Source organism: Shewanella sp. 10N.286.51.B2 (assembly GCF_041469265.1).
Taxonomy (GTDB): Bacteria; Pseudomonadota; Gammaproteobacteria; order Enterobacterales; family Shewanellaceae; genus Shewanella.
The window spans coordinates 1-44,131 of the sequence record NZ_JBFRKH010000063.1; the positions used below are offsets into that span (position 1 = coordinate 1).

Below are 44,131 nucleotides of genomic sequence, written 5' to 3' on the forward strand. Positions count from 1 at the left end.
GGGCTAACTTGCGCAATCTTTATTATTTTAAGTTGTAATATCGTCACCGGAATTATGCTAGGGTTTGTCACCTTAGTCATTGGCCGAATATGCAGCGGTGAGTGGCGTAAACTTCGAGTGGGCGTTATCGCCATAACCCTTGGTTTAGTTGTTTTCTACATGGGTGGTTGGGCGATTTAATCCCCTAAGATCCTCATTACTAAGGCCAGCCATTGATGTTGGCCTTTTTTATTTTTTATTTTTTATTAATGATCAGCCATAAAAAAGCCTATCCACGCAAGGTGGCGGGCAATTCAATAGGCCCTCTGTCACTTCTGCGCATAACATCACTGCATCACCATTAACCACGACAAAAAGTCGACTACGAATGTGAAAAATACCAAGTGTAAACCAAAGTAAAGTTAGTTGATAAAGTCAATCAACTTAGGGTAAATTGCGCTGATTGCAGCAATCTATTTTCATGTCAGTCAATGAATATGAATCGCTAAATGTGAATAATAAAATGTCATCAATGATGGTTAATGGAAACTTAGTAAATGAAAACTTGGAAAGACGATTTAGGTAAAACACTCTACGTCATGGATGCACTACTGTTAATTGGATTTATATTAGTTTGCGCCCCTAAAGCCACAGGGGTTTTATTGCACGAATGGTTAAGCTTATTGTTTATAGTCCCTTTGGTTATTCACCTATTACTGCACTGGGACTGGTTAAAGTCACTGCCTAAAAAGTTTGTCAGCCAATTATCTGGTGAAGCCCGTTTTAATGCTGTGTGGGATTTTATTTTCTACCTAGCAATGCTGATGGTTATTTTAAGTGGCTTTTTGGTGTCAGAAGTGATGCTACCTCAGCTAGGGATTCATTTTGACATCCTTCCGGTATGGTCAAAAATACATCACGACCTAGGCAATCTATTGATGCCAATGCTAGGGATCCACTTAGCAATGCACTGGAAATGGATTAAGGGTATGAGTAAAAAGTTTTTCAAAAAACAAACAGCAAAAAAGGCCTAAATTATGAAATACCTTAGCCACAAATGGAAAAGTCGTAGTTTTATTATTCTGTCAATTTCACTACTATTCACCGCTTTATTGTGGACAGTATCCCTGAGTGAGTGGGCGACAACTATCAATATGGTTATTAGTGAACCCCACTCAGAACCGAATATTTCACCATTACTTATCGGTGTTATTTCACTTGTCAAAGTCACCTTGTTAACACTGATACCGGCTGTGTTGTGTTTTGGAATTATGACTTTTGTCAGTTCAATATCGCGCTTTTTAAAGTTTCGTTCCCACAACATGAAGCTAAAATCCTAAGGATTAATACCTTGCGCTGGTAATTAATTGCCACAGCCGAACTGTAACATCCTCAATCCACAACTTACTTAAGCCATAGCAAAAGTAAGTTGTGTTGCTTTTCTCTTTATCGAATCGACCACTCAACTGCACCAGCCCTTATAACTTCCTGCGTCTTTGTTTACCAGAGTACCAATAGCTGATCTTGTCATTTATAACCCGAAAAACTAAAAGCTCCCCCATAGCAACCAAAAACGATTTAAGTTATTGTAGTACAAATAGGTATAACTCGATGATAGTCCCTGTAAACGTTAGTAGTGCAGTGTGAGCTAAGCGCCTGTCAATAAGCTTATTGGAGCGATTATTCAAGATTGAAATATGGTTATTTAGCCTATTATTCAACGTTAACGCCTTCTATAACTTGATTAAATTTACAACTTATTCTGTTTTTAACTGATTTAACTTAACCGCATTTAAGGTCTAGCCGTGCCCTCTCAGTCCTATGTAAAAAAGAACCTTTCCCTTGCTTGGCCATTAGCATTAAATGGACTGCTGATGCAGTCCATGTTGATGATAGATACCTTATTAGTATCGCCTTTAGGCGAAATCCCCTTAGCGGCTATGGGCATAGCCACTGCTATTGTTGCTGCTATTTTGGGTATTCAAATGGCATTGGCCAATGGTACCCAATTGGTGTTGAGTCGCGCCGTTGGCTCTGGCAATAATCAAACACTATCAAAAGCATTCTGGTCTGGGATGATGATTAACTGCTCGGTGGGCTTGCTTTTTTGGATATTGCTAACCCTGTTTGATCGCCCTTTAATTGGCCTGCTGACAGACAATGTGTTGTTACAACAAGAAATTGCCAGTTACTTAGTGATTTCAAAATACATCATACTTTACACTGCACTAACCCAGGTGATGATTGCCCTGTTTAATGGCTTGGGTCGCACTAAAATTCCCTTTAAAGGGTATCTCATTGAGTTGCCCATTAACGCCGTCTTGTCCTATTTACTTATTCATGGTTATCAGTTTAGCGATACGATCGCAATTGAAGCTATGGGCGTTCAAGGCGCCGCACTAGGTAGCATTATTGCCATAAGCGTGCGGCTTATGTATCTGGGATCATATATGAAATTCAGCCCTGTAATCGAAATCACGCTGCCAGATAAAAACACCTCAATGAGCCGCAATATTCGGCTGCATTTTATTGAGATATTCCCGATTGCAGCCAACGTCACTATGCTGATGATAGGGGTGACTGTGTATCAGTTGCTGTACTCACAGCTCGACATTAATGCCTATGTCGCCATCACCTTGGTGATGCCTTGGATTAAAGCGGGAACCCAATTTATTGCGGCTTGGTCGCACTCATCAGCCATTACCATTAGCCAAGCGATTGGTTCTAATAAGATGGATGATTTGAGTAAAAACGTTGATACCAGTATCGATATTGCGGTGGTTATTTCAGTGATTTGCGCAATGCTCTTTGGTCTTATGAGCATTTTTATTGCCGATATTTACCCACATTTAGATGCAGCAACCTATCAAGCGTTAGCTGTCATTGCGCCGCTATATATCTTTTTGCCCATCGTGCGTGGTTACAACACGGTTCATGGCAATATATTACGAGCAGTGGGTAAAACTACCGCAGTATTCAAAATTAACTTTACTGGCCAATGGGTGATTTCAATCCCCTTATGTGCACTGATCATTTTAGTCTTTGATGGGTCAATTTTTTGGGCCTTTGCTATTCAGCCATTTGAAGAAGTCGTTAAAGCCCTGCCGTTTAGGCAACTCGCCAGAAAGTCGCTAAAAGAGTTCGATCATAAAAAAGCCCAAGCATTGATGTATGACTAAAACCTTTGTCTACAAAGTGCTGCTATTGTCAGTGACAAGTAGAGAATTGATACACTCAACAGGTTTAGATTTTTTCAGGCGCTATTGAGCTAGGCAGATTTATTGCCTTTACCAGCTAATCCACCATTTTATGATCTCGGCCAAATTACCAAATGCTAATACTTGCTAGTATCGCGGCAAATTTCACTGAGTAATAAATATGCAATTAGATTTAAATGGTATGACGCCACAACAGTTTCTTGAACAGTATTGGCAAAAGAAACCACTGGTGATCCGTCAAGGCTTTAAACACTTTGAAGACCTGCTTTCACCAGAAGAAATGGCAGGGCTTGCTTGCGAAGACGTGGTTGAATCGCGCCGCGTGTTTAAAGCAAACGATGAATGGCAAGCTGAGTTTGGCCCATTTGAATCCTATGAAGAGCTCGGTGAAACTGACTGGACCTTAATTGTCCAAGCCCTTAATAACTGGGTGCCAGAAGCTGAAGAACTGCTCAAATGTTTTGATTTTATCCCTCGCTGGCGCTTAGATGACGTCATGGTCAGTTATGCGACACCGGGTGGCGGAGTTGGTCCTCATATCGATCTCTATGACGTATTTATCTGCCAAGGTTCTGGCCGACGTCGTTGGAGAGTTGGCGATCTTGGGCCGCACAAAGAGTTTGCAGCTCATCCGGCATTACTGCACACCGAAGCATTCGACCCGATCATTGATGTTGAATTACTCCCTGGCGATATCTTGTATCTGCCACCAGGCTACCCTCATGATGGGGTAACCCTTGAGCCATCAATGAGCTTTTCTGTGGGTTACCGCACTGCATCGGCAAAAGATATGATCAGTTCAATGGCCGATCACATTATCGACAAAGATTTGTGCAATGAGCAAATTGCCGATCCTGACCGCGCCTTAAGCGAACACTCAGGTATTGTGAACAGCAGCGATCTTGAGCGAATTAAACAGCAACTTTTTGCCACCCTTGATGACAAGCTAGTCAGTGAATTTAGCGGTCGCTACCTGACTCAGTCTAAGTGCGAACTTGATTTACCCGAAGAGAGTTTAGGGTTTCAAAGTTTAGATGTGACTGAGCAGCTTAAGCTGCAACCTTTAGTAAAGCTTGGCGGCCTGCGCACGCTGTACTTTGAAACCAGCGTTGCTGATGGCGTGCTGTATATCAATGGCGAGCAACTGCAACTATCTGCGGGCAAAGAAGCCTTAATCGCACTGCTATGTGATACCCAAGAGCTTAGTGCACAAGACCTAAGTCCATGGTTAAACGATAACGATGTGCTTGAGCAATTAACCGCTTGGGTCAATGCTGGTTACTGGTATTTTGACGACATCGACTAAATCAGATTGGCTCAGATAAGCTGCAGTTGATGAACTCACATCAGTAAGTCAATTAACATCGCGTAAAAAAGCGAACCATCTGGTTCGCTTTTTAATCGACAAGTTTTAATGGACAGAATAAAAGTTAAAAACCCGCAATAGTTGCTTTTCGCTGTTTATTTACAATGCAAAAATTACCGCGCTTAGTGCGGCATTTTGAGCAGGTTTCACATAGGGCTTGAGCTCTATCACCATTTTGCCAACGCTTCACTAGATCAGGCTCTGACAATAATGGTCTTGATAGGGCAAAGTATTGAATATTGGTATTCGCGGCAATGGTTTCTATGGCATCAATGTCCGTTAGCCCGCCTACAGTAATAACTGGTATATTCACTTCACGACTTATCACATCGCCATATTGATGAAAATAACCCTGTGGCTGAATGGTATGCCCCTCAAACGACTCACCAATCATGTCATTAGCTTTACCATGAATATTGCCAGAAATGATAATGGCATCAACGCCAATGGCTGCAAGCTTTTTACAAATAACACGGGTTTCAGCAAAGGTTAAGCCACCTTCAAAAAAATCACAGGCGGTTAATTTCACCAGTATCGGGTAATCATCACCCACCAGCTTTCTGGTTTCCGTATAGATTTCAACTAATAAGCGCAGGCGGTTTTCTAGGCTGCCACCATATTGATCATCTCTTTGATTGTAATAAGGGCTTAAAAACTGATTAATTAAATAGCTGTGGGCCCCATGAATTTCAACCCCATCAAAACCTGATTGTTTTGCCCGTAAACTCGCTTTCGCAAATGCCTGCACTATGTAATCTATCTCGGCAATGGTCATGGCTTTACCTAAGGTTTTTGTGCCACGCTCGCAAACCTCACTTGGGGCAAAAATCACTCTTTCACCCACGTTGTAAGTGGTTTTGGTGCCACCATAGGCCAGCTGCATGGCTATTTTGGCGCCATTACGGTGAACTAATTCCGTTAGCTGTTTGTATTCCTCGATAAAGGAGTCGTCGTACATGCCCATCATGCCCGCATTGGGTTTTTCTTCTGCGACGATATTGGCATAACCTGTAATGATCAGGCCGACTTCACCTTGAGCAAGCTCTTTGTATATGGCGTATAACTTTTCTGTCATATGGCCATCTTCAGTTGCCATATTTTCCCAAGTCGCACTGCGGATAAAGCGGTTCTTTAACTGCATGCTGCCAATGTGGGTTTCTGTATACAAAGTGCTCAAGTTACATCCTCTAAAAAGCGTCATCTATTAAACGGCGGCATTATAAAGGGCGTTGTTCAACAATCAAACAACTACAATTCAGAAGTGAGACCTAGCTATATAGTCCAAAAGAGGTAATTAACTAGGGCGATTGAATAAGAATATCCGCTAAGGGGGCGGCTGGTGTACTACATGAGGTTGATCTAAAGCTCTTTTTACGAAAAGCGTTATGAATGATGGCGCTTTGCCGTATTATTCAACATAGCAAACTAAATAGTCAATTAAGCCAAAGCAGCTATCTTTGCGAGCAAAACAGCTAAAAATAAGTATCGCGGTAAAGTGTTAACTATTTAAAAAGGCTAGGCAGTTAACTGCCTAGCCTCAAAACCTTTAGCTAGCATCAACACGTTTCGTTAGCATCAAAAGACAAAGTTCACCATCAAGCTTAATAACTCAACATCGGTACTTTCACCCCAAATAATTGGTGGTGCGGCAAATTGCGCTCGGTTTATTGGATTATCCCCTAAAATGGACTGGTACTCAGCATTAAGTGAAATCGATGAAGTCACATCATAGCGAAGCCCTATAGTCACCCCTTGACTCTCTCTAAGCTCACGACTCTCGGCATAAACCACATAGGGAGTAAAATCATCGATTGCATAACCAACACTGGCGTACCAATTACTTTGCAGCTCATCATGTTCAAATTCAGCCATAAACTGCCAAGCATCTAAACTGTATTCTGCCCCCAAAGTAAATACACTTAACTCATCAGCAGTAGGGGCTGGGCGTAAAGTATATTTAGACCGTAAAAATCCAGTATGGATACGATAATTAAACCCTACTAAATCGACATATATTCCGGTGGTATAGTCAGAATCAAATTGCATCAATATCGGCCCTAAATTCACCTCAGTTAAGCGGCCGAAACCATAATAAGGTGAAACGGTAAGTGATATTTCATCAGATAATTCATATTGCCAAGCCAGCGAAACACCATCGTATGAGGTGGTACCTAAAATCGAGTCGTAAATCTCACCCGGCGGCCTTGCCCACGCATAGGCTTGGCCAACAAAATAAAACTCAGAGACTAAAAACAAGGGTAAGCGCAATCGGCCAGCCCTTACTTTAAAGTCACTAAATTCATAACTTAGGTAGGCCCATTCTAACTCAGGTTCGCTCCATTTATCTTGGGTGCGCTTAACCACTTGAGCTGATGCATCAAAGCCCTCAAACACATCTAAATCAAGTTGTATTCCAAATAAAGTATCACAGTCATAACAGGTTTCATCTGTTATTTCCCGGTTAATAAATAATGGCGCTTTATTGTCTGATTTACTGATAGATGTTGAACCAAAACCACTGATGGAAAAGTTATCAGTCAGCTCTATCGCAGCTTGTGCATTGGTTGCCATGCCAAGGGTTAATAGTAAAATTATGTATTTTCGGTTTAATAACATGGCTACTCTCCTTGTGGCACTGTGATTAAGATATTAACTTCTTCAGGCACCGACTCTATCGGAGCATATGCAATACCATTAGGATTGTCGTTCAGCCATTTGAGGATCTTCTTTATATCATCACTGTCTAACTCTTCTGGTGGCGAGCCTTTGCCGGAGAAAGCCAACCCGGCCCAATAACCATTCATTTGTGAGACCGATTTACCCAGCAACATGCTATAAAACTCTTCGCGGTGCATGGAGGTTTCAGGTAGATCAACTAAGACAATTTTAAAGCTACCTCCGACTTTTTTAGACTTACCTCGATATAACATTCTCGCCTTACTTTTACTTAAAGGCGGCATGTCATCATTAAGGCTAAAAATAGCGAATTCGACCTCAGAGCTTTTGCTGGTATCAGCCTCTAAAGCCCAAGTTGATGGGGATAAAATTAATGCAGTAAGAAAGATAAGCCGCCTTGTGCACAATCGACTCAAAAAAAAATGCTTCAGGCTCAATAAAAAGGCTTTGTGGTTTAATCCATTAATCATATAAAAACCTTCATTCCTAGATAGTTTTTGTACTATGCTAAACATAGTCAGAAGTTTTACTAATCTAAACTTAGCCAAGAACCCTACGATATACAACTTTATAGCTAACTTTTTTATGGCTAATTTTTACTCAAGGAGCTGAGATGAATTTATTGAATCGTATTTCAATAAAAGCAAGGATGTTGGCACTAGTCTTGTTACCATTGGTTTTTGCAGGTTTTTTATCAGCGTTAGAAATCCAAAAACAAACTGATAATGTGCAAGCTTTAAACAGCCTTAACAACAAAGTGACCTTTTTAGAGTTATTTTCCCAGCTTAATCGGCAAATTACTCAAGCGCAAGACGCGCTCAGCGGCCAAGATGAGCCCTTTGTATTATCCCAATTCACATCTATTACTGAGAAACTGTCTGCGTTATTACCCACAAGCTTTAGCGCTCAACACAGTGAAGATATTCAAGCATGGTTTAACAGCACTGAAGAAGCCTTAGCTGAATCGCCAGCCCTTACCAAAGAGGATTTATTTGATTGGTCAATTTGGATGAACGAATTGCAAAACCAAGGGTTGATGACGCTAGAAAAAGATAAGCTTGATGTACCTGAAAAAATTAACCAGAACTTGACGATTTTATTTCAATTGCAATGGCTATCACTGTGGTCTGCAGAAGAAAAATGGCTAATGGATCAACTGATAACGAATCGAGGCGACGAAGATCTGCTGAGTCAATTGAATATGAGCGCTGAAAGACAACAACTGTATGTCGATCGCTTTATTAATATTAGCGCCAAGCCTGAGCAAGTAGACCTGTTATTAACTACCTTTTCAGATCAAGCATTCCAACAAAGTTATCAGCTGCGCAGCCAATTTCTGCAAGGGAATGAAATTGTTGATAATACAGATGCTAACTTGGAGGTGTTTAATCAGCGTTTGAACTTAATTCAATATGTTGTCACTACCATTTCAGAGCAATTATCCACCAATATTCACTCTGAAATAGCAAAGTCTAAGCAGCTTATTATTATGTTCTGCGTTGCATTGCTAATATCGCTCGTTACTATTGGCACCATTGGCGCAAACCTTTACCGCCGCATTCTAAAGTATCTGCATCATGTGATTAAAACCATGTCAAAAATTGAAAAAACACATGATTACTCAAATAAGATAAACGAAAGTGGTAAAGATGAATTAAGCTACTTCTCTAAAAAGCTCAATAACCTAATTCATGAACGCTTTTTAAATGATGCCAAAATCTTGCAAGCAAAATCAGATGCAGAAAGAGCTAACCAAGCCAAAAGTTCTTTTTTGGCCAATATGTCCCATGAGATTAGAACACCGTTAAATGGCATTATTGGCATGTCGGAGATAATGTCAGGCACAAGGTTAACTCCTTTGCAAAATGAGTACCTGCAAACCATAGAAACATCCTCACATACCTTATTACTATTGATTAACGATATTCTGGATCTTTCTAAAATTGAGTCGGGTAACCTGTCTATTGCTTACAACGACACCAATATTACCGAGGTCATCTATGACACCCTCACTATGGTGTTAGCTAAAGTCGTTGAAAAGCAACTCGACCTTAAAATTGAAATCCCTGAACATATGCCTCACTTAGTATCACTTGACGAACATAGAATGCGCCAAGTATTAATGAACCTTCTGTCAAATGCAGTTAAATTTACCAATAACGGCTTTATTAAAGTCGCTGTGAGCTGCGATTACGACGAAGCTAACTATGCCAATATGAAAATTAAAATATACGATAGCGGTATTGGTATTAAAGAAGAAAATCACCAACAAATCTTTTCACCTTTTATCCAAGAGGATGGCACCATCACTCGTGAATTTGGTGGTACAGGGCTTGGGCTGGCAATTTGTAAACAGCTAGTGGGGTTAATGGGCGGCGATATAAAAGTTAGCTCAGAAAAAGGTAAAGGCAGTTGTTTCAGCGTTGAACTTAAAGCCCGCATCATTACCAAAGAGCAGCCTAAAAGAGACGAGTTTAAACACCTGACTACGGCAATTATTTCCAGTAATAATGATATTATTGATGCTATTGATGCTGCCTGTAGTAAACATGAATTTAGCATAAATTACCGTTACCCATCACCGTTTGACTTGTTACAGGATAAGCAAAAGTTTGATCTGTTATTTATTGATAATGCCTCAATGAACCGAGAGGCTTTAAAAGCATTACCCGAATTACTCATGCTGCAAGATAGTTTTTCCATTGCCATTAATAGCCCTTCTGAGCAGCGAACATTAGATAACATTGACGCCTCTATCACCATACCACTGCTTGGCAGGCGCTTTAGCGATGCCATTCGTAATGGCATCGAAAGTCGTACTCTGCGCAACAAAGTCACCCCAGCTGAAAAAAAAGCCGCCAATGATGGTATTGATAAGCAAGAACAACCACGCACCATTCACGGCATGATTTTGATTGTCGAAGATAACCTCGTTAATCAAAAGGTCGCCTCAGTGCTAGTCAAGCAAGCGGGCTATAACTTCGTAATTGCTAATAATGGGCTTGAGGCGTTTGATTTTATTAGTGATGGCAAAATATTTGATGCAATCTTAATGGATTGTATGATGCCCATTATGGATGGTTTTACTGCCACCCAAAAAATCAGAGAGTGGGAGCAAATAAACCCATCTGTGCAACGGCTGCCAATCATTGCACTTACCGCCAGTGTACTGGATCAAGATATTGAGAAATGTTATGAATCAGGAATGGATGATTATTTGGCAAAACCATTTGAAAAGCATGTTCTTATCGAGAAAATAAAACAGGTCACCAAGCTTGCAGGTTAGCTGTAAGAGTATTTGCAGTAATTGAATTTAGGCTAACACCAATAAGCTGATTGTATAAATGCCTGATCATATAAATGCCTGATTTGCTGACTGTATAAATATCTGATTATATAATTGGCTGATTACCTGATTGTATGAATGCCTGATTTGCTGATTATCTTGAGATGCAACCAAACATCGAAAAATCACTAATCGCTATCAATTACCTTCATATTAAGCGTTTCTGCTGCAATAATTTTTGTTTTTCCTTTTGTTTTTTATCTCGTGATAAATGTTTTGAACTTTTTAGGCCGACACATTTATCACGCTTAAAGCGTCGCCAGCAGGGCATTTCATTACTGGCAACGCTATATTTTGCGATTAAAATCGCCACTGAATTATAACCTGAGCTATACCTTAACCTTAGCAGCGCCAAAGCTATTTTCAAACTCTTGATCTAGATTGGCATTATCGACTTTATTGCCCTTTAAACGCTCAACCACAAGGTAATTTACCGGAACCAAAATCAAGGTGATAAAGGTGGCAAATATAATCCCAAAGCCCAATGATATCGCCATTGGAATTAAGAACTGCGCTTGGGTCGACTTCTCTAATAATAGCGGCATTAGGCCGATAAACGTGGTCAAACTGGTGAGCATAACCGGTCTAAAACGTTTTGCACCTGCGGTTAATACCGCCTCCGCTAATGCCATTCCATCTGCACGTTTTTTATTAATAAAGTCTACCAGCACTAGCGAGTCATTGACCACAACGCCCACTAGCGCCAACATCCCCAATATACTGAAAATGGTCAGTGGCGAGCCCATTAACCAATGACCTAGTACTGCGCCAATTAAGCCAAAGGGGATCACGCTCATCACAATTAATGGCTGAATGTAAGACTTAAACGGAATTGCGAGTAGGCTATAAATCATAAACAACACAAACACTAAGCCCCATTGCAACGACCCAAAGCTGTCTCGCTGTTCACGAGCTTCGCCTTCAAGTGAGTGCCTTACTCCAGGGTATTGCTGCACTAAACCATCAAGGTACACCTTAAGATCTGCTTGTAGCACAGTCATATTGGTATTGTCTTTATCCACGTCGGCAGTGACATTTAACACCCGATAACGATCGATGCGTTGAATACTTGATGGGCTCTTACCTGAGGTCATTTTAGCCACATGACCAAGCGGCACTTGCGCGCCCTGACTGGTGGTAATCAGGACCTTTTTAAGGTCATCTAATGACTGACGTTCATCTAGCGGCAAGCGCAGCATTACTCGCACATCATCACGGCCACGCTGGATGCGCTGCACTTCTGAGCCAAAATAAAAGCTTCTTATTTGACTTGATACTTCCTGTCGAGTGAGCCCTAACGCTTTACCTTGCTCGGTTAACTCAATTAGCAGCTCTTCTTTACCGTTAGATAAACTGTCGGCAATATCAAATACTGTCGGGTAAGTTTTTAAATGCTGTTTAACCTGATCGGCAATCTCACGTAAGGTATCAAGGGAGTTTGCACTGAGCTGCACATCAATAGGATCAGAGCTTCGGCCAATTTCAGCGCGGTAAGTCACTGACTCAGCCCCAGGAATTTCACCAACACTTTTACGCCATTCAGTTAATAGTTGCCTAGAGGTAATATCTGATTCACGCTTCTCTGCTGGGGTTATTTCAAAACGAACCCCACCTGCATTTGAGCTACCGCCGCGACCACCCGTTGTGGCCAAAATATTAATGATCACGCTTTCACCGGTTTCTTCATCACGATACTTTTCTTGCAGCGCCTCCGCTTTTGCAGCAATGCTAATGATATGGCCATTGGTCACTTCAAATGGGGTACCCGCTGGCATGGTCAAGTTAAGCCTGACGGTTTCACTGGGAATGCGCGGGAAGAAGGTAAACTTAGTCCACCCCGTGGCCAACAGTGCCGCTATCACTAACAACACACTGAGAAATAAGCTCAAGGTGGCGGTTTTATGCTTTAGCGCTATGCGTAAAAATGGTTGATAGAACTGAATGATTGCTCGTTCAAATCCATCAGCAAACTTTTGCTGAAAAATCTCAAACTTATTATAATTTTCCTTCTCGCTGCGCATCTTAATATATTTAAGGTGAGCGGGTAGCACAAACTTAGATTCGATTAACGAAAACAATAATACTGGGATCACCACTATCGCAATTTGACCAAATATCGCCCCGCGAGTGCCTTCGATAAACAACATAGGTAAGAAAGCGGTCACTGTGGTTAAGATGCCAAAGGTCACTGGCGCGGCCACTTCTTGGGTACCAAGAATCGCCGCTTGCTCGCCATTGGGCGCAGTCTTAAGGTGGGTGTAAATATTCTCGCCAGTAACAATGGCATCATCCACCACAATCCCCAATACCAAGATAAAACCAAACAGGCTGATGACGTTTAACGACACATCAAAAAATGGCATCACAATGAATGCGCCCATAAACGAAACTGGAATACCAATAAATACCCATATGGCGATTGAAGGACGTAAAAACAATGTCAGTAATAGCAACACAAGTATGCCGCCCTGCAGCGCACTGCCTGTTAGGGTAGCAATACGGTTTTTAACGATTTCAGAATCGTCATCCCAATAGCTAAGGCCATAGCCTTCAGGCAAGGTTGCCTGACGAGAATCAATGTAGTCTTTCACTTTATCAGCCACATCAATCGCGCTTTGCTGACCAATACGATACACATCGATAAATGCTGCTTGTTGACCATTAAAGCGAGTTCTTACAGGGGTTTCTTCAAAGCCATCAACCACATTTGCAATATCGCCTAAACGAATAATGGTGCCGTCAGCGGCAGATTTAATGGCAATATTGGCAAACTCATCTTTGTAATAAGCTTGGCCTTTAGAGCGCAGTAAAATGTCGCCACCCTGAGTTTTTAAATTACCCGCAGAGATATCAGTACTAGAGGCATTAATCGCCCGTGATACTTCACTCAGAGTTAAGTTGTACTGGCGTAATTTGTTTTGCGATAAGGCTAATGACACTTCATAGTTACGCACCCCGCTTAAATCTAGTTGGGTGACACCCTCTAGGCGCAACAATTCATCGCGCACCACTTCAGCAAACTCGATGGTTTCTTTTTCGCTATATTTGCCGGTTACCGTTACTGCGATGACTTCACGCTTACGCTGGGCAAGGGCAATGACAGGTTTTTCGGCATCAACCGGAAAGGTGTTAATGGCATCGACGCGGCTTTTAATGTCCGCTAGCATTTCTCGGGGGTCGTAACCACTGTCAACTTCAATGGTGACCTGCGATGATGCCTCTGAAGAGCTAGAAGTGATTTTTTCTATACCTTCAAGGTCTTGCACCGCCTCTTCAATACGAATTGTTACCCCCTTTTCAACATCTTCAGGGGTCGCGCCACGAAGCGATACTCGAACAGAGATCCTTTCAGACTCAACTGTCGGAAACACTTCAAGTGGGATCTGCGTTGACAGTGAACCTAAACCTAATACCAGCAGCAACAACATTAATAAATTGGCCGCTACGTGATTTTTAGCAAACCAAGCAATCATGGCTGTGACTCCTCTTTACTAGCAGGTTTGGTTTTACGCTCGCCATCAGGCTTACTGCGAGACTTGCCATCGGCTCTGCCCTCACCTCTTGGGCCTCGCTGTGGTTTAACTTTATTCGTTGCGCCAACAACAGTGACAGGGGTGCCTGAACTCACTTGTCCAAGGGAGGTAATAACCAGTTCATCGCCACTTTTCAAACCTGTTCTAACTACCGAATCTTGGCTGTTTTGCCATCTAATGGTCACTTCTCTGCGTAATAACTTGCCATCATTAACCACATACACATAGCTACCTTGATAGATTGCTTTAGTCGGGATTACGATCGCTTGGCTCAGCTTTTTACCGGCAATATTGGCTGTCAGGTATTGACCAATTTTCAGTGGCATTTGCTGATTAGCTTGATAATCAAATGGATCATCAATTTGCGCCACCACATACAACTGCTGCGAGTTACTATCGATTGCACCTTCGGTGCGAATCAACTGCCCTTCCCATTTTTGCAGGCCTATTAAGTCAGACTCAAAACTCACTTTAGCCACCACAGACTTACCTTGCTCAGGTAGTTCTACCAGTGCTAAATCACTGTTATTGATTGGTAAACGTATTTCCACATAATCGGTGGCGTAAATCGTTGCCAGCTGACTATTGGTCGAAACCACCCGGCCTACATCAACATGTTTTTCTAAAATTCGCCCAGAAAAGGGGGCAACAACTTGGGTACGTTCCAAGGCCAAGTTGGCTTGTTCAAGTTTCGCTTGGTTAGATAGCATTGCCGCTCGCGCTGCAGCTAATTGCGGCTCACGCAACACCAGCGATGTCGGCTCGCGGCCATTACTCAGGCGCTGCCAATCTGCTAAGGCTTGATTAGTACGTGCTTGTTCTTCTAATAATTGTTGCCTAGCCAACATTAACCCAGCTTCAGCAATTTTAACTTCAGCTTGATAATCTCTATCATCAAGCTCAACTAACACTTCGCCAGTTTCAAAAAAACCACCTTCACGAAAGTTGGGGCTAATAGATAGAATTTGACCTGAAGCCTGCGTCACTAACGAGCTTTGGGTGCGCGGTTTTACCACCCCAAAACTGCTCACCTGAATTTGATAATCTTGTGGCTTAAGCACCTGAGTTTCAACCGACATGGCAGCTACAGCCATCGGTTTGCCACGCTTAGTGGTAGGTGGGTTTGAGGTAATCACCATAATAGTGGCAACCGCAACCGCAACAATGCTTACTGGGATCAGGTATTTCTTATTCATCATATTTTTCTTCTTCTGTCACACTGGCATCTAAATCGCCACCTAAAGCAAGGTGTAATCCGATACGGTTGGCAATGATTTGGTTTTTTAAGCTGATAACCGAACTTTGGGCCACAAAGGCACGATTTTGGGCATCCAGTACTGTGGTATAGCTGACAAGGCCGATTTGGTATTGCTCAAATGATAGGGTTTCAGCTTGGAGGGCATTGTCTTGCGCTTGTAAAGTTGAGCGATATTGCTGCTGCAAACTGGCATCAAGATCAAGGTTGTTTTCAACTAGCTCAAAGGCACTAAACAAAGTATTTAAATACTGCTGCTCTTGCTGCTTTAATTTCAGCTTTTGCTGCTCGGTTTGTGACTTTAAGCGACCGGCGTTAAAAATCGGTGCGGTAATACCGGCAAATACTGACCATGAACTGTAATCACCACTTAATAAGTTAGCAATATCATTACTGGCGGTGCCAATATCAGCCCCTAAACGTAAGGCTGGATAACGCTGCTTTTGAGTAAAGGCCACGACGGCATCTTGAGCGAGCAACTGATACCAAGCGGCTTGCAGTTGTGGTTTACGTTTAACGAGCTCGCTGGGGACGCCAATTTTAATCCCTTGTGGCAATAGCGGCAGTGTTTCATCTATCAGTAATTTACCTGCTGGATAGCCGCCTAATAAGCGCTCTAAGGTTCTAATATCTTTATTGCGCTGACTGCGCTGTGCCAACAGGTTTGAGTTTTCACTGTGAAACTCATTTTGAGTTAAATACACATCCAGCGCGGTGTTTAACCCTTGCAGGTAACCCGACTCAATGATGTCAAAATTAAGTTTGGCATTTTCGGTGCGACGCTCAAATAGCTTAACGAGCTCTGTTGAGGTCACTACCTTGTAGTAGGTAATCACCACATCAGCAACCAGTGCATCCCTTGCTTGCTGATAATTGGCCTCAGCAGTGAGTAAATTCAGTTTTGAGGCTTTAGCGCTATCGGATAACTTGCCCCAAATATCTAGCTCATAGCTAACATCAAGACTAAGACTATTGGAGCTAGACGTTGCATCACTATTTCCCCCTCTAGCACTATTAGCCGATAAGCTTAACTCTGGCCAAAAGCTGGCATCACTGACATTAAGCTGCTGCTTGTTAACCTCGACTTCAAGAGCTAACTGAATTAACTGCTGGTTGGTGTTCAGGCCAATACTGATAAGTTCTAATAACTGATCGGTAGCGATTGGTGTTACCCAACTTTGATTGTCTTTTAATGATTTGGCGTCGGTATGCCACGACGCAGGCAGCACAGGTTTAACCAAAGGCTCGTCAAGATAGGATGAACTGCTGCAGGCAGATAAAATGAATAGCGAAGTTGCAACCGCCACTAGCGTATAGCGTGTTTTCATTAACTGGAAATCCATTTTCGTTTATTATTATTTAATATGATTTAATATTATTTAGATGTTACGTGATTGATTTTAATTAGATCACTTTATAAAGAAAACTGCCAAAGGGTAACTTTGCATAGCTTTACATAGGTTATGTGAATAAAAGCAATGTATTGCAGCTAGGGACAAGTTTGCCGGCGGCTGTATCAGGCATTAAAGCAGAGGTTTCACCCAAAGTGGACAATGATGCAGGCTTATTAAATGTAACAAGCCTGCCGGTTTTTATTAAAAATTGTAATCAAGTTTTACCCAAGCGGTTCGACCCGGCTCATTAACTTGAAATAGTGGTGAACTACCAGGAATGTCATTACCCGCTCCAGAGCGACTAACATGTTCGGCATAGGTAATATCAAATAAGTTCTCAATACCAAAACTCACTAAAATATCATCATGCTTCCAAGAGCCATTGATGGCCAATGTGCCAAAACCACTGCTTTCAGCCAGATCTTGTCCTGAGATATTACCTTGACCAATTGCGACTCTATCTTGCGCCGCAACCATCCGCCAAAATAACCCAGCGGTCCAATTTTCAGCTTCATAATTCACTGAAATACGACCCTCTAAAGGGGATATTTGCCCTAGTGGTGTATTGTCAGTGTCATTCTCACCATGGCTATAACTGACGGTGGTTTGCGCCGACCATTGATCAGTAAATGGATATAGCAGGCCTAATTCGCCGCCCCAAATCGTTGCATCAATATTGTAAGCTGCGGTCTTGGCAGTATTAGCATCAATTAAGATGTAGTCTGCCACTTTGCCGTAATAAAACGCCGTGGATATTTCAATATCGTCTTGATAAATCCAGCCAACATCAAGCTGGGTGGTTTTTTCAGCATCTAAATCAAATGCCTTAAGTGACAAATCATTATTGTCTGCCTTCATGAACTCCCAATAGTCAGGAATACGTTGGGCATGGCCGCCGCCAATATAATATTGGCTTTTATCAGTCTCAAACTCGTAGCGAACAAAGCCACTGAATAAGTCATCATCACGGCTGCCTTGCTGGGCCACATATAAACTGGTTTGCCATTGATCCATTCTTAGCCCCGTCAAGATTTTACCTTGGTTAAGCTGATAACTTGATTCAACAAATAAGCCGGTATTGATATAAGCCATGTCCTGCATAAAGGGTTTTGCTAATAAATCATCTAGGCCATTATCTTCTGCTTGATTGATGCTGCGTCCTTTGTGCTTACTGTCCATATAGTCAAGCCCGACAATGGTTTCCCATTTTTCATTGGCTGAAATATCAAACCATAAATGACCACCTGCGGTTTTTCGTCTGACATTAGTGCCTGCATTTACGCCGCGGTCAAACTGATCCATAACGTGATCGTTTTCATTACTATATAACTGAAAATCAATATTATTCAGCCAGTAAAAATCAACATCCTTTTGCAGCAGAAAGGTGACATTTTCATTATCGATCACACGAGCTTTATTGGTTCTGTCAGCGTACTCAGCCTCACCGCTTGAGCTGCCATAAGCAAGCTCAACCACGGTTGACTCGTCGGGGGTCCAACCTAAAGCAAAATTGTAATTATTACGGTCATAAAGGGATTGAATGGTGGTACCATCACCGTCTTGATAATGATCGCTTTTAGACTTATTAGCATCAAAATCAATGTAATGGGTTTCAGTACCTGCTTTTATTTCGACTAAGTAATCTTCACGGCCAAAACTGCCACCGGTTACGCTGGCGCGACCTTCAAGGCTTTTCTCACTAAAGCTATGGCGATCTTTTTCAAATAATACCGTCCCTGCGGAACCTACTGGGCCATATTTTACTGTTTGTGGGCCTTTAATCACTGTAATGGCATCATAGGCTTCTGGATAAATATAAGCTGTTGGCGGATCCATACGTCCGCCACAGGTGCCATAAACATGCTGGCCATCATCAACAATACTGATGCGTGAACCGCCCATGCCTCTTAAAGAAGGGTCGCCACCTGCGCCGCCTTTTCTGGCGATACTAAAACCGGGGATGGTTTTTAAGTAACCTGCACCGTCATAAGCGGGCAGCGGTAATCTGGGCTTTTTGGGATCGGTGACAACTTTGGCAGGATCGCGCATTAACTCCCCAGTCACCACAAGGTAGTCATCACAGCTTTTATTATCGCAGTGCTGCTTGTGTTTTTTTTCTTGGGTGGTTTCAACAGCCTGAGTGTCTGTGGGATTAGCCTCAGTGGCTTGAACGAAGGAAGTGGGTAAAAAACCTAAAGCGACAGCGATAGAAATCATCAATTTAGAGCGGTACATAAACAGTCCTATGACAAACCTATAATATTTGTGCGGACATTTATAAATTAACCAGAACAGGTTTCAACTTAAAACCAACAAACTGCGACACTATGTCACAGGCTAATTAAAGGGAGGTCAAAAATACTAAACTCTTATAAATAAAAAACCTTTTATTCAAGTAGATAAGTAGGGGTAGCAGCCCATTTGAAATAACATCGCTGCCAAATAATAAACTGAATAAATGGATTTTTGAGCCATGGCGCTTAACCATAATAAGGGTTTTACCTTAATTGAGCTCGTAGTCGTTATCATTATTCTTGCCATTCTAGCGGTTACTGCCGCACCTAAATTCATCAATTTATCAACCGATGCCAGAATTGCGGCATTAAACGGCGCAGCGATAACTCAATAAAGTCACCTCCTCAGCCAAGTACATTAACCACAACTAATAGGGAAAATGTGACTCTGCTTGCTCTATATTCAAACCCACAGACAGATAAAATCATCTGAGTTAAAACTTATCGCCGACTAATTTAAGTGGTTATTAATTATTTCAAAAAATACCCTTTTTCGGCCTTAACAAGGGTCAAAATTTAAGACACAATGGAGATAACATCCATCTAGACGGCTAAACATGAAAAAATCATTAAAACAGCGTTCATCCGATCATCACCGTGGGATCTATTTTATTGGTACAACCCCACCAAAAATCGATACTGATTTTGAATCGGTCAGTATTATCGCTGATAAATTGTTAGCTCGCCTTGATGAGATAAACTTTGATGGTTTGATCATCTACGATATTCAGGATGAAACCAGCCGCATTGATACCCCAAGGCCTTTTCCCTTTAAAGCCACTCATGATTCTGGTACTTACGCTCAGCTAATCAATCAAAAGTCAGGCAAGCCAGTTATTGCTTATAAGAGCGTTGCCGGTCTTGATGAACAGGGCTTTAGTGAGTGGTTGTCCCGCGCTTGGTATCAAAATAATGTCAGAGACTTGGTATTAGTGGGATCCCCATCGACTCAGGTTGCAAGTTCATTACCATTAAATGACGCTTACCGCGTATTAGCGGCGCACTCTCAAGCATTCTACCTTGGTGGCGTGGCCATTGCAGAGCGCCATTTAAGTAAAAAAAATGAACATATTCGCCTGTTAGGTAAATCAAACCAAGGCTGTGAATACTACATCACTCAGGCGGTGTATAACGCCCAAGCAACCATTGATATGTTAACCAGCTACGCCAAAGAATGTGCGTTAAACAATATCAAGCCTAATCGCATCATCCTGACATTTTCACCTTGCGGCAGTGCTAAAACCTTAGAATTTATCAACTGGTTAGGTGTGTCGGTACCCGAAGCTACCAGCCAGCGTATTTTGTCGGCAGAAGATCCTCTGTATGAGTCAATTAAGATTAACCACAGTAACCTGCTGCAAATTTTGGCTGCTGTTATTCCGCTTAATATCCCATTAGGGCTCAATATTGAAAGTTTAACTAACCGTAAAACTGAGATTGATGCCTCGATTTTGATGTACAAACTGCTAAAGGGCACCATGGATCAAGCCTTAGCCCAAAATCAAATTGATCAATTTGTGCTAAATAAATAGTCCTCAGCGATAAAATCTTGCCCTATGGTGTTAATAGCCGCCATAAGGCAAGCTTTCAGCGTCAAGCGCCAGTAACAAATGGCTTAGCCATAAGCGCTTATATTGACTCTAAAAAATCACATAAACCACAATTAAATATTGAAAAAAACCAATAATATCAGTTATTGTTGAATTAAATATGGGGGGGTAACTGTAAATTAGCAGTAATGGTTAAAGGTCAAGTGTTAGCCTATAAGTCAGCAAGGTGCTTGCTAAGTCGAAGCATTAACCAACAGCGCTAAAGGCCCTCAGTTATCTCATCAACGCATTTCAAACAAAGGCACAGTCATCACTTAAACTTGCCTAATTTTTTACTACTTTTGCTTCAATGATAACCAGCAATGAGCTTTATTATGACTATAATAGCATTAGGTTTTGTCGACTTTTAACCTCGCGCATAAGTTCAATTTGTATCTGTTCAATTGAGGAGTAACTATGGATAGCCAAAAACTCAATACACTACTTGCCACAGTGACTGACAATGCCATTAATGCATATTGTCAATTCGGTGAAGAAATGCTGGTAGAAATTAATCGCTGGATTTCAAAGCCCGAGCAAAGTCGTTTTTTAAATGGCAATTCGCTGGACTTATTAATCAATAATCACCGCAACCACCTTGGGTTTATCTCCCAGGTTATTGAATCCCGTGATGGAACCGCTTTAGTGAAAGCACTTCCCTGGGTCTATCAGGCTTATCATTCTCAAGGGGTGCCATTTCTCTACTTTAAAGAAGAACTAGAAAAATGGCAGCAATTGATTTTAAAGACAATTCCACCAATTGAGGCTGCACAATTAGTGCAAATATACGATTGGATGCTTAGGGCCCATGATGAGTGCTGTAGCCTAATAAAAGGCAACCGAGAAGAAGAGTTTATTGCAATGGATAACCCCTTTCTCCACTATATTATTACAGGTGATCACCGTAACGCCTACAGCTATGCATTCAATAAAGTCACTACATGGGAAGACTTTGAGCGTTTTTTTAATAATGAGGCTCAGCCCGCTCTCTATCAAATAGGTTTGCTTTGGCAAAATGGTGACGTATCAGTATCCACCGAACATTTAGCCACAGCCATTACCAATCGTGTGCTCACTGGGCTGCTAATGCACCTAGACCTTCCAGAAATAACTAAACCAAAGATATTGGTAACTTGCGCGGCATCTGAACAACACCAAATTGGCTCATGGATGGTTGCCACAGCGTTAGAAGCAAATGAATGGGATACAACCTATCTTGGTGCCGACGCACCTAAAGATGCCATTCTTGATTATATTACAAATGAGTCACCTAAAGCCGTAATCATCAGCGTTACCATGCCTTACAATATCAAAAAGGCTCGAGAGATCCTCCAAGAAATCGACGCCTTATACCCACATATTAAAACCATTGTAGGCGGTCAGGCGCTGTCTTTTTTCCATGAACCGCAAGAAGTGCTTAAAGCCGATTTCATCACCAGCGATTACAAAGAAGCGATTCAAAAGCTCAACACCTGGTTAGCTTAATGAATATCCCCAGTGAACTTGCAATAGATATCGCAGAAAATTCGCACGTATTGGCTATCGCTGAGTTTGCTTACGATGGCACATTAATCAGTCACAACCGGGGCTTTCACTTACTGTTTGCTATTTTTCTATCTGAAACAAACAATTGGCATGACTTTTTTGCCGGTGCCCCTCGAGTGACACAAATAAAAGACCTTGACTCAGATCCGCAACTACTTAAAACCACAAAAGGTGAAGGGCTTTTATGTTCGTTTCGTAAAATGGAGTCCTCGTTCTATTGTATTGCTGAAATGTTGGAGCTAAAAGATGAAAAGCTAATTGAAGAAATAAGCAGTCTTAGTAATCTAATGGCGCAACTCAATTTTCAGCTTCGTCGCGAAAAACGGCAACTTATTAAAGCCCAAAAAGACATAGAAAGAATTGCACGTGAAGACCCACTGACATCCTTGCTAAACCGACGAGCATTTTTTGACATCATTAATCCCAAGTTGTCGTTAGCCAAACGACAAAACATGGAGGTAACCCTGTTCTTTATTGATTTAGATTTTTTCAAATCGGTTAATGATAATTGGGGGCATAATATCGGAGATATACTACTTGTGGCGATAGCAAATATGCTTAAAAAGACCCTTAGACTTGAAGATATTATTTCTCGCTTTGGAGGAGAAGAGTTTGTCGTTGTCCTTACAGGGCAATCGTTAACCGATTCGTTCATATTGGCTAACCGTATCCTAGAAAATTGCAGAGCGCTCAAAATTGCATCACTGGACAGAGTAAATACCCTTTCAATCGGCATTGCCCAGTGGGATAAAAACGAAGATATTAACAAACTTATTAAACGAGCAGATGATGCATGTTACATGGCGAAAAACAGTGGCAGAAATAAATACATTGCCTTAAGCCCTGAAACGGCAACAAGCCATTAATCATGGCTGCCCATGTTATTTTCAGAGACTGACCCAAGTGATTTAGTTCGGGAAATTAAAATATAAAAAAAGCCTGAAGCGATACTTCAGGCTTTTTGGTGTAAACGATAGCGAGTTTAACACTTGCTATCGTTTGTAAAACGAGTCGTTAAAACTGGTTCATTGTGTTGTCTTTACCTGACGCTTTAAGCGCTTGGTCACCAGAGAAGTACTCTTTATGTGCATCACCCATATCAGAACCTGCCATGTTTTGGTGTTTAACACAGGCAATACCTTGACGGATTTCCTTACGTTGAACATTAGCAACATAACCCAACATGCCTTGGTCACCGAAGTACTCTTTAGCCAAGTTATCAGTTGATAGTGCTGCGGTATGATAAGTTGGTAGCGTGATAAGGTGATGGAAAATACCCGCTTCACGTGCAGCATCAGCTTGGAAAGTACGAATTTTTTCATCAGCTTGAATAGCAAGCTCAGTTGTATCGTAATCAACACTCATTAATTGATCGCGGTTGTAAGCTGAAACGTCTTGTCCTGCTGCTTGCATTGAATCAAATACTTGCTGACGGAAGTTAAGTGTCCAGTTAAACGATGGTGAGTTGTTATACACAAGCTTTGCGTTTGGTATTACTTTACGGATTTCGTTAACCATGCCGCCGATTTGAGATACATGAGGCTTTTCAGTTTCAATCCACAGTAAGTCTGCACCATTTTGCAGTGAAGTAATACAATCAAGTACACAACGCTCTTCACCCGTACCCGCACGGAACTTAAATAAGCCATTGGGTAGACGAGCAGGTTTTACCAACTTTCCACCTTGTTGGAATACCACATCGCCATTTTTAAGTGTTGCTGCATCAACCGCTTCCACTTCAAGGAAACTATTGTATTTATCACCTAAGTCACCAGCTTCATTGGTTACAGCAATTTTTTGTGTTAGACCAGCACCTAGTGAATCGGTACGGGCAACAATCACACCGTCATCAATACCCAATTCTAAAAAGGCATAACGAACCGCATTAATTTTCGCTAGAAATTCAACATGGGGCACGGTCACTTTACCGTCTTGGTGGCCACACTGTTTTACATCAGACACTTGGTTTTCTAATTGAATACAACAAGCACCGGCTTCAATCATCTGCTTTGCCATCAAGTAAGTGGCTTCTTCGTTACCAAAACCTGCGTCAATATCAGCAATAATCGGTACAACATGGGTTTCGAAGTTATTAATTTTGTCTTGAATCGCCGCTTTTTCTGACTCGCTGGCATTATCTAATTGGCTGAACAGGCCACCCAATTCACGTGCGTCAGCTTGACGCAGAAAAGTGTACAGCTCTTTAATTAACGCAGCGACAGAGGTCTTTTCATGCATAGATTGGTCAGGTAATGGGCCAAACTCACTGCGCAGTGCTGCAACCATCCAACCTGAAAGGTATAAGTAACGACGTTTGGTGGTTAAAAGATGCTTTTTAATAGAGATCATTTTTTGTTGGCCAATAAAACCATGCCAGCAACCTAGAGACTGAGTGTACTGCGATGAATCTTTATCGTAGTTATCCATGTCTTCACGCATAATCTTAGCAGTGTACTTTGCGATGTCTAACCCAGTTTGGAAACGGTTCTGTAGACGCATACGAGCGACTGATTCTGGGTTGATGGCATTCCATGCACTACCTTCTGAATTAATCAAGGTAGCAGCTTCATCGATATTACTTCTGTAGTTAGTCATGTGTATATTCCTTTAACAAATTGATTAGCGGCAAATGATTACGTTGAAAATAATAGTTAGATTTGGTTAAATAAGTCTAATTTATACTTACTATTTTCGGTATTCATCTTATGAATGTATCTCGTATCGACTTGAACCTCCTTGTTTATTTAGATGTTTTGCTACGTGAAAGAAATGTAACTAAAGCAGCTGACCAACTTGGTATTAGCCAGCCTGCAATGAGTAACGGCCTAAAACGCTTAAGAACCTTGTTTGATGATCCCTTACTTATTCGCACCAGTCAGGGCATGACGCCGACAGAACGTGCTAAAGAGTTGCAACCCATAATCAGTACCTTGATTATCGGGCTAGAAAAAGCCGTACAGCCTCGCGCCAAATTTGACCCACAAGAAAGTGACAAAGTCTTTCGAGTCATGGCTAGTGATTATGCTGAAGCGACCTTACTACCTCCGCTAATTGCAAAACTTCGGACTCAAGCACCCAACATTATTTTAGACATCATGACCCCAAGTGATGTCAGTTTCCCTGATGTAGAACAAGGAAGAGTCGATATGGTGATCAATCGATTCGACACTATTCCGCAATCATTTCACCAGAAAGTTTTGTGGAATGACGACTTCAGCTGCTTGATTAGTAAGACGAATCCAGTTTTACACAAGTTTTCTTTAGACAGTTATTTGCAAGCCAAACACGTGTGGGTGAGTAAAACCGGAATGGGCGTTGGTGTAGGGATGGATCCTGCTGATGTTCAGCGCTTAGGTTGGGTGGATGAAGCATTAACTCGAATTGGCGTAAAACGGCAAATCACGGTTTTTACTCGCCATTACCAAGCCGCGTGTTTGTTGGCTGAGCAACAGGATTTGATCGCAACCATACCAAGTAAGATGGCTCGTCATCACAACAATAATGATCGGGTGAGTATTGTTCCGCCGCCATTTATTATTCCACCCATTGCATTAACTATGGCTTGGAGCCCCTTGCTTCAACATAATCCAGCACATCAATGGATGCGCCAATTAATCACTAAAACGGCAGATGAAATAAATAGAGGCGACGTTTAATCTTGTTGTTATTTTGATTTTTAATTACTGATACGTTGCAAATTAACCAAAAAAGGGTGATTTACCATAGATTTGATGAATATTGGTGATAACAAGTATAAATTGGATAAATAAGCTTAATTTGATATAGAGTAAAGTCTTGCTGCGAATTAACGATTAATAATAGATTTGAGTGGTTTTTAAGTTCAGCGCACAGGAATTAAAGGTAGGGATAAACATGACAGCACGTATTCAAGTAGGTGGATTACAAGTAGCACAAGCATTGTGGCAACTGGTCGATAGTGACATTTGTCCAGGTACAGGCATTGATTCAGCAACTTTCTGGGCAAAATTTGAGGACATCATTACCGAATTTGCTCCCATTAATGTGGCCTTGTTAGAAAAAAGGCAGCAATTGCAGCAACAAATTGATCAATGGCATACAAAGCACCCAGCTAAAGACGTTAACCCAGACCAATACAAAGCTTTTCTATCCGAAATCGGCTACCTAGTGCCTGAGGGTGACGATTTTCAAATTAGCACTGAAAATGTCGATCATGAAATTGCAGCGCAAGCTGGGCCACAATTAGTTGTGCCAGTAAAAAATGCACGTTTTGCCCTTAACGCCGCCAATGCACGTTGGGGCAGTTTATATGATGCGCTATATGGTACTGATGCCATATCACAACAAGACGGCGCCGAGCTGACCAAACAGTACAACCCCATAAGGGGCAATAAAGTTATCGCATTTGCAAAACATCACTTAGATACCGCAGCCCCATTAGTGCAAGGCAGCCATGCTGATGTAACGCGGTATTATATTGATGCAGGCCAACTACGTATGCAGTTAACTGATGGCACAATCACAAGCTTAACCCAAGCACAAAAGTGTGTCGGTTACCAAGGTAGTGCAGATGCGCCCAGTGCGATTTTGCTGGTTAATAATGGTTTGCATATTGAGATCCAAATTGATCCAGACAGTGTTATTGGCAGCAGCGATAGTGCTGGCGTAAAAGACTTGTTAGTTGAAGCCGCTGTTACCACCATTATGGATTGCGAAGACTCTGTTGCGGCGGTTGATGCTGAAGACAAAGTTGAAGTTTATCGCAATTGGTTAGGTTTGATGCAAGGTAACTTAGCTGCCTCACTGACTAAAAATGGTAAACAAATCCTTAGAGAGCTTAATGATGATAGGGTTTATACCGCTGCTAATGTTAATGCTAGTACAGACGCTAACACCGTAACGTTACCCGGTAGAAGCTTACTCTTTGTACGTAATGTTGGCCACTTGATGACGATTGATGCCGTACTAGATAAACATGGCAATGAAGTACCAGAAGGAATATTGGATGGCATGATCACTGTGCTTGCCGCTATGCATGACCTTAAAGGTAACAATAATGGTCGCAGTAATAGCCGCAAAGGATCGGTGAATATTGTCAAACCTAAAATGCATGGCCCAGAAGAAGTGCAATTTACTTGTGACCTCTTTACCAAGATAGAAGATGCACTCAACCTCCCCCGTAATACCATTAAAGTCGGCATTATGGATGAAGAGCGCAGAACCACACTCAACTTAAAAGAGTGTATCAGGGTCGCGCAACAGCGCGTTGTCTTTATTAATACCGGCTTTCTTGACCGTACCGGTGACGAACTCCATACCTCAATGTTAGCGGGCGCCTTTGTCCCCAAATCTGTGATGAAGCAGCAAAAATGGATTAAGGCTTATGAAGACTGGAATGTCGATATTGGACTTGAATGTGGCTTACAAGGTCGCTCTCAGATTGGTAAGGGTATGTGGCCGATGCCAGATGAAATGGCTGCCATGCTAGAACAAAAAGTGGCTCACCCAAAAGCGGGGGCAAACACGGCTTGGGTACCATCGCCCAATGGTGCCGTACTGCATTCTATCCATTTTCATCAAATAAATGTGGCGGAAGTTCAACAGCAACTTAAGCATCGTAAGCGTGCTAGCATCGATGACTTGTTGACGATTCCATTGCTTGATGACACGACAACATTAACCCAGCAACAAATTACCTTTGAACTAGAAAATAATGCTCAGGGCATACTGGGCTATGTGGTGCGCTGGATTGACCAAGGCGTCGGTTGCTCGAAAGTGCCTGATATTAATAATGTAGGTTTAATGGAAGACAGAGCGACTTTGCGGATCTCGTCGCAATACTTAGCTAATTGGCTTGAACATGGCTTATGCAGTGAAGAAGAAGTGATGGCGGCACTGAAAAAAATGGCTGCAGTGGTAGATGCTCAAAATGCAGGCGATCCACTATACATTAATATGGCACCTAACTTTGACGGCATAGCCTTTAAAGCGGCTTGCGACCTTATATTTAAAGGTAAATCGCAACCTTCTGGTTATACAGAGCCTTTACTACATGCATACAGGATCCAAGCTAAAGCAGGTTAATCTTTAGCGTTAATACTGGCTCTGTGTTTATGTAGTCACTCAATCAATAAGCCCTGATCTTGCAAAGATTAGGGCTTTTTTGAATGTTCAAGTTGGGGGATGAGATTAAGCCTACGCTCACCTTAACGGCACCCACTGATTGAAAGCAAAGGAGATCGTTAGATATTCAGCCACTTGGAGTGGGTGGCCGCATTGTTCAATATCTTCAACCAGTACAGTTTTTGTTTTAGAACATAAACTTCTTTTGAGTTATCCCCCCAACGGGGGATGCCTCTGTGACTCCCATATCGCATGCTGAACTTAGGCCAATAGAAAGGAGATAATAATGAAAAACTTAATCAAGCTTAGCGTATCGGCCTTGGCTGTTGCGGGTGTATTAGCACTTAATGGTTGTGGTAGTGATAGTTCTACCACGCCACCAACTCCAGAGCCCCAACCAACCGTGTTGACGGGGATCTTTTCTGATAGTCCTGTGGCAGGCATCGGCTATGAGACAACAGATCACAGTGGGGTAACCGACGCTCAAGGACAGTTTAGTTATAACGAGGGAGAGGCTGTAGAGTTCTATATTGGGGCGACACGCTTCCCGAGTGTTATGGGGCAGGCCGAAGTCACACCGATGGATCTTTATCAAACGGACTCAGCCAATCATACCGGGGTAATTAATACCCTGCGATTACTGCAGTCGCTTGATACAGATAATGATCCCGAGAACGGTATTCAGTTGGCAGAAGATATCCATGTAACTTTAGCGGGTCACGAAATAGATCCCACTGCCGACAACTTCGATGAGCAGGCAGAGCAAGCACTTGTCACATCAGGAGGGACAGCAGAAGAATTGGTTGATGCTGATGATGCATTGGCTCATTTTGGTCAGAGTCGTGCTTATCAATTGACAGATTTAACTGGGCAGTGGCATACGGTGTTCTTTACCATCCCTGTTGCTGGTACTTACTCTCAAGATGCCTTTAGTTATGCTGTTGAGGAATGGAGTGTCGATGCTGAGGCTAATGTCACTATGGTTGCCAAAGTCAAAAGTGATGGTGAATTAGACACGGATACTTTTAAAGCCGACCTTAGCAATACAGGGATGTTGAGCTTTGCTGAAGTTGAAAATCTTGATATGGGATTAAGCAGTCAAAAAGATAAGATAGCCAACTACTTTACCGAAGATAATGAGCAGGAGCTTGGGCTTTCAATCAAGTTAGCCGGGGATCAGCAGTTAAGCGACCTTGAAGGTCTGTGGTGGGGAACCGGAATAGAAACGCCTGTAAGTGCTAACTTCAATCAGAATGAGTTTGGTGTTTGGCTCGATAAGGTCGTGGTTGATGCGCAAGGTAAAGCTGATATTACCGAGTTGACAGTGGGGAACAAACAAGCGGAAACAGAAGTTGAAACGGTTCAGTTTGCGATGGATGAGCTAGGCAAGATCACTATCGAGGATGACGACGAATCTGCTGTCACTTACCTGTCGCGTGGTAAAGATGTCATTTTACGCCATAGCTATAAAGATACCCGTCAAAATATGTCAGTATTGCTAAAGGCCAATATCGAACCATCTCTTGCTGACTTAGAGGGATTTTGGCGTCTTTATAACCTTCAGATGCCTGATGATGGCAGCATGAATGCCGATGGCTTTGGCTATTGGATTGTTGAATTGGATATTGATGCTGATGGGCTTGCTACTTGGAGTCATGTGGCGACTTCTGAAGATGAGACGTTAACAGAGCAATCTATGCAGATGCAGTTAGTTGATGGTCGATTTGTAGGTGAAGAAGATAACTGGCTGATGAACCAAGATAAAGACCTGATGGTCGTCGTCTCTCAGTGGGCGGAAGGAGATAATCAATTCTCAGCTTATGCGATTGCGATTAAGCAAATTAAACCATAATGCTGTTACTGTTGAAATAGTACTAAGCCTGCAGAGTGAAGCAGGCTTTTTTTATCTTATTTGCCCACTGTTAAAGCCAATGGTGACCAATAGTTGATTATGGTTATAGCGCCATAACAGCTGATTCTGATGTTTAGATCCTGTTTTGTGTAGAACACTTTTAATCTGGCTCTTTATGGTTTCTTTGCTGACTTGGCGTATACCTGCGATATCCGAACCTGAGTGACCGCAAATTAATAGGGTTAAAACTTGGTATTCTGCTGGAGTGAGCTTAACAGGACGTTGTTTAACAGGGATTGGAAAGTGTTCCTGACAACGACACAAGGCTTTATCTTGCTCGATATTCGCTAGTTGGTGAGCATGAAAGGCGCTCACCCATGGCTGCATAGAGTGGCCTAGTTTCTCATGTAATCGCCGAGTGCCTCCACTAAATACTTCATTAAGCGAATGAGCTGTAAACAATAAGTATAAGTGTTGGTTAACAGTCACCAGTAAGCTTAGAGTCGAGCGATAGTGAACATAGGGTAATAAACTCTCACAGCTGACTTCATCCGGAAGTTGATCGGGCTTGATCAGTTTCTCCATTATCTGCGAACTGTTTATCAAGCCTTTTTTTAGATAAGCATTAAAAAAAACATCGTGTCGCCAATGTTGCTGGTAAAACTGAATGTCTTTTTCTGATATTTCTGCTGACCAAGTGTGTAGTCGCTTTAAGCAGCTATCAATAATCGTAATGCTGGTTGCATCGGCCTGTAACGTTTCTGATAGATAGCTAAAGTCTTCGCCTTTAACCCCTGTTGTAGATATGTTTTCGATTAATTGATATTGCCAATTGGAAAACAGATCCCAATTCATAAAGCCTCCTTGCAAAGCTATCAAATATTTTAAATGTTAACGTTAACTTAACAAAGCTCGCAGAAGGTAAGTTGATTAAGATCAAAAAAACGGGTTAAGACCGAAGATAATGAATACAGCAGCTTACAAAATCAAAATCCAAGCCACCCATTATTAATCAATAACATAACGACCTTTTGGTAGGCTCGCAAGTGAACTCACCTGATTGAAAAAATACATAGCCACCCATTATTTTGAAGTTATAACATAACGCTTTTCATTTTAAGTTGCTAACACCAACAATCATTTACTGAAGGGATGAACCCTGCCAAAGGACTGAAAATTTCATAATTAATCGCCAAAATTAAGTCATAAACTAAATTCAATCCAGCAGAAAAGCTTGATATCAATCAAGTGGGGAATACTTTTACTTGAAATTAAGAAATGATTTATTAAGCGCACAACCATCGCTGACAGTTAGCTGCACCTTGTCGCCGCTTGCGCTCTAGATGTTCACAATATTCAGTTAATGCAGGTAACGCCCCTACAGCTCCTTTAAATAATGCACCAAACTCAGTAGTGATTTTTAACCAGTTTTCAGCAGGAATATTCAATCTATTGAGAATATCCTGGCTACTCGCGCTTATGGCACCGCGTTTGTCATCACGAATAATCCGCCCTGTATCTTCAACCAGCACAATGTAATCTTTGACGCTAAACATCAAACCATTAGGCATATCCAAACGTTCATTGCCCACAAAAGGCAGTAACTCCGCGGGTTGCTCACCTTTCATGGCTGAGTTGATCCGGCGCTGAATGCTGGTGTAATCGGAGCTTTCAGGGGCTGTAGCCATCTTGGCGCGGATAGGGTTTAAGTCCACATAGGCCATGCACGCAAGTACTGCAGCTTCATCTAATAATGCTTGGGATTTAAAGCGCCCTTCCCAAAATCGACCAGTGCAGTTATCTTCTTTATTGGCCATTCGGGCAATAGGTTCACACAGTGAGCGCATAAACCAACTGATATCAGTCAAGCGTAGGCGATATTGAGTGATACAGTCATTCACAGCCTGTAACTCAAATTCATTAAGCGCTTCACCTTTAACAAACTTATTGGTCAGCAATGTGCCTTTAAAGCCTTTATGCCATTGGATAAGCACTTCTTTATCAGACCATTTTTTGGCGGTATCGATATCCACTTTTAGCACCACATGTAAATGATTACTCATCACCGCATAAGCACAAATATCAATAGCAAAAATCGTCGCAAGCGCCAACATACGAGAATCGACCCACTCGCGGCGATGCTCATAGTTATCACCAGAACTTGCATCAAAACCACATAGAAAGGCTTTACGCACCACTCTAGAACAGCAGTGGTAGTAAGGCGTATCTTCTAAGCTCACGAGTGTTTCCCTAGGTCTGGCCATCATCAATCACCGATTATTAAGCAATAACTAAAGCCTAGTTCAGTGTTGATAATTTAGCCACTTGGAGTGGGTGGCCATGTTATTATTCAAGTACTGCAGCTTCATCTAATAATGCTTGGGATTTAAACCGCCCCTCCCAAAATCGACCAGTGCAGTTATCTTCTTTATTGGCCATTCGGGCAATAGGTTCACACAGTGAACGCATAAACCAACTGATATCAGTCAAGCGTAGTCGGTATTGAGTAATACAGTCATTCACAGCCTGTAACTCAAACTCATTAAGCACTTCACCTTTAACAAACTTATTGGTCAGCAATGTGCCTTTAAAGCCTTTATGCCATTGGGTAAGCACCTCGAAATCAGACCAGTTTTTGGCGGTATCAATATCCACTTTTAGCACCACATGTAAATGATTACTCATCACCGAATAAGCACAAATATCAATGGCAAAAATCGTCGCAAGCTCTAATATCCGAGAATCAACCCACTCACGGCGATGCTCATAGTTATCACCAGAGCTTGCATCAAAACCACATAGAAAGGCTTTACGCACCACTCTAGAACAGCAGTGGTAGTAAGGCGTATCTTCTAAACTCACGAGTGTTTTTCTAGGTCTGGCCATCATCTATCACCGATTATTAAGCAATAACCAAAGCCTAGTACAGTGTTGATAATTTAGCCACTTAAAGTGGGTGGCCATGTTATTAGTATTTTTGATGCAGAGGTATTTACCCAACTATTAAAGCGCAATAACAAAAAACACATTCCCAGTTTATTCTTTTGTTATTACCCAGATCAGATTTTTACTATGGAGAATGTCCACAGGGTTAATGATGTAAAACATGATAGCCAAACCTGGGAAGAAATTATTTATCAAAAGATCCCGCCCCCAAATGCCCATGGGATCAGCTGGCCTAAAACCGAAATTCATATTGGTTTCCGTAGCGATCTGCTGCAAGACTTTCAAGAACTGGAAACATTGCTCAACTCATTTACGATTAAAAATGATGATTTAATCGCGCTGCTTGCGCTACAAAACGAAGGACACAGCCCTGAGGAAGCAGCCAATATTTGGCTAAATAACAACCGTGATACTGTTTTAGCCTGGTTTACAGGCTTTCAGCTTTCGAGTTCAAAAAAAGCAGATGCCCTAGGAGTTAATTAACAAGTGGGTCAGAGTATGACGGAACCCCACTTATTAAAATGCATTACGTTTGCGACTTCATATTCCAGTTTAGATAACTGCCCGCATGCAAATCATCAGGGCGATAGCGTAATAAAATATGTGGGGTCAAAGTCTGATCCCACTTCTTTAAGACCCTTGTTCGGGAACAGAAGACCAGAGCCACTATTAGAAACAAGGTATTATTATGCTGGTTAAATTAGACGTGAAAAAGAAATATGTATGGCCAATAAGAGCTGCTTGTTTTGTTATATCAATACCTTTGATTCTTCATACGTTTGATATTTGGTCTTCTGGTTTTGCTTATTCCCATGGGAATTTGGCTGTCAAAGGTGAAGATAATCAATTGTTTTATAGTGTATTAATAAAATACTGCGCTTTTTCGTTTTTCTTTGTGTGGTTTGGAACCGCTGGTACTATAGAAAAAAAGAACAAGAATTAAAGTAAAGTTTTAAGTAGCCTATAAACAAAAAATTAAGTTTACTCTGACCCCCACTTATTAAAACCGGTATAAATACGAGAGCAAACTCAACCATGCTCTCGTAAAGCCAATAATCATAGGTGGCCATGTTATTACCTAAAGTTCTAGGCGAAATAGATTAAGGATAATCTGTGAGAATTAGCATAATAATTATATTTTTAACCGCACTACTAAGTAGTAATGCACAGTCAAATAATACTCCACCACCTTATTGGGACAAGCTTCAAAAATGCGAAACCTTGAATGGTGAGTATGGTCACGTACAAGCTTTCGAATATCGGGTCAAAAAGTATAAAAAGTGGGGTCAGAGTAAACTTAAACCCTGCCAACAAAAAAGCGACCCTTAGGTCGCTTTTTCACTTTGATAAATAGCTAAACGTCAAACAAAGCCAGCTACTAATAATGGCGTTACTGCCGATGATAAGACAAGGAAGTTTGAGGTTTTCGCCGCGGAGTTGACTGGTGTCAATGAGCAGCGAAAAGCTTAAACTGAAGCCGTATTATCGAGGCCAAGTAGCCATTATCTTTATTCGTAGTCACCAATTGGCACACAAGAACACATCAAATTACGATCCCCATAAACATCATCAATACGGTTAACCGTTGGCCAGAACTTATTCGCTTTAACCGCTGCTGATGGGAATACGGCCACTTCGCGGCTGTATGGACGTGAGTCAAACTCAGGATCCATAATGTCAGCCATGGTGTGTGGTGCATTGTGCAGTGGGTTGTTATCGCTTGGCCACTCGCCTGCTTCGACTTTGGCAATCTCGCCACGAATAGAGATCATCGCTTCGATAAAGCGGTCTAGCTCTACTTTTGACTCTGACTCTGTTGGCTCAATCATTAACGTACCTGCTACAGGGAAGCTCATGGTTGGGGCGTGGAAGCCGTAGTCATTTAGACGCTTAGCAATGTCCATCTCAGTGACGCCAGATGCTTCTTTAAGTGGACGTAAATCGATAATGCACTCGTGAGCTACGCGGTCATTACGGCCAGTAAATAATACTGGGTAATGGGCCGACAGCTTCTTCATCACATAGTTAGCGTTAAGTAGCGCCATTTGGGTTGATTGCTTAACCCCTTTTGTGCCTAACAGCTTAATGTACATCCAGCTAATAGGTAGGATGCTAGCACTGCCGTATGGCGCGGCTGATACTGCGCCATTATGGTCGCTTTCGCGGCCTGGTTTGACAACTTTATGGCCTGCAACAAACGGCGCTAAATGCTTTTTAATGCCGATTGGGCCCATTCCTGGTCCGCCGCCGCCATGTGGAATAGCAAAGGTTTTGTGTAGGTTAAGGTGTGATACGTCAGCGCCGATAAAGCCCGGCGATGTAAGACCTACTTGTGCGTTCATGTTAGCGCCATCAAGGTAAACTTGACCGCCATGTTGATGAACGATTTCACAGATTTCGCTGATTGATTCTTCATACACACCGTGGGTCGATGGATAGGTGATCATGATGCACGATAAGTTATCAGCAAGCTCTGCCGCTTTCGCTTTTAAGTCTTCTAAATCAACGTTACCGTCTTTATCACAGGCGGTTACGACTACTTTCATGCCAGCAAGCTGGGCAGAAGCGGGGTTAGTACCGTGGGCAGATTGGGGGATTAAACAGATGTCTCTGTGCCCTTCGCTGCGTGACTCGTGATATTTCTTAATCGCTAACAGGCCAGCGTACTCGCCCTGCGCGCCAGAGTTTGGCTGAATACACACTTCGTCGTAGCCCGTAATGTTAACGAGAAAATCTGACAATTCGTTGATTAACTGAGTGTAACCTTGGGCTTGTTCAAGCGGGCAGAATGGGTGCATGTTGGCAAATTCAGGCCAGCTTACTGGTAGCATTTCAACGGCGGCGTTTAACTTCATGGTGCAAGAACCCAGCGAAATCATTGAGTGATTTAAGGCTAAATCTTTATTCTCAAGACGCTTGATGTAACGCATCATTTCAGTTTCGCTTTGGTAGCTACTAAATGTTGGGTGAGACAATATCTTGTCGTGACGGATGAGATGAGCAGGAATTGATCCCTCGCCTTCGCCAAAAGCAGCGCCGCCAATGATTTCAGCATCGAGTGTTGCTACATCTAGACCGTGGTCAGCACCTAAGATGACATCAAATAACTGAGCGATATCGTCACGGGTGGTGGTTTCGTCAAGGCTGATGCCGACAATGCCGTCGCTGTCGATACGTAGGTTCATTTCAGCAGTTAATGCACGTGCGTTAACCGCATCAACATCAAGGCCTGATAATGAAAGGGTGTCAAACCAAGTGCTGTTAACTAACTCAACGCCTTTGGCTTTTAGGCCGACGGCTAAGATGTCTGTTAAACGGTTAATACGGCTGGCGATATTTTTAAGGCCAACGGCGCCGTGGAATACCGCGTAAAACGACGCCATATTGGCTAATAAGATTTGCGCAGTACAAATGTTTGAGTTGGCTTTTTCGCGGCGGATATGTTGCTCACGAGTTTGCATCGCCATACGCAGGGCTTTATTACCGCGGGTATCTTTTGATACGCCAATAATACGACCTGGCATTGAACGTTTGTGTGCATCACGTGCAACGAAGAATGCCGCATGTGGTCCGCCGTAGCCCATTGGTACGCCAAAACGCTGAGCGCTACCAAATACGATATCTGCGCCCATTGAACCCGGTGACTTAAGCAGTACCAGTGACATGATGTCAGCAGCAACAGTCACAATCGCTTTCTTTTCAGCAAGCTTAGCGAACAGTTCAGTGTTGTCGGTGATTTCACCAAAACGGTTAGTGTACTGGAATAATGCGCCGAATAGCTCGTAGTTTGCGGCTTCGCTTGCTGGGCCAACGATAACTTCAAAACCAAAGCATTCTGCGCGAGTTTGCACTACGTCTAATGTTTGTGGGAATACGTCGTCTGCCACGAAAAAGATGTTGGCTTTTTTGGCTTTTGATACGCGCTTGGCCATGGCCATTGCTTCAGCGGCGGCGGTTGCTTCATCAAGTAATGATGCTGAGGCGAGATCAAGTCCAGTTAAGTCCATAGACACTTGTTGGAAGTTAAGAATGGCTTCTAAACGGCCTTGGGCGATTTCTGGCTGGTACGGGGTGTACGCTGTATACCAACCCGGATTTTCAAACACGTTTCGTAAAATGACATTGGGTACTTCTGTACCGTAATAGCCCATACCGATATAGCTTTTAAAGACTTTGTTTTTGTCAGCTATGCCGCGGATGTAAGCGGTGCCTTCTGCTTCGCCACATGAATCACCAATGGTCAATTCTTGCGGTAAACGAATTGAACCAGGCACTGTTTGTGCGGTTAAGTCTTCGAGCGATTCTGCGCCAACAAAATTCAACATTTCTTGCTGTTGAGTTTGGCTTGGGCCGATATGACGGCTTAAAAACAATTCGTGTTGCTCTAATTGAGTTAGGGTCTGCTTTGTCATGAGAAATCGTGTTCCAAATCTGCCAGTATTTTGCGGTAGGGCATCAATAGCTGGTCTAGGAAAAAAATGTTGTAATGCAATACTTATACGCGGGACGTAAGGATCGCTAATGCCTTTAAATATTTAAAGGTAAAACAAAAGAAGCTCCCAAGGGAGCTTCTAGTAGCGTCGACGATTATTCTTCGTCAATCACTTCTTGGTAACCGTCAGCGTCTAACAAGTTAGCCACTTCAGCTTCGTCTGAAGGCTGAACGCGGAAGAACCAACCTTCGCCAAATGCTTCGCTGTTTACTAGCTCTGGTGAGTCTTCTAATGCTTCGTTTACGGCAATTACTTCACCTGAAATCGGTGCATAGATGTCTGATGCAGCTTTTACTGATTCAGCTACGGCGCAATCTTCACCGGCTGTCACTGTGTCGCCAACTTCTGGTAATTCAACGAATACCATGTCACCTAATAGCTCTTGTGCATGCTCAGTGATACCGACAGTGTAAGTGCCGTCTTCTTCTTTGCGGATCCACTCATGAGATGATGCATATTTAAGTTCAGCTGGAATGTTGCTCATTGTCGTAATTCCTATATCTATAAATTTAAAGCGTAATCGTTAGTGTTATTTAAGTGCTGGCTAACAACCTCATTAGCAACACTTTTATTATTCAGTGACTTCAATACAAGCATTTATAACACTTTGGTTAGAATGCCTGTTTACCATTTCTGACAAAGCTTGGCGCTATTACTTTAACAGCTACGCGCTTTTTACGCATTTCCACTTCAGCGGTATCGCTAATGCCTTGGGGTACTCTTGCCATGGCAATTGAGTAGCCTAAGGTTGGCGAGAATGTGCCGCTAGTAATTGAGCCTTGGTGCTCTAGGCCGTCTGCATCAGTAAAGAATACTGGCATGCCGTGACGCAGTACGCCTTTTTGTTCCATGACTAGGCCAACTAATTTGTCAGGTCCAGCGGCTTTAATAGCCGTTAATGCTTCGCGGCCAATAAAGTCGCGCTCGCTTGGTTCCCATGCGATAGTCCAGCCCATGTTAGCGGCTAATGGGTTAACGGTTTCATCCATATCTAAACCATAAAGGTTCATGCCTGCTTCTAAACGCAGGGTGTCACGTGCGCCTAGTCCACAAGGCTGTACGCCTGCTTCGAGTAGTGCTTGCCATAAGTTTTCAGCCTCTGCTTCAGGTACGATAATTTCGTAGCCAACTTCACCGGTGTAACCCGTGGTAGCAATAAACAGTGAACCTGCTTGCACGCCAAAGAATGGCTTCATGCCTTCAACGGCGGCGTTTTGCTCAGCGCTGAATACGTTAGCGGCTTTGGCTTTAGCGTTAGGGCCTTGAACGGCAATCATCGCCAGCTCAGGGCGCTCAGTAATCGTCACCTCAAAGCCTGCAGATTGTTTTTCCATCCATGCTAAATCTTTTACCCGAGTTGCTGAGTTAACCACAACGCGGTAATGGGTATCGGTAAGATAATAAGTGATAAGGTCGTCAATTACGCCAGCATTGTCATCTAACATGCCGCTGTATAGCGCCTTGCCAGCAACTTTAAGCTTAGCAATATCATTTGCTAATAATTTGCGTAGAAATGCACAAGCATCGGTACCCGTCACATCAACCACTGTCATGTGTGATACATCGAACATACCTGCGTTTTGACGCACAGCGTTATGTTCTTCGATTTGTGAACCGTAGTTAAGTGGCATGTCCCAACCGTGGAAGTCTACCATCTTGCCATTTGATTCTAAGTGCTTGTTAAAGAGTACAGTTTTATTAGCCATTATTATCTCTTTTTTATGAACCTTCTGAGGGTAAAACTAATGAAGGTATTTTATAAATGCGCCAAAATTATACCCACAGGGTTAATTTTGTATAGTAGGAAATTTTCTAATCTGAGACTTTGTCATTAGTTTAGCTAATGCGACTATAGGCGTTTTAATATCTTTATTTACGCCAACTCGGCCCATCCCCTGATATATAAGGATTTTTAGGCCGAATTAGCTAAAAAATTTAATCTCGACAAAGCTTAGGAAGTTTCACTTTATTGCCTATAGCCTGTTTGATGAACACTGTTTTTAGTCCTGCGACATTATCAACTAGGTTTAAACCCAGATCTCTAAAGGCTTTTTTAACTGGATTGCTACCGGAAAATAGTCTTTTAAACCCTTCCATTGCGCTAATCATTTCAATGGCATCAGCTTTTCGCCAGCGCTCAAGGGCGCGAAGGTTGGCGTAATCACCGAGATCTTTACCCGCTTCATGTAACTCGCTAACGGTTTCGATAATACTGGCCGCATCTAAAAAGCCTAAGTTAACCCCCTGACCTGCTAACGGATGGATTGTATGGGCGGCGTCACCGGCTAAAATCAAACGATGACGGGCAAAATGACGGGCATAACGCATCCGTAATGGGTGCCATTGGCGTTCGCTGACCAGTTCACAAATGCCTAAACGACCATCTGATGCTGCGGTTAAGGCTTTTGAGAACTCATCACTTGATAGCGCTAATAATTCTTCTGCTTGCTGGGGCGATACTGACCACACGATTGAGCATAAATTGTCTTCATACAATGGCAATAAAGCTAATGGGCCATCGGCTAAAAACACTTGGCGGGCGGTAGCATCGTGGGGCTCACTGGTGCGAATAGTGGCGACAATGGCGTGATGACCATAATCCCAAAAGGTTAATGGGATTTGGCATTGGCTACGCACCCAAGAATTGGCGCCGTCAGCGGCAATCACTAGGGCGGCGCTTAAGTTGTCGCCGTTATCTAGGGTAAGCCATGATTCACGCTCACCAAAGGCGATGCGCTCTAGTCGCTGACCTTCTAGGTGGGTGATGTTCGAGAGTTCAGCGGCGCGTTTTGCTAAGGCAAAGCTGATGGCTTGGTTTTCGATAATCGCCCCAAGGGATGTCTCGCTAATGCTGGCGGCATCAAAGGCAATTTTACCTAAACCGTCTTTGTCCCACACCGCCATTTTTGAATATGGGGTAGCGCGGGCGCTATCAATGTACTGCCAAGCACCTAAGTTGGTAAGTAGTCGCTCACTGGCTTTGTTAATGGCACTCACTCGAAGGCGTGGCTCACCTGACACAGCCTCTGTTTGGCCCGCATCAATCACCACCACGTTTAAGTTTGCCTCGGCTAAACCGATTGCCGTTGCCAAGCCAACCATACCACCGCCAACTATGGCTACATCATAGGTCTGAGTTTGAAACATGTTAATCCTTAATCTTCAATCGGTTTACTGAGATGCTTTATTACTGCACTTGCAATCTTTAGACGCTTTTCCAGCCCATGGCTTTATGGGCAATCGGCGCTTTAAGCGGCGGACACCATGACAATAATCTTAACCCTAAACTGCGCCCAGCCACTAGCGGCCAATACTGATTTGAGAAGCCACGCACTAAAAACTCAACATTGTTGATGGTGGCCATTCTATCTTGCTGTCTTGATGCAAGATAATGATGAATAAGCGAGTTGTGGCCAAGATCTAAACTTTCAATGCCAGCTTCAATACTTGTATCAATACTGCTTTTAATGCTGGTTTCAATACTTGTTTCGACAGCATCGATTAATCCAACCACATCACGTAGACCTAGGTTAAAGCCTTGACCTGCAATGGGATGTAATGTTTGCGCCGCATTGCCAATAAACACAGTGCGATGATAAATCGGTCTTGGCATGTAAGATAAGGTTAATGGATAACTGACCCGTAAGCCGACATCAGTAAAGCGCCCGGCGCGATTGCCAAAAGCCTGTTGCAACGCGGCTAAAAAGTCGACTTTGTCACAGTGTTTAAACTGATGGGCTTGCTCAGCATCTAGCGCCCACACTAATGACAGCCGAGTTTTACCATTTATTGGCGCCATGGGTAATAAGGCTAATGGGCCAGTGTCAGTGAAACGCTCATAGGCCCAACTATTGTGAGGTTTATCAGTTTGGACATTGGCCACCAGCGCCACTTGTTCAAATTCAACTTGAGTCACATCTTGTTTTAACGCTTGGCGCACTTTGGAGTGAGCACCATCTGCAGCCACTAACAACTTGCTGCGAATTTGCTGGTCGTTATCAAGGGTTATCGTGTGACCATCCATATCGGTTTCAAGCTGAGTTAGGCTTGCTGGGCAGTGCAATTTAATATCCGCTTGTTGAAGTTGATCAAACAAGACTTTACCGACTTTCGCTAGCTCAACCACTTGCCCCATTGATGGCAGGCCAAATTGCTCAGCGTTAAGCTCGGTCATGCCAAAGTGACCGCGATCTGAGATATGAATATTTTCAATATCGCTGCCAAGGCTGGCGATACTTGGCCAGATCCCTAACTGAGTTAACTCAAATACTGAGCCATGGGCAATGGCGATTGAACGCGAGTCAAACCCTGGGTGATTATCATCAGTTTTTTGCGCTTCAATTAAGGCGATAGATAAAGGACGATTTAAAAGACCTGCATGTTTAGCGGATAATTTTTCTGATAATTTTGCTAAACCCAGCGCTAAACTGGCACCAGCCATAGCGCCGCCAACAATAGTGATATCCACCTGTTGTGGTGGCTGTTGTGGTGGCTGTGGTAATTGGGCACTTGCCTGTTTGCTATCTGTCTTCGCGTTTAACTCAGTCATAAAGCCTGTTCTTATTGTTTTTGTTAATTATGATATGAATTGAATATTGTTATGATGGTATTGCTATTGGCCATGTAGCTAGTTCAGCTCTGGTTCGTGTTCTGGCTGAGCTCAAGTATCTGTGATGCCAGAGGACTTTTCACCCCGAGCCAACACGGCCCAAGGCGAAAGCTACATTCTAATTAGTGCAGCGGCGCTAATGGGGATTCTTCATCTAATGGCATTTCAGGGCCAAACTCTGAGTAACATAAAATAGCCGCCATTCTGACAAACTCGTGCAACTCGATAAATGCAGCTTCTGATTCATCATCATCGCTGACATCAAATTCCACTTGAGCAATAGCGCCTAAATCTTGGATAATTTCGCGCACATCAGTTGATGCGCCGTTAAGCTTTGGCTGAATAAGCGCAATAGCGGTTAAGTAGCTTTGTACCCATAGGGCTAAGCACTCTAAGCGCAAGCTGAGTAGCTCTTCTTCTTCTGGTAATAACGGCGTAAAACCAAATTCAGCATCGCTTAAGCGAGTCGCTGTGTCTTGGAATAATTCATTGATAAGTTGTTGCAGTTCAGTGCTGACTGCTTGACCGTCATTCATCAATTCAAGTAATGGCTTTTGCCAAGCTAATTTTGCTTGATCTACCCCACCACAAATTAAACCAACTAATGCGCCATGCACCTCAACAGGATGCTGACCAATTTCAGCTGAATCTAACGCTTGTTTTAGTTTTTCAATACATAAAGAAGGAGGGGTTGCCATGATATTGTTCCAGTTATATTCGATCAGATGCAATGCTAGCAGAGTTAATAACTGCCACCAAATTGTTCATTGCGATTTGCTAAGTATAATAGCAAATTGACCAAAGCTTCACTAACCCCGCCGCTATAAAGCTAAAGCTGATATTAACTGTCTTGTCTATAACGCAATCAACTAAGCGTTTTGCACCAAAGCGAGTATTCTTAAACGGTAAACTGTTCGATGCCATTAATTTGTAAAAATAGAAATGACGATTGTAACGCCTATTGCAATGACGGCTTGTATTAGCCTTGAGCTAGGCGCTTAACGAGTTATCCTGCCTGACGTGTAGGGAACGTGTAGAGAGTTTAGCCATAATTATGCTTTAAGATTAATTATGCTCAGACAACAAGCAAATAATCGTAAAGGCGGCGAGTTACCTTGCACTTTTAATAGTAGCGCTATATAGTCCGCAAATAGACTAATACCGTTATCAACTGTGGTAAAAGCGTAATGCTAAGGCGTTATCGCGAGGTAAGTCGTTAACCTGCTACAATTTTTATTTTTCGACAAATAAGGATCTTCAGCGAAGCATGAGTAATAGTGCTATTGATATCTCCCTGTTAGGGCGCACCTACTCGATTAATTGTCCTAAGGGACAAGAGGATGCTTTGCGTGCGATTGCCAAGGGTGTCGAGCAGCAGCTTTCTACATTAAAAACACGTACCAACAATTTGAGTCGCGAAGAATTAGCCATTATGGCCGCGTTAAATATTGGTCATGAGTTGTATGAAGAGCAGCAAAAAAATCAGCAGTATATGGCGCAAATGGATGAGCGTATCTCGTTATTACAATCAACGTTAGAAAACTCGTTGCTTGAACGAACCACCAAGAAAGGTTAACAATTTTAGAATTATGTACTGCCGCTAGTAATGGCTAACGGTACCTGGTTCAACCCTGTTTTGCTCCCTGGGATATTCGCTTGTAGGTTATGTCCCTGTGCCGATATTTACAAACCCAGGGTGAATGCTTTCATTGACATTGCGTATGCTCGGCTCGTATCGAGAAACCTTAGGATATGAACATTTTCCCGCCTTGAACCTACGGTTCAAGGGCTGCACCGACGGTCGGTATTCTGGGGAGCAATTTAATTTAAAACAAACCACCTCAATGGTGGTTTTTTTATGGCCAAAATTAGCGCTTAGCTACTCACCCGCCAAGCCCTTAATCATCCAAGCAATTAACCATCCAAGCCCTTAA

29 protein-coding genes, 1 other RNA gene and 3 pseudogenes are annotated in these 44,131 nt (G+C 42.5%); 16 read left to right on the plus strand and 17 right to left on the minus strand.

Annotation, left to right across the window (positions count from 1 at the left end; all coding sequences use genetic code 11):
* The 4 genes and pseudogenes from AB4140_RS16280 to AB4140_RS16295 all read left to right on the plus strand — a co-directional run.
* Positions 1–180: pseudogene (locus tag AB4140_RS16280) on the plus strand (permease); the annotation flags it as partial.
* A gap of 356 nt (positions 181–536) precedes the next feature.
* Positions 537–1,013: a cytochrome b/b6 domain-containing protein gene (locus AB4140_RS16285; RefSeq protein WP_303459077.1), complete on the plus strand. Its 477-nt coding sequence runs from the start codon at positions 537–539 to the stop codon at positions 1,011–1,013.
* Positions 1,014–1,784: 771 nt separating this feature from the next.
* Positions 1,785–3,158: an MATE family efflux transporter gene (locus AB4140_RS16290; protein ID WP_102435658.1), complete on the plus strand. Its 1,374-nt coding sequence runs from the start codon at positions 1,785–1,787 to the stop codon at positions 3,156–3,158.
* Positions 3,159–3,357: 199 nt separating this feature from the next.
* Complete coding sequence (locus AB4140_RS16295) at positions 3,358–4,503, plus strand: cupin domain-containing protein (RefSeq protein ID WP_303445494.1); 1,146 nt, start codon at positions 3,358–3,360, stop codon at positions 4,501–4,503.
* Between the two features lie 124 nt (positions 4,504–4,627).
* Here the strand turns inward: AB4140_RS16295 and AB4140_RS16300 are convergent, their stop codons facing one another.
* The 3 genes from AB4140_RS16300 to AB4140_RS16310 all read right to left on the minus strand — a co-directional run bounded on the left by AB4140_RS16300 (position 4,628) and on the right by AB4140_RS16310 (position 7,655).
* Positions 4,628–5,740, minus strand: a complete 1,113-nt coding sequence (locus AB4140_RS16300) for an NADH:flavin oxidoreductase (RefSeq protein WP_372001747.1) — start codon at positions 5,738–5,740, stop codon at positions 4,628–4,630.
* 398 nt (positions 5,741–6,138) lie between these two features.
* The gene (locus AB4140_RS16305; protein ID WP_372001749.1) at positions 6,139–7,179 is read right to left on the minus strand and encodes a porin; all 1,041 of its coding nucleotides are present in this window, start codon (positions 7,177–7,179) and stop codon (positions 6,139–6,141) included.
* Positions 7,180–7,181: 2 nt separating this feature from the next.
* Positions 7,182–7,655, minus strand: a complete 474-nt coding sequence (locus tag AB4140_RS16310; protein ID WP_241901131.1) for a hypothetical protein — start codon at positions 7,653–7,655, stop codon at positions 7,182–7,184.
* A 197-nt stretch (positions 7,656–7,852) separates the two neighbouring features.
* Here AB4140_RS16310 and AB4140_RS16315 point away from each other — a divergent pair, with 197 nt between their 5' ends.
* Positions 7,853–10,525, plus strand: a complete 2,673-nt coding sequence (locus tag AB4140_RS16315) for an ATP-binding protein (RefSeq protein ID WP_372001751.1) — start codon at positions 7,853–7,855, stop codon at positions 10,523–10,525.
* Positions 10,526–10,914: 389 nt separating this feature from the next.
* Here the strand turns inward: AB4140_RS16315 and AB4140_RS16320 are convergent, their stop codons facing one another.
* The 4 genes from AB4140_RS16320 to AB4140_RS16335 form a co-directional block, all read right to left on the minus strand.
* The gene (locus tag AB4140_RS16320; protein WP_372001753.1) at positions 10,915–14,058 is read right to left on the minus strand and encodes an efflux RND transporter permease subunit; all 3,144 of its coding nucleotides are present in this window, start codon (positions 14,056–14,058) and stop codon (positions 10,915–10,917) included.
* On the minus strand, positions 14,055–15,317 hold the full coding sequence (locus AB4140_RS16325; RefSeq protein ID WP_102435672.1) for an efflux RND transporter periplasmic adaptor subunit: 1,263 nt from the start codon (positions 15,315–15,317) through the stop codon (positions 14,055–14,057). Before AB4140_RS16325 ends, AB4140_RS16320 begins: the two co-directional genes overlap by 4 nt.
* The gene (locus tag AB4140_RS16330; RefSeq protein ID WP_372001755.1) at positions 15,307–16,701 is read right to left on the minus strand and encodes an efflux transporter outer membrane subunit; all 1,395 of its coding nucleotides are present in this window, start codon (positions 16,699–16,701) and stop codon (positions 15,307–15,309) included. Before AB4140_RS16330 ends, AB4140_RS16325 begins: the two co-directional genes overlap by 11 nt.
* A 267-nt stretch (positions 16,702–16,968) precedes the next feature.
* Positions 16,969–19,002 (minus strand): TonB-dependent copper receptor, encoded by a 2,034-nt coding sequence (locus tag AB4140_RS16335; RefSeq protein ID WP_303445499.1) that lies wholly within the window; start codon positions 19,000–19,002, stop codon positions 16,969–16,971.
* 238 nt (positions 19,003–19,240) lie between these two features.
* Here AB4140_RS16335 and AB4140_RS16340 point away from each other — a divergent pair.
* The 4 genes and pseudogenes from AB4140_RS16340 to AB4140_RS16355 all read left to right on the plus strand — a co-directional run.
* Positions 19,241–19,378 (plus strand): annotated as a pseudogene (locus AB4140_RS16340) (type IV pilin protein); the annotation flags it as partial.
* A gap of 240 nt (positions 19,379–19,618) precedes the next feature.
* On the plus strand, positions 19,619–20,593 hold the full coding sequence (locus AB4140_RS16345; RefSeq protein WP_102520870.1) for a methylenetetrahydrofolate reductase: 975 nt from the start codon (positions 19,619–19,621) through the stop codon (positions 20,591–20,593).
* A 474-nt stretch (positions 20,594–21,067) separates the two neighbouring features.
* Positions 21,068–22,135, plus strand: coding sequence for a B12-binding domain-containing protein (locus AB4140_RS16350; RefSeq protein ID WP_102476666.1), 1,068 nt, complete (start codon positions 21,068–21,070; stop codon positions 22,133–22,135).
* Entirely contained in the window at positions 22,135–23,061 is a 927-nt protein-coding gene (locus tag AB4140_RS16355; RefSeq protein ID WP_303445501.1) for a GGDEF domain-containing protein, read from the plus strand. Before AB4140_RS16350 ends, AB4140_RS16355 begins: the two co-directional genes overlap by 1 nt.
* Before the next feature lie 148 nt (positions 23,062–23,209).
* Here the strand turns inward: AB4140_RS16355 and AB4140_RS16360 are convergent, their stop codons facing one another.
* Positions 23,210–24,790 carry an isocitrate lyase gene (locus AB4140_RS16360; RefSeq protein ID WP_102476664.1) on the minus strand — a complete coding sequence of 527 codons (1,581 nt, stop codon included), beginning with the start codon at positions 24,788–24,790 and terminating at the stop codon, positions 23,210–23,212.
* Between the two features lie 110 nt (positions 24,791–24,900).
* On the opposite strand from AB4140_RS16360, the gene AB4140_RS16365 reads away from it, so the two are divergent.
* From AB4140_RS16365 to AB4140_RS16375, 3 genes are all read left to right on the plus strand, one after another.
* A complete protein-coding gene (locus AB4140_RS16365) occupies positions 24,901–25,851 on the plus strand; it encodes a LysR family transcriptional regulator (protein WP_102435682.1) in 951 nt (316 codons plus the stop codon).
* A gap of 217 nt (positions 25,852–26,068) precedes the next feature.
* The gene (locus AB4140_RS16370; protein WP_372001758.1) at positions 26,069–28,258 is read left to right on the plus strand and encodes a malate synthase G; all 2,190 of its coding nucleotides are present in this window, start codon (positions 26,069–26,071) and stop codon (positions 28,256–28,258) included.
* Between the two features lie 325 nt (positions 28,259–28,583).
* Positions 28,584–30,149, plus strand: a complete 1,566-nt coding sequence (locus AB4140_RS16375) for a hypothetical protein (RefSeq protein WP_372001760.1) — start codon at positions 28,584–28,586, stop codon at positions 30,147–30,149.
* Positions 30,150–30,200: 51 nt separating this feature from the next.
* On the opposite strand, the gene AB4140_RS16380 is transcribed toward AB4140_RS16375, so the two are convergent.
* From AB4140_RS16380 to AB4140_RS16390, 3 genes and pseudogenes are all read right to left on the minus strand, one after another.
* Positions 30,201–31,004, minus strand: a complete 804-nt coding sequence (locus AB4140_RS16380) for a helix-turn-helix transcriptional regulator (RefSeq protein WP_372001761.1) — start codon at positions 31,002–31,004, stop codon at positions 30,201–30,203.
* 431 nt (positions 31,005–31,435) lie between these two features.
* Positions 31,436–32,413: a transposase gene (locus tag AB4140_RS16385; protein ID WP_372001773.1), complete on the minus strand. Its 978-nt coding sequence runs from the start codon at positions 32,411–32,413 to the stop codon at positions 31,436–31,438.
* Between the two features lie 88 nt (positions 32,414–32,501).
* Positions 32,502–33,035, minus strand: a pseudogene (locus AB4140_RS16390) (transposase); the annotation flags it as partial.
* 66 nt (positions 33,036–33,101) lie between these two features.
* Here AB4140_RS16390 and AB4140_RS16395 point away from each other — a divergent pair.
* Together AB4140_RS16395 and AB4140_RS16400 are read left to right on the plus strand one after the other, a co-directional pair.
* Positions 33,102–33,578 carry a glycine betaine ABC transporter substrate-binding protein gene (locus AB4140_RS16395; RefSeq protein ID WP_372001763.1) on the plus strand — a complete coding sequence of 159 codons (477 nt, stop codon included), beginning with the start codon at positions 33,102–33,104 and terminating at the stop codon, positions 33,576–33,578.
* Positions 33,579–33,783: 205 nt separating this feature from the next.
* A complete protein-coding gene (locus AB4140_RS16400) occupies positions 33,784–34,038 on the plus strand; it encodes a hypothetical protein (protein WP_372001765.1) in 255 nt (84 codons plus the stop codon).
* 565 nt (positions 34,039–34,603) lie between these two features.
* Here the strand turns inward: AB4140_RS16400 and gcvP are convergent.
* From gcvP to AB4140_RS16430, 6 genes are all read right to left on the minus strand, one after another.
* Positions 34,604–37,507 (minus strand): aminomethyl-transferring glycine dehydrogenase, encoded by a 2,904-nt coding sequence (gene gcvP, locus AB4140_RS16405; RefSeq protein ID WP_372001767.1) that lies wholly within the window; start codon positions 37,505–37,507, stop codon positions 34,604–34,606.
* Between the two features lie 175 nt (positions 37,508–37,682).
* Complete coding sequence (gcvH, locus tag AB4140_RS16410; RefSeq protein WP_076539644.1) at positions 37,683–38,072, minus strand: glycine cleavage system protein GcvH; 390 nt, start codon at positions 38,070–38,072, stop codon at positions 37,683–37,685.
* Between the two features lie 127 nt (positions 38,073–38,199).
* Positions 38,200–39,294: a glycine cleavage system aminomethyltransferase GcvT gene (gene gcvT, locus AB4140_RS16415; protein ID WP_372001769.1), complete on the minus strand. Its 1,095-nt coding sequence runs from the start codon at positions 39,292–39,294 to the stop codon at positions 38,200–38,202.
* A 229-nt stretch (positions 39,295–39,523) separates the two neighbouring features.
* Complete coding sequence (locus AB4140_RS16420) at positions 39,524–40,735, minus strand: FAD-dependent oxidoreductase (protein ID WP_372001771.1); 1,212 nt, start codon at positions 40,733–40,735, stop codon at positions 39,524–39,526.
* A gap of 58 nt (positions 40,736–40,793) precedes the next feature.
* Positions 40,794–42,029, minus strand: coding sequence for a 2-octaprenyl-6-methoxyphenyl hydroxylase (gene ubiH, locus AB4140_RS16425; protein WP_372001775.1), 1,236 nt, complete (start codon positions 42,027–42,029; stop codon positions 40,794–40,796).
* A gap of 290 nt (positions 42,030–42,319) precedes the next feature.
* On the minus strand, positions 42,320–42,895 hold the full coding sequence (locus AB4140_RS16430; protein WP_102435706.1) for a UPF0149 family protein: 576 nt from the start codon (positions 42,893–42,895) through the stop codon (positions 42,320–42,322).
* Between the two features lie 569 nt (positions 42,896–43,464).
* Here AB4140_RS16430 and zapA point away from each other — a divergent pair.
* Positions 43,465–43,773, plus strand: a complete 309-nt coding sequence (gene zapA, locus AB4140_RS16435) for a cell division protein ZapA (protein WP_076539654.1) — start codon at positions 43,465–43,467, stop codon at positions 43,771–43,773.
* A gap of 61 nt (positions 43,774–43,834) precedes the next feature.
* Positions 43,835–44,017, plus strand: a non-coding RNA gene (gene ssrS / locus AB4140_RS16440) — 6S RNA.
* Positions 44,018–44,131: the final 114 nt, after the last annotated feature.

Excerpts from the sequence above, each read along its gene's own strand:
- AB4140_RS16375 (WP_372001760.1), top strand. The coding sequence starts at position 28,584 with ATGAAAAACTTAATCAAGCTTAGCGTATCGGCCTTGGCTGTTGCGGGT.
- AB4140_RS16385 (WP_372001773.1), bottom strand. The coding sequence starts at position 32,413 with ATGGCCAGACCTAGGGAAACACTCGTGAGCTTAGAAGATACGCCTTAC.
- AB4140_RS16305 (WP_372001749.1), bottom strand. The coding sequence starts at position 7,179 with ATGTTATTAAACCGAAAATACATAATTTTACTATTAACCCTTGGCATG.
- AB4140_RS16420 (WP_372001771.1), bottom strand. The coding sequence starts at position 40,735 with ATGTTTCAAACTCAGACCTATGATGTAGCCATAGTTGGCGGTGGTATG.
- AB4140_RS16320 (WP_372001753.1), bottom strand. The coding sequence starts at position 14,058 with ATGATTGCTTGGTTTGCTAAAAATCACGTAGCGGCCAATTTATTAATG.
- AB4140_RS16365 (WP_102435682.1), top strand. The coding sequence starts at position 24,901 with ATGAATGTATCTCGTATCGACTTGAACCTCCTTGTTTATTTAGATGTT.
- AB4140_RS16400 (WP_372001765.1), top strand. The coding sequence starts at position 33,784 with ATGCTGGTTAAATTAGACGTGAAAAAGAAATATGTATGGCCAATAAGA.
- AB4140_RS16345 (WP_102520870.1), top strand. The coding sequence starts at position 19,619 with ATGAAAAAATCATTAAAACAGCGTTCATCCGATCATCACCGTGGGATC.
- AB4140_RS16370 (WP_372001758.1), top strand. The coding sequence starts at position 26,069 with ATGACAGCACGTATTCAAGTAGGTGGATTACAAGTAGCACAAGCATTG.
- AB4140_RS16285 (WP_303459077.1), top strand. The coding sequence starts at position 537 with ATGAAAACTTGGAAAGACGATTTAGGTAAAACACTCTACGTCATGGAT.
- AB4140_RS16325 (WP_102435672.1), bottom strand. The coding sequence starts at position 15,317 with ATGATGAATAAGAAATACCTGATCCCAGTAAGCATTGTTGCGGTTGCG.
- AB4140_RS16330 (WP_372001755.1), bottom strand. The coding sequence starts at position 16,701 with ATGAAAACACGCTATACGCTAGTGGCGGTTGCAACTTCGCTATTCATT.
- gcvH (WP_076539644.1), bottom strand. The coding sequence starts at position 38,072 with ATGAGCAACATTCCAGCTGAACTTAAATATGCATCATCTCATGAGTGG.
- AB4140_RS16360 (WP_102476664.1), bottom strand. The coding sequence starts at position 24,790 with ATGACTAACTACAGAAGTAATATCGATGAAGCTGCTACCTTGATTAAT.
- AB4140_RS16355 (WP_303445501.1), top strand. The coding sequence starts at position 22,135 with ATGAATATCCCCAGTGAACTTGCAATAGATATCGCAGAAAATTCGCAC.
- AB4140_RS16430 (WP_102435706.1), bottom strand. The coding sequence starts at position 42,895 with ATGGCAACCCCTCCTTCTTTATGTATTGAAAAACTAAAACAAGCGTTA.
- zapA (WP_076539654.1), top strand. The coding sequence starts at position 43,465 with ATGAGTAATAGTGCTATTGATATCTCCCTGTTAGGGCGCACCTACTCG.
- AB4140_RS16350 (WP_102476666.1), top strand. The coding sequence starts at position 21,068 with ATGGATAGCCAAAAACTCAATACACTACTTGCCACAGTGACTGACAAT.
- gcvT (WP_372001769.1), bottom strand. The coding sequence starts at position 39,294 with ATGGCTAATAAAACTGTACTCTTTAACAAGCACTTAGAATCAAATGGC.
- AB4140_RS16295 (WP_303445494.1), top strand. The coding sequence starts at position 3,358 with ATGCAATTAGATTTAAATGGTATGACGCCACAACAGTTTCTTGAACAG.
- gcvP (WP_372001767.1), bottom strand. The coding sequence starts at position 37,507 with ATGACAAAGCAGACCCTAACTCAATTAGAGCAACACGAATTGTTTTTA.
- AB4140_RS16335 (WP_303445499.1), bottom strand. The coding sequence starts at position 19,002 with ATGTACCGCTCTAAATTGATGATTTCTATCGCTGTCGCTTTAGGTTTT.
- ubiH (WP_372001775.1), bottom strand. The coding sequence starts at position 42,029 with ATGGCTGGTGCCAGTTTAGCGCTGGGTTTAGCAAAATTATCAGAAAAA.
- AB4140_RS16380 (WP_372001761.1), bottom strand. The coding sequence starts at position 31,004 with ATGAATTGGGATCTGTTTTCCAATTGGCAATATCAATTAATCGAAAAC.
- AB4140_RS16315 (WP_372001751.1), top strand. The coding sequence starts at position 7,853 with ATGAATTTATTGAATCGTATTTCAATAAAAGCAAGGATGTTGGCACTA.